This is a genomic window from Pseudomonas sp. P4_D7 (genome assembly GCF_056401755.1).
Map to the genome: position 1 here is coordinate 1 of NZ_JBFUIR010000043.1, position 40,816 is coordinate 40,816.

Consider the following 40,816-nt stretch of genomic DNA (forward strand, 5'->3'; position numbering starts at 1 on the left):
GCGGTGACGGCGTACATCCGGCGGGTTTTACGGGGCGGCGGGGTGGAGCCGGGTGGGCAGAGGTAATGATCGAGCGCGTGTTCGGCGGCGTCGTTGAGCTTTTTTGAATCGAGGGATTCGTAGGGGGAAGCGAGGTCTGTTTCGGGTGGGTTGGGTGTTGGTTTGGTCATGGTGAAGCTCCCTAGAGTCATTGGAGCTGCCAACGTTCGCTGCGAGATGAATGAGGGTGGCAGCTATATGCAGGTCGCAGACCGGGACTCTAGAACCGGCAGACCCGAAGGTCTCCCACGTACAGCCGCCATAAAAAAGCGGGTGTTGTGCGTCCAGAGATCGACGGGCTGCGAGACCCGATCGCTGATTCGTCAGCGACCGGACCACAATAGAACCCGCCCCCAAGGCGCACAAGCCGGCGGATTCTGGCTTGGCTGTAGGCAATGGCGCAAGGATTTGTAGCCTGAAAGGCGTGTCTGGCGGTGTCTTTTAAACAGCTTCGTTTAAATGAAGAAATTTGCGCCGAACATGAGGGCCCCTTCGCGAGCAGGCTCGCTCCCACATTTGGATTGCATTTCAATCTGACATTTGGAATGCGGTTCCCTGTGGGAGCGAGCCTGCTCGCGAAAGGGCCGGCCCAATCAGCAAAAATTCCTTGATCAAACCCCTCTATTTCATTCCCCGGCAAAAGTTGGAAAGCTTCTTGCAGTACCCGCCGTGAGCCCGCTCTGGGCGTCAAAAGTTTGCTTTAAAGGAACGGGGAAAACCGGTGGATCGCTCTCAGTTATTCAACACTGCTCGCACAAACGTTGCCGACCTCAGTCGAGGCAATCTGGGCGTGCCGTTGTTGCTGCTGGTCATGCTGGCGATGATGATGTTGCCGGTGCCGCCGTTCCTGCTCGACGTGTTCTTCACCTTCAACATTGCCCTGTCGATCGTCGTCCTGCTGGTCTGCGTGTATGCGCTGCGACCGCTGGATTTCGCCGTGTTCCCGACGATTCTGCTGGTCGCGACGCTGTTGCGGCTGGCGTTGAACGTGGCCTCGACGCGGGTGGTGATGCTCCACGGTCAGGACGGCCACGCCGCTGCCGGTAAGGTGATTCAGGCCTTCGGTGAGGTGGTGATCGGCGGTAACTACGTGGTCGGTATCGTGGTCTTCGCGATCTTGATGATCATCAACTTCGTCGTGGTGACCAAGGGTGCCGGACGGATTTCCGAGGTGAGCGCGCGCTTTACTCTCGATGCGATGCCCGGCAAACAAATGGCGATCGACGCCGACCTCAACGCCGGTCTGATCGACCAGAACCAGGCCAAGATGCGCCGTCAGGAAGTCGCCCAAGAGGCCGAGTTCTACGGTTCGATGGACGGTGCCAGCAAATTCGTCCGTGGTGACGCCATTGCCGGCCTGCTGATTCTGTTCATCAACCTCATCGGCGGTATGGCCGTCGGTATCTTCCAGCACAACATGAGCTTCGGCGATGCCGGCAAGGTTTACGCCTTGTTGACCATCGGTGACGGTTTGGTGGCGCAATTGCCATCACTGTTGTTATCAACAGCGGCGGCGATCATGGTGACCCGTGCTTCCGGTTCGGAAGACATGGGCAAGCAGATCAATCGCCAGATGTTCGCCTCGCCCAAAGCGCTGGCGGTGGCCGCCGGTCTGATGGCGGTCATGGGCCTGGTGCCGGGCATGCCGCATTTCTCGTTCCTGAGCATGGCTGCGCTGGCCGCTGGCGGCGCGTACCTGTTCTGGAAAAAGCAGAACGTCGCTAAAGTCGTGGCGTTGGAAGAGGTCAAGCGCCAGCAGGATTTGCTGCCGTCGCCGGCCCGCGCCATGGAAACCAAAGAGCTGGGCTGGGACGACGTGACGCCGATCGACATGATCGGTCTGGAAGTCGGTTATCGCCTGATTCCGCTGGTGGATCGCAACCAGGGCGGGCAATTGCTGGCGCGGATCAAGGGCGTGCGCAAGAAGCTCTCGCAGGATCTGGGCTTCCTGATGCCGACCGTGCACATTCGCGACAACCTCGACCTGGCGCCAAGCGCCTATCGCCTGACTCTGATGGGCGTGATCCTCGCCGAAGCCGAGATCTATCCAGATCGCGAACTGGCGATCAACCCGGGCCAGGTCTACGGCACGCTCAACGGTATCAACGCCAAAGATCCGGCTTTCGGCCTGGAAGCGGTGTGGATCGAAATCAGCCAGCGTGCCCAGGCACAATCGCTCGGTTACACGGTGGTCGACGCCAGCACCGTGGTCGCGACCCACTTGAACCAGATTCTGTACAAGCACTCCAGTGAGCTGATCGGCCACGAAGAAGTGCAGCAACTCATGCAATTGCTGGCCAAAAGCTCGCCGAAACTGGCAGAAGAGCTGGTGCCGGGTGTGGTCACGTTGTCGCAGTTGCTCAAAGTGCTGCAAGCGCTGCTCGCCGAACACGTGCCGGTGCGCGATATCCGCAGCATTGCCGAAGCCATCGCCAACAACGCCGCGAAGAGTCAAGATACCGCCGCGCTGGTGGCTGCTGTGCGGGTCGGCGTATCTCGCGCCATCGTCCAAAGCATTGTAGGCACTGAGTCGGAGCTGCCTGTGATCACCTTGGAACCAAGGTTGGAACAAATATTGCTCAATAGTCTGCAGAAGGCAGGACAAGGCTCGGAAGAGGGCGTTCTGCTGGAGCCAAGCATGGCCGAGAAGCTGCAGCGTTCGCTCATCGAAGCGGCGCAGCGTCAGGAAATGCAAGGGCAGCCGGTGATCCTTTTGGTCGCCGGCCCGATCCGCGCGATGCTCTCGCGCTTTGGCCGCCTCGCCGTCCCTGGACTGCATGTGCTGGCCTACCAGGAAATACCGGACAACAAGCAAGTGACCATCGTTGCGACAGTAGGGCCCAACGGCTGAGGTAGTGGTTTATGCAAGTTAAGCGTTTCTTTGCCGCCGATATGCGTCAGGCCATGAAGCTGGTTCGTGATGAGCTGGGCGCTGATGCTGCCATCATTGGCAACCGCCGCATTGCCGGCGGTGTCGAGTTGACGGCGGCACTGGATTACAAATTGTCGGCGCTGGCGCCACGGGTTCCGAACATGGAGCTCGAGGACGAACTGCGCAAGACCCAGTCGCGCATCGTCACCGCTCAGGCCGAGTTGAGCCTGCGTGGCGAAGCCGATGGCAATAGCAATCGCCAGATTTTCGCCGGGCTGCCATTGACCGCCGGCCTGCCGCTGACCGCCGCTGAACCGCTGAGCGAGCCGACTTACGCCGCTCCGGCGCGTCCGGCCCCGGCACCTGCGCAGTCCTCCGGTGGTATCGATCCGCGTGCACTGGATTCGATGCGCTTTGAATTGAACAGCCTGCGCGAGCTGATGGAAGTTCAGCTCGGCACCCTGGCCTGGAATCAGCTGCAAGGCAGCCGTCCGGCGCAAGCCAATCTGTATCGCCGTCTGCAACGTATCGGCCTGTCCGGCCCGTTGTCGCGCGATCTGCTGGCGATGATCACTGATATCGAAGAACCGCGTCAGGCTTGGCGCATGCTGCTCGCGCATCTGGCCCGGATGATTGCCGTACCGGAAGTCGAGCCACTGGAAGAGGGCGGTATCATTGCCATGGTCGGTCCTGCCGGCATGGGCAAGACCACTACACTCGCCAAGCTGGCCGCGCGTTATGTACTGAAATACGGCGCGCAGAATGTCGCGCTGGTGAGCATGGACAGTTTCCGTATCGGCGCTCAGGAACAACTGAAGACGCTGGGCCGCATTCTCAATGTGCCAGTGACCCATGTCGATCCGGGCCAATCGCTGGTGCAAGCGCTGGATCCACTGCTGCGCAAACGCGTGGTATTGATCGATACTGCCGGCCTGCAAGCCAGCGATCCGGCCCTGCGCATGCAGCTGGAAAGTCTGGCCGGGCGTGGCATTCGTTCAAAAAATTATCTGGTCTTGGCAACCACCAGCCAGAAACAGGTTCTAACCGCCGCTTATCACAGTTACAAGCGTTGCGGGCTTGCCGGCTGCATCCTGACTAAACTGGATGAAACGGCCAGCCTTGGCGAAGTGTTGAGCCTGGCGATCAGTCATGAATTGCCGGTCGCGTACCTGACCGATGGCCCACGGATTCCGGATGATTTGCATCTGCCGCGCCGTCATCAACTGGTCAGCCGCGCCGTCAGCGTGCAAATGCAGGAAGAACCCAGCGAAGAAGCCATGGCTGACATGTTCGCTGATATCTATCACAGCCCGACCAAGCAGGTAGGCTGAGGTATTCATGAACAGTTTTTGTACCTACATCGATGGTCTGCCATGCATTGTTCCGGTTGTGAACGCGCAGCCAGTAATGTGGCCTCCGTCTATGCAAGACAAGGTAAAGAAATAACATGGGCAGCATGCATCCCGTACAGGTGATCGCGGTGACCGGCGGCAAAGGTGGCGTCGGCAAGACTAACGTGTCAGTGAACTTGTCGCTGGCGCTGGCAGAGCTTGGCCGTCGGGTCATGCTGCTGGACGCCGACCTGGGTCTGGCGAACGTTGACGTATTGTTGGGGCTGACCCCTAAACGCACGCTGGCCGACGTCATCGAAGGCCGGTGCGAGCTGCGCGACGTGCTGTTGCAAGGCCCTGGTGGCATTCGCATCGTGCCGGCGGCGTCCGGCACCCAGAGCATGGTGCACCTGAGCCCGGCGCAACATGCCGGCCTGATTCAGGCGTTCAGCGACATCGGCGACAATCTCGATGTACTGGTGATCGACACCGCTGCGGGTATTGGTGACTCGGTAGTCAGTTTTGTTCGCGCCGCGCAAGAAGTGTTGCTGGTGGTCTGCGATGAGCCGACCTCGATCACTGACGCCTACGCGCTGATCAAACTGCTCAACCGCGATTACGGCATGAACCGCTTCCGCGTCCTCGCCAACATGGCGCAGAGCCCGCAGGAAGGGCGCAACCTGTTCGCCAAGTTGACCAAGGTCACGGATCGCTTCCTTGACGTGGCCCTACAATACGTCGGCGCCGTGCCTTACGACGAAAGCGTGCGTAAAGCGGTGCAGAAGCAGCGCGCGGTGTACGAAGCCTTTCCGCGTTCCAAGTGCGCGCTGGCGTTCAAGGCGATCGCGCAGAAGGTCGACACCTGGCCGCTGCCCGCCAACCCGCGTGGCCACCTTGAGTTTTTCGTCGAGCGCCTCGTGCAGCAAACGGCAGGGCCCGTGCTATGACCGCAAGCGGTATGAACTACTACAAGAAGTCGGCACGTGACGCGCAGTACGAGTTGATCGAGCGTTACGCGCCACTGGTCAAACGCATTGCCTACCACTTGCTGGCGCGCTTGCCGGCGAGTGTGCAGGTCGAAGACCTGATCCAGGCCGGGATGATCGGCCTGCTTGAAGTCTCGACCAAATACGACGCCAGCAAAGGCGCCAGTTTCGAAACGTACGCGGGCATACGAATCCGCGGCGCGATGCTCGACGAAGTGCGCAAAGGGGACTGGGCGCCACGCTCGGTTCACCGCAATACCCGTATGGTCAGCGACGCGATTCGCTCAATTGAAGCTAAAACCGGCCGTGATGCTAAAGATCACGAGGTTGCGGCCGAACTCCAATTGAGTCTCGACGATTACTACGGGATTTTGAATGACACCTTGGGCAGTCGCCTGTTCAGTTTCGACGACCTGTTGCAGGACGGCGAACACGAAGGGCTGCACGAGGATGGCGCGAGTGCTCATATGGAGCCGTCACGCGATCTGGAAGATGAACGTTTCCAGGCAGCGTTGGCGGACGCGATTGCCAATTTGCCGGAGCGTGAGCGACTGGTGTTGGCGCTGTACTACGACGAAGAGCTGAACCTCAAGGAGATCGGTGAAGTCCTTGGCGTCAGTGAATCGCGGGTCAGCCAGTTACACAGCCAGTGCGCGGCCCGTTTGCGGGGGCGTTTGGGGGAGTGGCGAGCGCGCTGAAGGCAGTGTGGGGACACTGCGAACGAGGCTGGTGCGGTGATGAACGGCACCGGTCTTGCTCTGTTGTGCTCCAGACAGTCTTCGAGTGCTACGCCGGAATGATTGAAATGGCGCGTCCAGGTGCTGGGCGCGTTTAAGACTGCTTGGAGGTCGAATTGGACAAGAACATGAAAATCCTCATCGTTGATGACTTCTCAACGATGCGGCGGATCATCAAGAACCTGCTGCGTGATCTGGGGTTCACCAACACTGTCGAGGCGGATGATGGCGTGACTGCCATTCCAGTGCTCAACAGCGGAAGCATCGACTTTCTGGTAACGGACTGGAACATGCCGGGCATGACCGGTATCGACCTGCTGCGTCACGTGCGTGCCGATGAAAAGCTCAAGCACTTGCCAGTGCTGATGGTGACTGCAGAAGCCAAGCGCGAGCAGATCATTGAAGCCGCTCAGGCTGGTGTAAACGGCTACGTAGTCAAACCTTTCACGGCTCAGGCGTTGAAAGACAAAATCGAGAAGATTTTCGAACGCATCGGCTGATGAACGCGCGGGGGAGCTATGGAGCATAACGAATCTTCACAGGGCGATTTCGAGTCGACCCTGAAAAAACACGCGGTCGAACTGGTCGAAAGCCTTGAAAAAGGCAGGTTCGGCGACGCTGTGCAACTGATCCATGAGCTCAATCAGACCCGTGACCGTGGCCTGTACCAGGAAGTCGGCAAGCTCACACGTGAACTGCACAGTGCGATCGTCAACTTCCAGATCGATCCGAACATGCCGCAGGCCGAGGAAGTGTCGCAAATCACCGACGCCACCGAACGCCTGGGCTATGTGGTCAAGCTGACAGAAGCCGCGGCCAACCGCACCATGGATCTGGTGGAAAGCGCCACGCCGGTGGTCAACAGTCTGGCTGATGAAGCGCAGACCTTGAGCGCCGATTGGGGTCGCTTCATGCGTCGCGAGGTCGGGGCTGAAGAGTTCCGCGAGCTGGCGCGCCGGGTCGACGGTTTTCTGTCACGCAGCAGCACGGACAACCGTGCGGTGTCGAGCAATCTCAACGACATCCTGCTGGCCCAGGATTACCAGGACCTGACCGGTCAGGTGATCAAGCGTGTGACCCAACTGGTCACCGAAGTCGAAAGCAATTTGCTCAAACTCGTGCTCATGGCCAGTCAGGTCGACCGCTTTGCGGGCATCGAACATGATCGCGCCGCGATGCTTGCAGAAAAAGATCCACAAAAACATCTCTCGCAGGGTGAAGGTCCGCAGATTCATGCCGATAAACGAGAAGACGTTGTGTCCGGTCAGGACGATGTGGACGATTTGTTATCCAGCCTCGGATTCTAGAGTTGTGGAATTTTAGGTTTTTTGGGTTTTTAGACCTGTAGGAGCACCCCATTAATGAGCTTCGGCGCCGATGAAGAGATCCTTCAGGATTTCCTGGTTGAGGCCGGCGAGATTCTTGAGCAACTGTCCGAACAACTGGTCGAGCTGGAAAGCCGTCCGGATGACGCAGATCTGCTCAACGCAATTTTTCGCGGTTTCCACACTGTAAAAGGGGGCGCCGGCTTCCTTCAGCTCAACGAGCTGGTGGAGTGCTGTCACATCGCCGAAAACGTGTTCGACATCCTGCGCAAGGGTGAGCGTCGCGTTGATGCAGAACTGATGGACGTTGTCCTCGAAGCACTGGACGCGGTGAACAGCATGTTCAGCGAAGTCCGTGAGCGTGCACCGATCACCGCCGCTACCCCGGAACTGCTGGCCGCCCTGGCGCGTCTGGCCGAACCGCAATCGGCGGACGCCGCCCCGGCATCGCCGGTGGCCGAGATGATCGAAGAACTGGTCGTTGAAGGCGACTCGTCGGGCGACATCACCGATAACGAATTTGAACAACTGCTGGACTCGCTGAACGCCGTCAAGGCTGAAGCTGAAGCCCCGGCCGCTGTTGCACCTGCGCAAACGGCGGCTGAAGCCGCGAGCGACGAAATCACTGACGCCGAGTTCGAGTCGTTGCTCGATCAGTTGCATGGCAAAGGCCAGTTCGCGGCGGATGCCGTGGCACCGACCGCAGCGGCTCCAGCAGCCCCGGCGGCGGGCGACAGCTCGGATATCACCGACGACGAATTCGAAGCCCTGCTCGATCAACTGCATGGCAAGGGCAACTTTGCCGTTGAAGCACTGGAATCAGCAATTGCCTCGGCACCGGCTGCGCCAGCCGCGCCGGCAGCCGCCGCAGCCGGCAGCGATCTGATCAGCGATCACGAGTTCGAATCGCTGCTCGACGAATTGCACGGCAAAGGCAAGTTCACTGACGTTGGCGCCGCGACTGCCGGCGCTGCTTCCACGGTGGCTGCGCCTGCCGCCAAGGCTGCGGCCGCTCCGGCTGCTGCGCCAAAGGCAGCTCCCAAGCCTGAGCCGAAAGCCGAAGCGCCGAAACCGGCTGCCGCTGCTGCACCGGCTCCGGCCCGTGCTGCCGCCGCACCGCCGCCAGAAAAACCGGCGAGCGAAGCCGAAACCACCGTGCGCGTCGACACGGCCCGTCTCGACGAAATCATGAACATGGTCGGCGAGTTGGTGCTGGTGCGTAACCGTCTGGTGCGCCTGGGCCTCAACAGCGGCGACGAAGCCATGTCCAAGGCCGTGTCGAACCTCGACGTGGTCACGGCTGACTTGCAGACCGCGGTGATGAAGACGCGGATGCAGCCGATCAAGAAGGTCTTCGGGCGCTTCCCGCGTCTGGTTCGCGACTTGGCTCGTCAGCTGAAGAAAGAGATCAACCTGGAACTGGTGGGTGAAGAAACCGACCTCGACAAAAACCTTGTCGAGGCCCTGGCCGACCCGCTGGTCCACTTGGTGCGCAACGCTGTTGACCACGGCATCGAGTCGCCGGAAGAGCGCGAGGCATCGGGCAAGGCCCGTGGCGGTCGTGTTGTTCTGGCCGCCGAGCAGGAAGGCGACCACATCCTGTTGTCGATTTCCGATGACGGCAAAGGCATGGACCCGAACGTCCTGCGCGCCATCGCGGTAAAGCGCGGCGTGATGGACAAGGACGCAGCCGATCGCCTGAGCGATACCGAGTGCTACAACCTGATCTTCGCCCCGGGTTTCTCGACCAAGACCGAGATCTCCGACGTGTCCGGCCGCGGTGTCGGCATGGACGTGGTGAAGACCAAGATTTCCCAGCTCAACGGTTCGATCAACATTTACTCGACCAAGGGCCAGGGCTCGAAGATCGTCATCAAGGTACCGCTGACCCTCGCGATTATGCCAACCCTGATGGTCATGCTCGGCAATCAGGCGTTTGCGTTCCCGCTGGTCAACGTCAACGAAATCTTCCACCTCGACCTGTCGACCACCAACGTCGTCGACGGTCAGGAAGTGGTGATCGTGCGGGACAAGGCGCTGCCGTTGTTCTACCTCAAGCGCTGGCTGGTCAGCTCCGCTGCTCACGAAGAGCAGCGTGAAGGCCACGTGGTAATCCTTTCGGTGGGCACTCAGCGGATCGGCTTCGTCGTCGATCAGCTGGTCGGTCAGGAAGAAGTGGTCATCAAGCCATTGGGCAAAATGCTGCAGGGCACTCCGGGCATGTCCGGCGCCACCATTACCGGTGACGGCCGCATCGCGCTGATTCTCGATGTTCCAAGCATGCTCAAGCGTTACGCCGCACGGCGTATTTGAATCCGGGGCGGCGGGGCGACAACGTCCCGCTGCACCTAATGGAGTGTTTATGGCAGTCAAAGTCCTGGTGGTGGACGATTCGGGTTTTTTCCGCCGCCGCGTCTCGGAAATTCTTTCTGCGGATCCGAGCATTCAGGTGGTCGGCACTGCAACCAACGGTAAAGAGGCGATTGATCAGGCGCTGGCGCTCAAGCCGGACGTGATCACCATGGACTACGAGATGCCGATGATGGACGGCATCACGGCGGTGCGGCACATCATGCAGCGCTGCCCGACCCCGGTGTTGATGTTCTCCTCGCTGACGCACGAAGGCGCCCGGGTAACTCTGGACGCGCTGGACGCCGGCGCGGTGGATTTCCTGCCGAAGAATTTCGAAGACATCTCGCGCAATCCCGAGAAGGTCAAGCAACTGCTGTGCGAGAAGGTCCATAGCATCTCGCGCAGTAATCGTCGTTTCAGTGCCTACAGCGCGCCTGCGCCGGTTGCGGCACCAGCGCCGACGCCTGCTCCGGCAGCATCGAGCTTCAACAGCCACAGCACCAGTGCACCAACGCGTCCGGCTCCAGCTCCAGCGCCGACTCGCGCCCCGGCCGCCAGCGCTTCGTCGCCAGCGCCGAAACGCAAAGCCTACAAACTGGTTGCCATCGGTACCTCGACGGGCGGCCCGGTGGCCCTGCAACGCGTGCTGACTCAGTTGCCGGCGAATTTCCCGGCGCCGATCGTGCTGATCCAGCACATGCCGGCGGCATTCACCAAAGCCTTCGCCGAACGTCTCGACAAGCTCTGCCGCATCAGCGTCAAGGAAGCCGAGGATGGCGACATCCTGCGTCCGGGCCTGGCGTTGCTGGCCCCGGGTGGCAAGCAAATGATGATCGACGGCCGTGGCGCGGTGAAAATCCTCCCGGGCGACGAGCGTCTGAACTACAAGCCGTGTRTGGACATCACCTTCGGTTCGGCGGCGAAATCCTACGGCGACAAAGTTCTGGCGGTGGTGTTGACCGGCATGGGCGCCGACGGCCGTGAAGGCGCGCGTCTGCTCAAGCAGGGCGGCAGCGCGGTGTGGGCACAGGATGAGGCAAGTTGCGTGATCTACGGCATGCCGATGGCCATCGTTAAAGCCGACCTCGCCGACGCGGTGTACAGCCTCGACGACATCGGCAAGCACATTGTCGAGGCGTGTCTCTGATGGATGTTTTAAGCCTTATCGGGATCATCATGGCGTTCGTCGCCATCATCGGTGGTAACTACCTTGAAGGTGGTCACCTCGGTGCGCTGGCCAACGGCCCGGCGGCATTGATCGTACTGGGCGGCACCATCGGTGCCGCACTGCTGCAATCGCCGATGAGCGCGTTCAAACGCGCCATGCAGATCCTTGCCTGGATTCTGTTTCCGCCACGGGTCGATCTGGCCGGCGGCATCGATCGCGTCGTCAACTGGAGCCTCACCGCGCGCAAGGAAGGCCTGCTGGGCCTGGAAGGCGTGGCCGATGCCGAACCTGACAACTACTCGCGCAAAGGCCTGCAACTGCTGGTCGATGGCGCCGAGCCGGAAGCGATCCGCAGCATCCTCGAAGTGGATTTCTACACCCAGGAAGCCCGCGACATCGAAGCGGCGAAAGTCTTTGAAAGCATGGGCGGCTACGCGCCAACCATCGGCATCATCGGTGCGGTGATGGGCCTGATCCACGTGATGGGCAACTTGGCTGATCCAACACAACTGGGCAGCGGCATCGCCGTGGCGTTCGTCGCGACCATTTACGGCGTGGCCAGTGCCAACCTGGTGTTGCTGCCAGTGGCGGCCAAGCTGAAGTCAATCGCGTTGCGGCAGTCGCGTTATCGCGAAATGTTGCTGGAAGGGATCTTGTCGATCGCCGAAGGTGAAAACCCTCGCTCCATTGAGTTGAAGCTGCAAGGCTTCATGGATTAAGGGAATAACCTCATGGCACGTCGTCGCCACCAGGAAGAGCATGTAAACCACGAACGCTGGCTGGTTTCCTACGCTGACTTCATCACGCTGCTGTTTGCGTTCTTCGTGGTCATGTACTCGATTTCGTCGATCAACGAAGGCAAGTACAAAGTCATTTCCGAAGCGCTGATCGGCGTCTTCACCGACTCCGACCGCTCGCTCAAACCGATCCCGATTGGCGATGAACGACCGAAGACCGTGACCCCGGCCAAGCCGCTGGTCAAGGACGCTGAGCAGGTTGACGCCGGTATTGCCGGTGCCAGCGATCCGCTGAAAAGCATCGCCGATGACATCAGCGCCGCGTTCGGCGATTTGATCAGCTCGAATCAGATGACCGTGCGCGGCAACGAGTTGTGGGTCGAGATCGAACTCAACTCCAGCCTGTTGTTCGGCAGCGGCGACGCCATGCCGAGTGACATCGCCTTCAACATCATCGACAAGGTTGCAGCGATTCTGAAACCGTTCGATAACCCGATCCATGTCGAGGGTTTCACTGACGATCAACCGATCCGCACCGCGCAGTACCCGACCAACTGGGAGCTGTCCTCGGCGCGTTCGGCGAGCATCGTGCGCATGCTGGCAATGCAGGGTGTCAACCCTGGTCGCCTGGCATCAGTGGGTTACGGTGAGTTCCAGCCGGTGGCCAACAACGCCACCGCTGAAGGCCGCGCGAAGAACCGTCGCGTCGTGCTGGTGGTGTCGCGAAACCTCGATGTACGCCGCAGCCTGACCGGCACTGGAACCGCCCATGCGCAACCGGATGCTGCGTTGAAGCGTGCTGGCACACAAACTGCACCTACCCCGGTCAAGACGCCGGGACGCGAGAGTGCCGTCAATTCTCCGTCACCCGCATTAACACGCTGAGCTATGTCTCGGTCGAGCATATCGGCCGGGAGGAACGAACCGAATGAGAGTCTGGGCAGTCGCCAATCAAAAGGGTGGTGTCGGTAAAACCACATCTTCCATCGCTTTAGCCGGATTGCTGGCGGAGGCGGGCAAGCGCGTGGTTGTGGTCGATCTCGACCCGCACGGCTCGATGACCAGCTATTTCGGCTATGACCCCGACAGCCTGGAACACAGCAATTACGACCTGTTTCTGCACAAGGGCAGCGTGCCGCAAGGCCTGCCGGGGCAGTTGCTGTTGTCGACCAGCGACGAACGCATTTCCCTGCTGCCATCGAGCACTGCACTCGCCACCCTGGAGCGTCAGTCGCCAGGGCAGAGTGGTCTCGGTCTGGTGATCGCCAAGAGTCTGGCGCAGCTGTGGCAGGATTTTGATTACGCGGTGATCGACAGCCCGCCGTTGCTCGGCGTGCTGATGGTCAACGCCCTCGCGGCGAGCCAGCAACTGGTGATTCCGGTGCAGACCGAACATCTGGCCGTCAAAGGTCTGGAGCGCATGGTCAACACCTTGGCGATGATCAACCGCTCGCGCAAACAGGCGCTGCCGTTCAGCATCGTGCCGACCCTGTTCGACCGCCGTACCCAGGCCTCGATGCATACCTTGCGCGTGCTGCGCGACAAATTCCCCGACGAGATCTGGCAGGGTTACATTCCGGTCGATACCCGTCTGCGCGACGCCAGCCGGGCCGGTGTCACGCCTTCGCAATTCGACGGCAAGAGCCGTGGCGTGCTGGCGTATCGCGCGCTGCTCAAGCATCTGTTGGCGCAACAACTTGTTCCGCAGGTGGCGTGAGCATGAATCGCCCGGTCAAGCTCACATCGCGTCCGCAATTGGCGCTGCAGTCTTATCTGGATAATTTGCTGCTGGAAATTCCTGAGGAGCTGCCGCCGGTCATTGAGGCGCAGCCTGAAGTCGTCGAAAGCACCGAAATGCTGGACGAATTCCAGGCCGCAGTGCTGGAAGAGCAGGCGCGTGACGCACAGAAAGCGACCAGGCCTGCTGCGCCGGTTGTCGCGCCTGCCGCCGCACCGGTCGCCAAGGCACCGGTTGCATTGATTGAAGAAGCCGAGCCGGTTCGCGCACCGGTCTCGACACTGGCACCGCTGCTGCAAACCCAATTGCTGAAAACCGCGCCGGAACCGGCAGTGGTCGAACCGGCCCCAGCTCCGGTTGCACCCGCGCCCGTCGAACAGACGCTGGTCCCGCCGCTGGTGGAGGTACATCTGCCGCCGAGCAATACGCCGCCACCGGTGGAAACCGATGGTCGCCCGGCCTGGGCCTCGGAAGCGTTCGAATGCCTGCTGTTCGACGTCGCCGGCCTGACGCTGGCCGTGCCGCTGGTGTGCCTCGGCTCGATCTACTCGCTGGCCGGCCACGAGCTGACGCCGCTGTTCGGTCAGCCGGAATGGTTCCTCGGCATCCTGCCGAGCCAGGCCGGTAATTTGAAAGTGTTGGACACCGCGCGCTGGGTCATGCCGGATCGCTACCGCGATGACTTCCGTCAGGGCCTGCAGTACGTGATTTCGGTACAAGGTTACGAGTGGGGGCTGGCGGTGCATCAGGTCAGCCGCTCGTTGCGTCTGGACCCGAATGAAATCAAATGGAGAAGTCACCGGGGTCAGCGGCCATGGCTCGCCGGCACCGTGATTGAGCACATGTGTGCATTGCTTGACGTTTCCGCACTGGCCGAGTTGATCGCCAGCGGTGGGGCAAAGCACCTCGGCGGCCACAAGCCGCTACATAAACCGACATAGCAGCCGACATAACAATCAGGCGACGGCATTGTTGAATGCCGCCACACAGAACACACACCGCTCAGAGCGGTTTTTTCGAGGGGTCAGGGTATGAGTAGTCAGGCGACGAATGCAAAAGGTTCTGAAGATCCGATCCTGCAATGGGTGACCTTCAAACTGGACAACGAGACTTACGGCATCAACGTGATGCGCGTTCAGGAAGTGCTGCGCTACACCGAGATCGCTCCGGTGCCGGGCGCGCCAAGCTACGTGCTGGGTATCATCAACCTGCGCGGTAACGTGGTCACCGTGATCGACACCCGTCAGCGCTTCGGCCTGAACAGCGGCGAGATCAGCGACAACACCCGTATCGTCATCATCGAAGCCGACAAGCAAGTCGTCGGCATCATGGTCGACAGCGTGGCCGAAGTGGTTTATCTGCGTCAGTCGGAAATCGAGACGGCGCCGAACGTCGGCAACGAAGAGTCGGCCAAGTTCATCCAGGGCGTGTGCAACAAGAACAACGAGTTGCTGATCCTGGTCGAGCTGGACAAGATGATGAGCGAAGAAGAATGGTCGGAACTGGAGAGCATCTGATTGATTCTCGAGGTTGCGGTCATTGTCCTGTTCCTCTTCTGGGCTGGCACACTGGCAATGTTTGTGTCGTACATCAAGGCGCAGCGGGTGATCGCTGCGCAACAGGCTCAGGGCGATGCGTTGCGTGACCAGCGCATCAAAGACCTGGCCAAGCGTGTCGACGACTACCAGAACGGCAACGTGCGCATGGGCGACGCCCTGCACGAGTTGCGCGCGGTGGTGAATCCGTTGCCGGACAAGATTGTCGCGCTTGAACAACGCGACCCGTCGAGCCTGTCATTCGCCCAAGCGGCGAAACTGGTGGGCATGGGCGCAAGCGTCGATGAACTGACTCAGTCATGCGGGTTGACACAGGCTGAGGCGGAGTTGATGCGCAAACTTCACAAAAACTGATTTTTGCGCTCAAGCTGATGGCCTATTCGCGAGCAAGCTCGCTCCCACATTAGATCGGTGTACGCCGAACCAATGTGGGAGCAAGCTTGCTCGCGAAGGCGTCTTCGAAGTCTCAGTAATCATCCCCGCGATCGGTGACGTCTTTCTCGACCATCGGCGCATTCGGGTCCTGCCCCTCGGGGAATTTGCCCTTCAGATTCCACGCAAACGCGATGATCTCGGCGATGGTGCGGTACAACTCTTCGGGAATGCTGTCGCCCAGCTCCATTCGCGCCAACAACCGCACCAGTTCAGCGTTCTCGTAAATCGGCACTTCACAGTCGCGAGCAATGCGCAGGATTTCTTCGGCCAGTTCGTCATCACCTTTGGCGGTGAGGGTTGGCGCGTGGTTGCCGTCGTATTTGAGGGCGATGGCCTGGCGTGGGGCAGTGGAATCGTTCATGCGGTTTCGTCGACCCAGCGATGTTCAAGACGGGTTTGGTTGCCTTGCGGCGGGGTGCCATGGTGGCAGTCGATGTCGCCGACGTTGAGCCCGCGATCGAGCAGGCGCTGGCGCAGGGCAAACAGGTTGTTTTCGATGAGTTCGGCGGTGTACGGCCGTTCGGCCCACAGTTGGCTGGACAGGCTGCCGGCGATCAACTGCGCCTGAATTTGCATCGGCCCGAGCGGTTCCATGTCGAACGCCAGATCGACGCGCCACAGTTGTTGCTTGGGCTCGCGCTCGTCGCGGCGTTCGTTGGGTTGCGGTTCTCGCTCCGGCGCTTCTTCACGCTGAAACTTGACCTGCAACGGCACGATGTCCTGCAGATTGCGCATGGGAATTTCCAGTTGCCAGGTGCTGAGCAGGCGCCCATCGTCGGTGACGCCGGTCTGTTCCAGGCTCGACAACTGATGGCTTTGCAGGCGCGAAACAGCGGCGGCGGCGAGGCGCAGCAACTGTTCCAGATCGCCTTCGCCGTCCAGGCTTTGCAGCAAACGCTCGGGCAGCGGGAAGCTGCTTGGCACGGGTTTGGCGCTGACCTGACCGAGCATGCCGAGCGCATTACGCACGAAACTCGGCAGCGCTTGCGCCAGGGTGTTGGCGGCGATGATTGCGTTGAAACTGGTGCTGCTCGGCAGGCCCGGGGTCAGTTGTGCGATCAGCTTGAGCAGATCGGCTTTCATGTCGGGTGCCAGCGTCGGGTTCTGCCCGGTCAGCAGCTTGCCTTCGAGGAACACGCCGCTGTTGGCCAGGGCAAGGGCCACGCCTTTGGCGGTGCTCAGTTGTTGCACGTCCGGGAGGCTGGCAAGGAGCTTGTCGACCACCGCGCGTAGATCCGCAGAGGTTTGGTCGGTGGCGGGTGGCAGGTTTTGCAGCGCGTTCAACAACCCGCTCAGCGACGCCTGACGACTTTGCTGGCCGAGCAGTTGCTGACTTACGGCCAGTTGTTCCTGACGGCTGCTCATTGGCAGGAATTTCAGGGTTTGTGCGTCTTCGACCAACGCCGACAGCAAAGTGCCGATGCGCAGCGGCTGCGGGCTGTCGATGGTCAGTGTGCTGCCGCTCTGCGCGGTGTTGAGCAAACTGACCAAGGAGCGGAACACCGCTGCCTGCCCCGGCGTCTGCGGCAGCGCCTGCGAGGTCAGCACCTTGCCTTGCAGCAGGGTGCCGACCGGCAATTGTGCGGTGTCGATGCGGGTGAGGGCGGCGACGCTGCTGGCAATGGCTTGTTGCACAGTAATCGCCAGATTGCCCGCCGAGGGCTGAGTGATCGCCAGACTGGTGCCTTGGGGTAGCGGCAGATTGCTGGTCGCTTGCACGGTGGTCTGACGTCCGCCGTCGACGGTCACCTTGAGCAATAGCTGAAAAGTCTGATCCGCCTGCTTGAGCGATAACACCTCGGCCTTGGCGCTTTGCCCGGCGCCGATCAGGCCTTCGACCGGGGTCAGCAGCTTGAGCAGCTCACCGACCTGCGGGCGAACGGTCGCCGGGGTGGTGGGCGGGAGCGGGAGGATGTTTATTTCGCCTGTCATACGCGGACACAACCTGAGGAAAATGCACTCTTGAGAGTAAGGCACGACATGTATAATGCCGCCCGTCTTGCGCTTCGAATAAAAAACATAGCAATTGTTTGACCCAGCTCTCTAGATCGAGCCGTCAATGCATCTATGCTGCATCTCTTTAACGGCCGCGCCAGAGCCGACTTGAACCGTATAAGGCCCGCGATCCCTTGACCAGTCCTGTCCTGCAAACCGTTGCCCTCGCGTGTGAACGTGATCTGCGGCTGCTCTTCGAAAATCTCGAATTGAGACTCGCCAGTGGCGATATGGTGCAGATCAGCGGTCCCAACGGCAGCGGCAAGACCAGCCTGTTGCGTCTGCTTTCAGGGCTGATGCAGCCGACCGCCGGGCACGTCCTGCTCAATGGCCAGCCGCTGACCGAACAACGCAGCGAACTCGCACGCAATCTGCTGTGGATCGGCCACGCCGCCGGGATCAAGGATTTGCTGACCCCTGAAGAAAACCTCTCCTGGCTCTGCGCCCTGCATCATCCCGCCGAACGCGACGCCATCTGGCAAGCCTTGGCAGCCGTAGGATTGCGCGGTTTCGAAGATGTTCCCTGCCACAGTCTGTCCGCCGGTCAGCAACGCCGCGTGGCGTTGGCTCGTTTGTATCTGGACAGCCCGCCGCTGTGGATTCTCGATGAGCCGTTTACCGCACTGGACAAGCAGGGCGTGGCGCAGCTCGAAGAGCATCTGGCCGGGCACTGCGAACGCGGTGGTCTGGTGGTGTTGACCACGCACCATACGCTGAGCCGGATGCCGGCCGGTTATCGCGACATCGATCTGGGGAACTGGGCAGTATGAGTGTGTTCGGCCTGCTGGTTGCCCGTGAATCCCGACTGCTGTTTCGCCGCCCGGCGGAGCTGGCCAATCCGCTGATTTTCTTCGCCATCGTCATCGCGTTGTTCCCGCTGGCCGTCGGCCCGGAAACTCAAGTGTTGCAAAACCTGTCCCCCGGGTTAGTCTGGGTGGCGGCGCTGTTGTCGGTCCTGCTCTCGCTGGACGGGCTGTTCCGCAGTGATTTCGAAGACGGCTCGCTGGAACAGTGGGTCCTTTCGTCGCACCCGCTGCCACTTCTGGTCTTGGCCAAGGTGCTGGCACACTGGCTCTTCTCCGGTCTGGCGCTGGTTCTGCTCTCACCGCTGCTGGCGTTGATGCTCGGTTTGCCTGCCGCCTGTCTGCCGGTTTTGCTGCTTTCGTTGTTGCTGGGAACACCAGTGCTGAGCTTGCTCGGCGCGGTGGGCGCGGCACTGACGGTCGGTTTGAAGCGTGGCGGCCTGTTGCTGGCGCTGCTGATTCTGCCGTTGTACATCCCGGTGTTGATCCTTGGCAGTGGCGCCTTGCAGGCCGCCTTGCAAGGCATGCCGGCGACCGGGTATCTGCTGTGGCTGGGTAGCCTGACCGCCCTGGCGATCACCCTGACACCGTTTGCAATAGCTGCTGGCCTGAAGATCAGCGTCGGCGAATAATGAGGTCTGGTTAAAATTTAACCAGCAAAGACCCTGAGACTGCTCACACCGATGAGCGGCACCCGTGATGGAAACAGTATGAACTGGACCTGGTTTCACAAGCTCGGCTCGCCCAAGTGGTTCTACGGCATCAGCAGCAAGTTCTTGCCATGGCTGAGCATTGCAGCGTTGCTGTTGATTGGCGTCGGCGTCGTTTGGGGCCTGGCTTTCGCGCCGCCGGATTATCAGCAAGGCAACAGCTTTCGCATCATCTATATCCACGTACCTGCGGCGATGCTCGCTCAGTCGATCTACGTGATGCTGGCGGTGTGCGGCGTGGTCGGGCTGGTGTGGAAGATGAAACTGGCCGACGTCGCCCTGCAATGCGCCGCACCGATCGGCGCGTGGATGACCGCCGTGGCGCTGGTCACCGGGGCGATCTGGGGCAAACCGACCTGGGGTTCGTGGTGGGTCTGGGACGCGCGCCTGACCTCGATGCTGATTCTGCTGTTCCTGTATTTCGGTGTGATCGCGCTGGGCAATGCCATCAGCAACCGCGACAGCGCCGCCAAGGCCTGCGCGGTGCTGGCCATCGTCGGCGTGATCAACATCCCGATCATCAAATACTCGGTGGAGTGGTGGAACACCCTGCACCAGGGCGCAACCTTCACCCTCACCGAAAAACCGGCGATGCCCGCGGAAATGTGGCTGCCACTGCTGCTGACGGTGCTGGGTTTCTACTGCTTCTTCGGCGCCGTGCTGTTGCTGCGCATGCGTCTTGAAGTGCTCAAGCGTGAGGCCCGTGCCAGTTGGGTGAAAGAAGAAGTGCAGCACAGTCTGGAGGCCGCTCGATGAGTTTTGCTTCATTCGGCGACTTCCTCGCCATGGGCCATCATGGCCTGTATGTCTGGTCGGCCTACGGCATCTGTCTGGCGGTGCTGATCCTCAACGTGGTGGCGCCGATCGCGGCCCGCAAGCGTTATCTGCAACAAGAGGCGCGTCGTCTGCGCCGGGAGAACGGCAAGTGAATCCGCTGCGCAAGAAACGTCTGATCATCATTCTGGCCATTCTGGTCGGGGTCGGCGCTGCCGTCGGCCTGGCGCTCAGCGCCCTGCAGCAGAACATCAATCTGTTCTACACGCCGACCCAGATTGCCAACGGCGAAGCACCGCAAGACACGCGCATCCGCGCTGGCGGCATGGTCGAGAAGGGTTCGCTGCAACGCTCGCCGGATTCGCTCGACGTCAAATTCGTTGTCACCGACTTCAACAAATCCGTGACCATCACCTATCGCGGCATCCTCCCGGATCTGTTCCGCGAAGGGCAGGGCATCGTCGCCCTCGGCAAGATCAACGCCGACGGCGTGGTGGTGGCCGATGAAGTGCTGGCCAAGCACGACGAGAAGTACATGCCGCCGGAAGTGACCAAAGCCTTGAAAGACAGTGGTCAATCGGCACCAACGCCTGCGAAGGAGGGTTGATCGATGACCTCGGCAATTTTTATTCCTGAGCTCGGCCATCTGGCGATGATTCTGGCGCTGTGTTTTGCGCTGGTGCAGGCCGTGGTGCCATTGGTCGGTGCCTGGCGCGGCGACCGTTTCTGGATGAGCCTGGCCCAGCCAGCCGCGTGGGGGCAGTTTGCCTTTCTGCTGTTCGCGTTCGGCATTCTGACCTACGCGTTCATGACCGATGACTTCTCCGTCGCCTACGTGGCAAACAACTCCAATACCGCGTTGCCGTGGTATTACAAATTCAGCGCCGTGTGGGGCGCCCACGAAGGTTCGTTGCTGTTGTGGGCGTTGATCCTCGGCGGCTGGACCTTCGCGGTGTCGGTGTTCTCGCGGCAGTTGCCGCAAGTCATGCTCGCTCGTGTACTGGCGGTGATGGGCATGATCAGCACCGGTTTCCTGCTGTTTCTGATCCTCACGTCCAACCCGTTCAAACGCATCCTGCCGCAAATGCCCAGCAATGGCGCCGACTTGAATCCGTTGTTGCAAGACATCGGCCTGATCGTTCACCCGCCAATGTTGTACATGGGCTACGTCGGCTTTTCGGTGGCGTTCGCCTTCGCCATCGCAGCGTTGATGGGCGGTCGCCTTGATGCCGCGTGGGCGCGTTGGTCGCGTCCGTGGACCATCGTCGCCTGGGCCTTCCTCGGCATCGGCATCACCCTCGGTTCGTGGTGGGCGTATTACGAACTCGGCTGGGGCGGCTGGTGGTTCTGGGACCCGGTGGAAAACGCATCCTTCATGCCTTGGCTGGTTGGCACCGCGCTGATTCACTCGCTGGCGGTCACGGAAAAACGTGGCGTGTTCAAGAGCTGGACGGTGTTGCTGGCGATTGCCGCGTTCTCGCTGAGCCTGCTTGGCACCTTCCTCGTGCGTTCCGGCGTGCTGACCTCGGTGCATGCGTTTGCCTCTGACCCGGAGCGCGGCGTGTTCATCCTGATCTTCCTGCTGTTTGTGGTCGGCGGCTCGCTGACGCTGTTCGCCCTGCGCGCACCAGTGGTGAAGAGTCAGGTCGGGTTCAACCTGTGGTCGCGGGAAACCCTGCTGCTGGGCAACAACCTGGTGCTGGTCGTCGCCGCGTCGATGATCCTGCTCGGCACGCTGTACCCGCTGATTCTCGATGCCTTGAGCGGCGCCAAGATGTCGGTTGGCCCGCCGTACTTCAACGCGCTGTTCATCCCGTTGATGGGATTGCTGATGGTGGTGATGGCGATCGGCGTGATCGTGCGCTGGAAAGACACGCCGGTGAAATGGCTGGCCGGCATGCTGACCCCGGTATTGCTCGGCAGCGTCGCGCTGGCCGTGGTGGCTGGTGTCGCTTACGGCGATTTCAACTGGGCAGTGATCGCGACCTTCCTGCTCGCTGCGTGGGTGTTGCTCGCCGGTGCGCGTGACATCGTCGACAAGACTCGCCACAAAGGTTTGATCAAAGGTCTGCCGACGCTGACTCGCAGCTATTGGGGCATGCAGATCGCGCACCTGGGCATCGCCGTGTGCGCGCTGGGCGTGGTGTTGTCGAGCCAGAACAGTGCCGAGCGCGATCTGCGTCTGGCGCCGGGCGAGTCGATGGACTTGGCCGGTTATCACTTCATCTTTGAAGGCGCCAAGCACTTCGAAGGGCCGAACTTCACCTCTGACAAAGGCACCATTCGGGTGATCCGCGACGGCAAGGAAGTCAGCGTGCTGCACCCGGAAAAACGCCTGTATACCGTGCAGAGTTCGATGATGACCGAAGCCGGGATCGACGCTGGTTTCACTCGCGACCTCTACGTTGCCCTCGGCGAGCCGCTGGACAATGGCGCATGGGCGGTGCGCGTGCACGTCAAACCGTTTGTGCGCTGGATCTGGTTCGGCGGTTTGCTCACAGGTTTGGGTGGTTTGCTGGCGGCGCTGGATCGACGTTATCGGGTCAAGGTGAAAGCCAAGGTGCGTGAAGCATTGGGCATGACGGGAGCGGCTGCATGAGACGTTGGTTGATGCTGGTGCCACTGGCGATTTTCCTGCTGGTGGCGGTATTTCTTTATCGCGGTCTGTACCTTGATCCGGCGGAGCTGCCGTCGGCGATGATCAACAAGCCGTTCCCGGAGTTTTCGTTGCCGGCGGTGCAGGGCGACAAGACCCTGACCAAGGCTGACATTCTCGGCAAACCGGCGCTGGTCAATGTCTGGGGCACCTGGTGCATTTCCTGCCGGGTCGAACATCCGGTGCTGAACAAACTCGCCGAGCGCGGTGTGGTGATCTACGGCATCAACTACAAGGACACCAACGCTGATGCCTTGAAGTGGCTGGCCGAATTCCACAATCCGTACGTGCTGGATATCCGTGACGACGAAGGCTCGCTAGGCCTCAATCTGGGTGTCTACGGTGCACCGGAAACCTTCTTCATCGACGCCAAGGGCATCATCCGCGACAAATATGTCGGCGTGATCGACGAGCAGGTCTGGCGCGAAAAACTCGCCGCCAAGTATCAGGCGCTGGTCGATGAGGCCAAGCCATGAAGCGCTTTCTGGCTGCCGTGGTTTTGGGCTTGAGTCTGGCCGGCGTCGCCCATGCTGCGATCGATACGTACGAGTTCGCCAAAGAAGCTGATCGTGAGCGTTTCCGTGAACTGACCAAGGAACTGCGCTGCCCCAAGTGCCAGAACCAGGACATCGCCGACTCCAACGCGCCGATTGCCGCGGACTTGCGCAAAGAGATTTTCCGCATGCTCGGCGAGGGCAAGGACAACCAGCAGATCATCGACTTCATGGTCGATCGCTACGGTGATTTCGTCCGCTACAAACCGGCATTGAATGCCAAGACCGCACTGCTGTGGTTCGGCCCGGCCGGTCTGCTGCTCGGTGGTTTCGTGGTGATCGCGGTCATCGTCCGCCGTCGTCGCGGACAACGCGCCGACACCCCGCAATCGCTGTCCTCCGAAGAGCGTCAGCGCCTCGATCAACTGTTGGATAAAAACCAAGAATGATTGATTTCTGGCTTGCCGCAGGGCTGTTGCTTCTGGTCGCCCTGAGTTTTCTGCTGATCCCGGTGCTGCGTGAGCGTCGCGCCCAGCGTGAAGAGGATCGTACTGCCCTGAACGTCGCGCTGTATCAGGAGCGCGTCGCCGAATTGCAGTCGCAACAGGCTGAAGGTGTACTCGACGCGGCACAAATGGACAGCGGCCGTGCCGAGGCGGCGCGTGAGTTGCTGGCGGATACCGAAGGCGTTGCCGCACCGCGTGTGTCGAAGCTGGGTAAACCGTTGCCGTTGTTGGCGGCTGTATTGGTGCCGGTGTTGGGCCTGGGTCTGTATCTGCATTTCGGCGCTGCCGACAAAGTCGAACTGACCCGCGAATTCGCCCAGGCGCCGCAGTCGATGGAAGAGATGACCCAGCGTCTGGAACGTGCCGTCGCGGCGCAGCCGGACTCCGCTGAAGGCCTGTATTTCCTCGGTCGTACCTACATGGCGCAAGAGCGTCCGGCGGACGCGGCAAAGATGTTTGAACGTGCCGCCAACCTTGCCGGTCGTCAGCCGGAACTGCTCGGCCAGTGGGCGCAGGCGCAGTATTTTGCGGATGGCAAGAAATGGTCGGCGAAGATTCAGGCGCTGACCGACGAAGCGCTGAAGGCTGATCCGAAAGAAGTCACCAGCCTTGGTCTGCTCGGTATCGCCGCTTTCGAAGGCGAGCGTTATCAGGAAGCCATCGACTACTGGACCCGCTTGCTGGCGCAATTGCCGCCGGAAGACAATTCCCGCGCGGCGCTGCAAGGCGGGATCAAACGTGCCGCCGAACGTCTGGAAGCCAGCGGTGGCAAGGTTGCTCAGGCACCGCAAGCCGCGAAAGCTGCGCTGTTGAAAGTCAGCGTCGATCTTTCCAGCGAACTCCGAAGCAAAGTGCAACCGGGCGACAGTGTGTTCATCTTTGCCCGCGCGACTTCCGGCCCGCCGGCACCACTGGCCGCCAAGCGTCTAACCGTGGCCGATCTACCGGTGACCGTCGAACTGGGCGATGCCGACGCAATGATGCCGCAGTTGAAACTGTCGAACTTCCCTGAAGTCCAACTGGTTGCGCGCATCTCCCGCGCCGGCCAACCGACTGCCGGCGAGTGGGTCGGTCGCAGCGGCCCTCTGGCCAGCAGCACCACTGCGCTACAAAAACTGACCATCGACAGCCCGGACCAATAGCCGGACACAACAGGAAAGCACCGCCATGCACACCATCGCCCGAATCACAGTCCTCACACTGGCCCTGGGCTTGAGTGCATGTGCGGTGCAACGACCGGAACCGACCACCAACCTGCCGCCGATCCCGCCTTCGCAACCGAGCCCGACCCCGTCGACCTCGCCGGCCCCAGGCAAAAGCATCCCGGCAAAACCGGCCAAACCCGTCCCGCGCACCTCGGCCAGCTTCGCACCGCCACCGGGCGGCAACAGCCACTGGGACCAGAAACTCGGCGTCTACGTGCTCGACGACCAGACCAACACCTTCTACCGCCAGCGCACCTACTACCGCTGGAACAACGGCTGGAGCCGCTCCGTCAGCCCCAATGGCCCGTGGGAAGACACCAACATCCACGGCGTGCCCCCGGGGTTGGGCAAGCAGTTTGGGCAGTAAATGAAAACGGCGATCTTTGGATCGCCGTTTTGCTGTGTGCCTGTTGGGTTCGCACAGAAATTGCTCAAGGAAGTGCTGCGTAAAGCTCAGGATCTAGCGTTTCAATCACACTCTGTAAAACAACCGGACGTCTCTCTGTGGATTTTCGTGCTTGAGTAAAGATAACTCTAGGGTTATTTTTAATGGGCCGGGGCAAGGAGGCGATTGGTGCAAAGCAGGTTATTGATCAAGGAGCTGGAGGAGGCGGGTTGGACGCTGGACCGGATTACCGGCAGTCATCACATTTTCAGGCACCGTTACAACCCTTACACGATTCCCGTTCCTCATCCGAAAAAGGATTTGCCGTTGGGGACAGTCAAAAGCATCAGGAGACGTGCCGGGTTGTACAACCCGCCAGCCAGTTTCGAAGGAGATCCATAATGCAATATCCAATCTGTATCGAGTGGGGAGACGAGAACACTGCCATCGGTATTCAGATCCCCGATATTCCCGGCGCCGTTACAGCAGGGGATAGCTTTGAAGATGCCTACAACGCGGCGGTTGAAGTCGCCCACATCCTGCTGCAGGAGATTGCGGCGGACGGGGAGTCGATTCCTATGCCGACTTCGGCATCCGCTCATCGCAGTAATCCGGACTTTGCCGACATGGGTTGGGGCATGCTCGAGCTGGACATTTCGCCCTATCTCGGCAAGACCGAAAAGGTCAACGTGACGTTGCCTGGCTATGTAATTCAGCGCATCGATCGTTATGTGCGCGAACACAACGTCAAAAGCCGTTCCTCCTTTCTGGCGGATGCGGCGATGGAGAAACTGGTTCGTTACTAAGCTTCATCGCTCCCTCAGGCTAAATGAATAACCCGTGGGAGCGAGCCTGCTCGCGAAGCTTTTGCGACCTTACGCCGTTGCCAATGAACTGCGCTGCGAAGCACTCAAAAACCGCAACAACGCCAACAGCGGGAACGCACTTCCCACAATCACGATCCACAACCAGCCGCCATGCTCATACACCGCACTGGCCACCGACGAGCCGAAGGCGCCGCCGATGAAGATGCTGGTCATGTACAGCGCGTTCAGACGACCACGGCTTTTGGCGTCCAGCGAGTAGACCGCGCGCTGGCCGAGGACCATGTTCATCTGCACGCAAAAGTCGAGCACCACGCCGGTCACGGCCAGGCCGATGACGCTGTAGGCCGGATGGATGAAGGCGGGCAGGAAGCTCAGGCTGGCGAATATCATCGCCAGCAGCGAAGCGATGCGGGTGTGTCCGGCGTCGGCCAGGCGTCCGCTGATCGGCGCGGCGATGGCACCGATGGCGCCGACCAGGGCGAAGATCGCGATTTCGCTTTGCGACAAACCATGGTTGCGCGCCAGTTCCAGCGGCACGGAGGTCCAGAACAGGCTGAAGGTGGCGAACATGCAGCCCTGATAAAACGCCCGCTGACGCAATACCGGTTGTTGGCGCAGGAGTGTCCACAGCGAACCGATCAACTGGCCATACGTGGCGCTATGATCGGGCTGGCGCTTGGGCACGGTCAACGCCAGTACCACGCTGATCGCCGCCATCAGCGCGGCAGCAATCATGAACATCGCCCGCCAGCCGAGATGGTCAGCGACCACGCTCGACACCGGTCGCGCCAGCAGGATACCCAGCAACAAGCCGCCCATGATCCCGCCGACCACCCGGCCACGGGATTCTTCCGGTGCCAGATGCGCAGCCAATGGAATCAGGATCTGCACCGACACCGAACTGAAGCCCACCAGCAACGAGATCAGCAGGAACACGTTCGGCTGATCGGTAAACGCCGCCGCCAACAGGCTGGCAATCGCCACCACGGTGGTGGTGATCATCAAACGGCGGTTTTCCAGCAGATCGCCCAGCGGCACCAGAAAGAACAGGCCCAGCGCATAGCCAATCTGCGTCAGCGAGACGATGAAACTGGCCATGGTGTCGGAGAGGCCGATGTCCGGCGCGATCAGGCCGATGATCGGCTGCGCGTAGTAAATGTTGGCAACGATGGCGCCGCAGCAGAAGGCGAACAGCAGCACCATGCCTCGGGTCATTGCGTGAGTGGTGGTGGTCATAAGGTTTCTCGATCCAGCGAAAGAATGCGCTAAGGCTATGGGGCAAACCGGATGGGCAGAAGACGCCTTCGGTTGATATCAGTTATTCCGTTGCGCAATGACGGGGTGCTAGCAGCGTGTCATCCATCGGCGGACCTTGCGTCCGACCGTTGCGGGTCGATGATACATTCACTTACATCCTGTTCGATAGCGTGCTTATGTTTGTATTGGCTTGTTCAACATTCATGACCGGAGGATTGCAATGAAGCTTCGTCTTATCGCAACGATTGTCCTGACTAGCCTGCTCGGCGCGATGAGCGCACAGGCCGCCGACGCACCGGGGATGCGCATCGGTGTACGCGGCGAGATCACCGGGGTCAGCGCCGACAGCCTCAAAGTCCACGTCAACAGCGGCGAGAACGTGGTGATCCAGTTGACTGGTGACACCAAAGTTCGCGCGGTCACCCTGGCCAATATCGAGGACATCAAACCCGGCAGTTACATTGGTTCGGCGGCGATGCCTCAAGAGGATGGCACGCTCAAGGCACTGGAGGTGCATGTGTTTCCGCCGGAACTGGCGGGCAGCGGCGACGGCCATCGGCCGTTTGATCTGGCCAAGGGCAGCAGCATGACCAATGGCAGCGTCGGCGACCTGGTGGTGAGCAACGGGCGGGTGCTGACGGTTAACTACAAGGGCGGGCAGCAGAAGATTCTGGTGCCGGAGGATGTGCCGATCGTCAATCTGGTGCCCGGGGATCGGACTTTGCTGAAGGTGGGGGTGAAGATTGTTACGTTCGTCACGCAGGGTGCGGATGGCACGCTGACGGCGCAATCTATTTCTGCGGGGAAGGATGGGGTGACGCCGCCGATGTAGAAGCCCCTCACCCTAGCCCTCTCCCGGAGGGAGAGGGGACCGATTGGGGGATGTTGAAGGAATACGCCGACCTGAAACTGCGATGCCGAATCCATAATCGATAAGGTTTCTCAGGTCGATGTAACTCGCCAGACACCTCGGTCGGCCCCCTCTCCCACCGGGAGAGGGCTGGGGTGAGGGTAAAGCGTCCACAAAAAAGGCGACCTCTGAGAGTCGCCTTTTTCATCACGGCTTAAACCTTACTGCCCACTATAAATCTGATCGAAAACCCCACCATCATTGAAGTGAGTCTTCTGCACCGTACGCCAGTCACCAAAGGTCTTCTCCACCGAAAGGAAATCAACTTTCGGGAAGCGATCGGTGTACTTCGCCAGCACCGCCGGGTCACGTGGACGCAGGTAGTTTGCCGCCGCGATCTCCTGACCTTCTGGCGACCACAGGTACTTCAAGTACTCATCCGCCGCCGCACGCGAGCCTTTCTTGTCGACTACTTTATCGACCACAGAAACCGGCGGCTCAGCCTCTGCCGAAACACTCGGATAGATCACTTCAAACTGATCACGACCAAACTCGCGGGCAATCATCTCCGCTTCGTTTTCGAAGGTCACCAGCACGTCGCCGATCTGGTTGGTCATGAACGTGGTGGTCGCCGCACGGCCACCGGTATCGAGTACCGGCGCTTGCTTGAACAGTTTGCCGACGAAGTCTTTGGCCTTGTTCTCGTCGCCACCGTTCTTCAGCACATAACCCCAGGCCGACAGGTAGGTGTAGCGGCCGTTACCCGAGGTTTTCGGGTTTGGCACGATCACTTGCACGCCGTCCTTGAGCAGATCCGGCCAGTCTTTCAGGGCTTTCGGGTTGCCTTTGCGGACGATGAACACCGTGGCCGAGGTGAACGGTGCGCTGTTGTTCGGCAGACGCGTGACCCAGTTTTCCGGGACCAGTTTGCCGTTGTCGGCGAGGGCGTTGATGTCGGTGGCCATGTTCATGGTGATGACGTCAGCCGGCAGGCCGTCGATGACCGAACGCGCTTGCTTGCTCGAGCCGCCGAAGGACATCTGCACGGTGATGTTTTCGTTGTGCTCGGCTTGCCAGTGTTTCTGGAACGCAGTGTTGTAGTCCTTGTAGAAATCGCGCATCACGTCGTAGGAAACGTTGAGCAGTGTCGGGGCTGCCTGAGCGATGTTGGCCAAGGCCAGGCCGGCGGCGAGAAGTGAGGCGCCAAAGAGTTTTTTCACTGCGCATTCCTTGTTTTATCGGTGTAGAAGCAGGGGGTGATGTTCAATTGCCACTGACTATAACGGCGCGCGCATAGTCGTTTAAAGATTAAAAAGCTCTTTGCTTATTCCAGTTTCTTGAACAAGGCATTGCCACATCGCGAGCAGAACGCCGCTTCGTGTTCATGGCTGTTTTTCGAACACACCGGGCAGTCGTGCTGCTGTTGTCCGCCACGCATGGCCGTGGCCAGTTCAGCGGTGAAAATTCCGGTCGGCACGGCGATGATCGAGTAACCGGTGATCATCACCAGCGACGAAATGATCTGGCCGATGATGGTCTTGGGCACGATGTCGCCATAACCCACTGTAGTCAGGGTCACGATAGCCCAATAGATGCCTTTGGGAATGCTGGTGAAGCCGTGTTCAGGGCCTTCAACCACGTACATCAAGGTGCCGAATACCGTGACCAGCGTGCAGACGCTGAGCAGGAATACGAGGATTTTCTGCTTGCTGCCGCGCAGCGCGTCGAGCAGGTAATGCGCCTGTTTGAGATAGGGCCCGAGCTTGAGCACACGAAATATCCGCAGCATCCGGATGATGCGGATGATCAGCAGGTATTGGGCGTCGCTGTAATACAGCGCAAGGATGCCCGGGACGATGGCCAGCAGATCCACCAGGCCATAAAAACTGAAGGCGTAGCGCAACGGCTTGGGCGAGCAGTACAGACGCAAGATGTACTCGCCGAGAAAGATGATCGTGAAGCCCCATTCGATATACGCCAGCACGTTGGCGTAGTTCTGATGGACTTCATCGATGCTGTCGAGGATCACGATCACAAGGCTTGCGAGGATGATCAGCAACAGGGTGCTGTCGAAACGGCGGCCGGCCACCGTATCGGTCTGGAAAATGATCACGTACAGGCGATTACGCCACGTGTCGTTGTTATTCATTCGAATCGCCCTGGCCCCAAATCAGCGCAGCCTAGGTTGATTCTCCCCGTGAGCGCAAGGCGCACGCTCGACGGTGGCTTTGCCGAGCATCTGAATCCCGGCGCGGATCAGCCAGCCGGCGAGGATAAACGGCGCGGTCAACGTGGCGAGGCCGACGGCGGCAAACAGCGGTGTAACCAGCAGCGCTAACACGATGCCGACTAGCGGCAGCCACGGTTGTTGGCGTTGCGCGGAAAAGGCGAGGGCGGCGAGTACGGCGTTGTAGCTGCCGAGGCCTAACAGTGCAGCACTGGTTTCGTGGTGCAGCAGACTGGAGCCGAGGCCGATCGCCGACGCCAGCAGCGCCCAGCAGAATGCACGGCGATCAGCGATCAGCAAGCCGATGGCGATCAACGCGCCGGCCAGTGGATGACCAAGGAACATCACCTGGCCCAAACCACGCAGTTCAGCGGCGAGCAGGTTCAGCGTGTTCATCTCGATGTGCGCCATGGGCGCCGACGGTTCGGCGAACAACAGCAGGATCCAGCTCAGCGCCACGAACGGCGAGGTGTAGGCCGGAATCGAGCGGCTGCGGTACACATGTTTGAGCCATTGCTGCGTGGCCATCGCGCTCAGTCCGCCGGCTGCGAGAATCAGCGGCGGCAGCAGCGGCGACCATGGGAAATACAGGCTCAGCAGCAGGCCAAGCAAGATGCCGTTGTAGCTGAACAACCCGGCTTGGCGATCAGCTTTGGCGTAGTTGCGCCGTTGTGCGGTGAGCAATCCGGCGACGGCACCGAGCAGCGCACCGGCGAACAGCACCGGTGCTGTCAGCAGGATCGCCAACAGGCACAGCAGACCACACAGCGGATGGCGCTGAAGGAATATCTGACTGAAACCGTTGAGCAAAGCCTCGGCCCAGTCGGGGCAGTGGGTGTTGAAGTGATTGGCAGGCATGGCAGGTCATTCGATACTGATCGTTCCCACGCTCTGCGTGGGAATGCCTCAAAGGACGCTCTGCGTCTGCTCTTGGGACGCAGAGCGTCCCGGGCCGCATTCCCACGCAGAGCGTGGGAACGATCATGGTGGGGGGCTTAAATCAACGTTTCGATCCGCAGCGAGTTAGTCGACCCAGGCTGCCCGAACGGCACCCCCGCAGTGATCAGCAGCGTGTCGCCGCGCTCGGCCATACCCTGCGCCTGGGCGATTTCCAGCGCGGTCGAGCAAACCTCATCGACCTGACGCAGGCGATCGTTGACCACCGAATGAATGCCCCACGCCACGCTCAAACGCCGTGCGGTCTGCAGGTTCGGCGTCAGGTTGAGGATCGGCGCTTTCGGCCGTTCCCGCGCTGCACGCAAACTCGACGCACCGGACTCGCTGTAGTTGACCAGCACCGCCACCGGCAGCACGTTGCTGATACGACGAATCGCGCAGCTGATCGCATCGGAAACGGTCGCTTCAGCTTTCGGCCGGCTGACGTCGAGCTGGGTCTGATAGTCCGGACCGTTTTCCACCTGGCGAATGATCTTGCTCATCATCTGCACCGCTTCGAGCGGGTATTCACCGGAGGCAGTTTCCGCCGACAGCATCACCGCATCGGCGCCTTCGGCCACGGCGTTGGCAACGTCAGTCACTTCGGCGCGGGTCGGGGCAGGGGAGAAGCGCATCGACTCAAGCATCTGCGTCGCCACCACCACCGGTTTGCCGAGTTCGCGGCAGGTGGTGATGATGTTCTTCTGAATCTGCGGCACGCTTTCGGCCGGTACTTCAACGCCGAGATCGCCACGGGCAACCATGATCGCGTCGCTCAGTTCAGCGATTTCGCGCAGTTGCTCAACGGCCGAAGGCTTCTCGATTTTCGCCATCAAAAAGGCTTTGTCGCCGATCAGTGCGCGGGCTTCGATGATGTCTTGCGGGCGTTGCACAAACGACAGCGCGACCCAGTCCACACCCAGTTCCAGACCGAAGCTCAAGTCACGACGATCCTTGGCAGTCAGTGGGCTGAGGTCGAGCACTGCTTGCGGCACGTTGACGCCTTTGCGATCCGACAACTCGCCGCCGTTGAGCACGGTGGTGTCGATCGCGTCAGCGTATTTGGTGACCACACGCAGACGCAGTTTGCCGTCGTCGAGCAGTAGATCCATGCCGGCTTCCAGCGCGGCAATGATCTCCGGATGCGGCAGATTCACCCGGCGCTCATCGCCCGGTGTCGCGTCCAGATCCAGACGGAACGCCTGACCACGATGCAACTGCACCTTGCCGTCGGCGAACTTGCCGACGCGCAGTTTCGGTCCCTGCAAGTCCATCAGAATGCCCAGTGGGTAGTTGAGCTGGCGCTCGACTTCGCGGATCCACTGATAGCGCTTGGCGTGGTCGGCGTGATCACCGTGGCTGAAGTTCAGGCGGAAGATGTTGACCCCGGCTTCGACCAGTTCACGGATGTCTTCGATGCCATCGACAGCAGGCCCGAGGGTGGCGAGGATTTTGACCTTTTTATCAGGCGTCATGATTTGCAGCTCTCAAGGATCAGAATGGCGCGGAAGTCGTTGACGTTGGTGCGGGTCGGCTCGGTGACGATCAGCGCATCGAGCGCCGCGAAATAGCCGTAGCCGTTGTTGTTATCCAGCTCGTCGCTGGCGCTCAGGCCAAGAGCGGCGGCGCGGGCGTAGCTGTCCGGGGTCATGATTGCGCCGGCGTTGTCTTCCGAGCCGTCGATGCCGTCGGTGTCACCGGCCAAGGCGTAAACCCCGGGCTGGCCTTTGAGGCTGTCGGTGAGGCTAAGGAGGAACTCGGCGTTGCGCCCGCCACGGCCATTGCCGCGCACGGTCACGGTGGTTTCGCCGCCGGAGAGAATCACGCACGGTGCCGCCAATGGCTGCCCGTGATGGATGATCTGGCGGGCGATACCGGCGTGGACCTTTGCCACTTCGCGCGATTCGCCTTCGAGGTCGCCGAGGATCAGCGTGCTGAAACCGGCCTGACGGCATTTCACCGCCGCAGCGTCCAGCGATTGCTGAGGGCGAGCGATCAACTGGAAGTGGCTGCGCGCGAGGCTTGGATCACCGGGTTTCACGGTTTCCGACTCAGGGCTTTGCAGCCAGGTGCGTACCGAAACCGGAATCTCGATGCCGTAGCGTTTGATGATCGCCAGCGCTTCGGCGGAGGTGCTTGGATCGGCCACGGTCGGGCCGGAAGCGATGACCGTGGCGAGGTCGCCCGGTACATCGGAAATCGCGTAGGTATAAACAGTGGCAGGCCAGCAGGCCTTGCCCAGACGCCCGCCCTTGATCGCCGAGAGGTGCTTGCGCACGCAGTTCATCTCGCCGATGGTTGCGCCGGATTTGAGCAGGGCTTTGTTGATCGACTGCTTGTCAGCGAGGGTGATGCCTGCGGCCGGCAGCGCCAGCAGGGCAGAGCCGCCACCAGAGAGCAGGAAGATCACGCGGTCGTCTTCGCTCAGGTTGCTGACCAGTTCGAGCACGCGTTTGGCCACGGCCAGACCGGCAGCGTCCGGCACCGGATGCGCGGCTTCGACCACTTCGATTTTTTCGCACGGGGCGCCGTGACCGTAACGGGTCACCACCAGGCCTGTGACTTCACCTTCCCAGCAGCGCTCGACTACTTGCGCCATGGCAGCAGCGGCTTTGCCGGCGCCGATGACGATCACCCGACCGCTGCGATCAGCAGGCAGATGGGCTTCGAGGACCTGGTTCGGATGGGCCGCGTCGATGGCTGTGGCAAACAGCTCGCGCAGCAGTTGTTGCGGATCGACCGACATGGCGGGCTCCCGGAATTCTTGTTATTCGAAAGGGCGGTAGAGATCCCTGTGGGAGCGAGCTTGCTCGCGAAAGCGGTGGATCAGTCAATATCCATGTCGACTGACACGCCCTCTTCGCGAGCAAGCTCGCTCCCACAGGTTTAAGCGGTGGGGCAGTGGCTTATTTGTTGTCGCGAATCGAGAAGTTGGCCATGTGCTCCAGACCCTTGATCAGCGCCGAGTGGTCCCAGTTGCTGCCACCGATGGCCGCGCAGGTGCTGAACACTTGCTGGGCGTTGGCGGTGTTCGGCAGGTTGATGTTCAGCTCCTTGGCGCCTTGCAGGGCCAGGTTCAGGTCCTTCTGGTGCAGGCTGATGCGGAAGCCTGGATCGAAAGTGCCTTTGATCATGCGCTCGCCGTGCACTTCAAGAATCTTCGAGGAGGCGAAACCGCCCATCAGTGCTTCACGCACCTTGGCTGGATCGGCACCGTTTTTCGAAGCGAACAGCAGGGCTTCAGCGACGGCCTGAATGTTCAGGGCGACGATGATCTGGTTGGCGACTTTGGCGGTCTGACCGTCGCCATTGCCACCGACCAGAGTGATGTTCTTGCCCATGGCCTGGAACAGCGGCAGAGCGCGTTCGAAGGCATCGGCGTCGCCACCGATCATGATGCTCAGAGTCGCGGCTTTGGCGCCGACTTCACCACCGGACACCGGTGCGTCGAGGTACTGCGCGCCTTTCTCGTTGATCTTGGCGGCGAACGCCTTGGTCGCGGTCGGCGAAATCGAGCTCATGTCGATGACGATTTTGCCTTTGCTCAGGCCGGCGGCAACGCCGTCGGCGCGGAACAGTACGTCGTCGACCTGCGGGGTATCCGGGACCATGACGATGATGAATTCTGCTTCCTGCGCGACTTCGCGCGGGTTGGCCAGGGCGACGGCGCCAGCGGCGACCAGATCGGCCGGGGCGGCGTCGTGGTGCGCCGACAGGAACAGGCTGTGACCGGCTTTCTGCAGGTTCGAAGCCATTGGGTGGCCCATGATGCCGGTGCCGATAAATCCGATTTTAGCCATGAGAAAATCCTCTTGTTTTTGTCTTGCTCAAGCAAATAGGGGAGCTGCTCTGTGTGGGAGTGAGCTTGCTCACGAATGCGGTGGAACATTCAATATCCGTGTTGACTGAACCACCGCATTCGCGAGCAAGCTCGCTCCCACAGGGTTTTTGCAGTGTTCTTAAATTGCGTTATGGGTTTTCAGCCAGCCGAGGCCTGCTTCGGTGGTGGTCAGCGGCTTGTATTCACAGCCCACCCACCCCTGATAACCGATGCGATCGAGGTGTTCGAACAGGAAGCGGTAGTTGATTTCACCGGTGCCTGGTTCGTTGCGCCCCGGGTTGTCCGCGAGCTGCACATGGTTGATCTCGCCCAGGTGCGATTGCAGGGTGCGGGCCAGATCGCCTTCCATGATTTGCATGTGATAGATGTCGTATTGCAGGAACAGATTGGCGCTGCCGACCTGCTCGCGAATCGACAGGGCTTGCGCTGTGTTGTTCAGGTAGAAACCCGGAATGTCGCGGGTGTTGATCGCTTCCATCACCAGTTTGATGCCCGCTGCCTGCAGCTTGTCGGCGGCGTATTTCAGGTTGGCGACGAAGGTCTTTTCCACGGTGGCATCGTCAACGCCTTGCGGACGAATACCGGCCAGGCAGTTGACCTGGGTGTTGCCCAGCACTTGCGCGTAGGCAATCGCCAGATCGACCCCGGCGCGGAACTCTTCAACCCGATCCGGCAGGCACGCGATACCGCGCTCGCCCTTGGCCCAGTCACCGGCCGGCAGGTTGAACAGCACTTGGGTCAGACCGTTGGCGTCGAGCCTGGCTTTGATTTCAGCGGAGCTGAAGTCGTACGGGAACAGGTACTCGACACCGCTGAAACCAGCCTTGGCGGCGGCGTCGAAACGGGCAAGGAAATCCTGTTCGGTGAACAGCATGGACAGGTTGGCTGCGAAACGCGGCATGGTGGTCTCCCGTTCTAGATTCTCGTTCCCACGCTCTGCGTGGGAATGCCTCAATGGACGCTCTGCGTCCGCTTTGGGACGCAGAGCGTCCCGGGCTGCGTTCCCACGCAGAGCGTGGGAACGATCAGCGGTCAGCAGTTAATCAAGCAGCGAAATCGCCGTTGGCGCATCGTTGCCGACCAGCGCCAGGTCTTCGAATTCGTTGACGGCGTTGATCTCGGTGCCCATGGAGATGTTGGTCACACGCTCCAGAATGATCTCGACGATCACCGGCACCTTGAACTCTTCGATCATCTGTTCGGCCTTGCGCAGGGCAGGGGCGATTTCCGACGGTTCGAATACACGCAGCGCTTTACAGCCGAGGCCTTCAGCCACTGCGACGTGGTCAACACCGTAACCGTTGAGTTCCGGCGCGTTCAGGTTATCGAAGGACAGCTGCACGCAGTAGTCCATTTCGAACCCGCGCTGGGCCTGACGGATCAGACCCAGGTACGAGTTGTTCACCACGACGTGGATGTACGGCAGTTTGAACTGAGCGCCGACCGCCAGTTCTTCGATCATGAACTGGAAGTCATAGTCCCCCGACAGGGCCACGACTTTCCGGCTCGGATCGGCTTTTACCACGCCCAGCGCTGCCGGAATGGTCCAGCCCAACGGACCGGCCTGGCCACAGTTGATCCAGTGACGCGGCTTGTAGACGTGCAGGAACTGCGCGCCGGCAATCTGCGACAGACCAATGGTGCTGACGTAGCAGGTGTCCTTGCCGAACACCTGGTTCATTTCTTCGTAAACGCGCTGTGGTTTGACCGGCACGTTGTCGAAGTGGGTCTTGCGATGCAGGCTGGCTTTACGCTGCTGGCAGTCTTGCAGCCAGGCACTGCGGTTTTTCAACTTGCCGGCGGCTTGCCACTCACGCGCCACTTCGATGAACACGGTCAGTGCTGCAGCGGCGTCGGAAACGATGCCCAGATCCGGCGTGAACACACGACCGATCTGCGTGCCTTCGATGTCGACGTGAATGAACTTGCGACCTTCGGTGTAAACGTCAACCGAACCGGTGTGACGGTTGGCCCAACGGTTACCGATACCCAACACCACGTCGGATTTCAGCATGGTCGCGTTGCCGTAACGGTGCGAAGTCTGCAGGCCAACCATGCCCACCATCAGCGGGTGATCGTCCGGGATAGTGCCCCAGCCCATCAGGGTCGGGATCACCGGGATGCCGGTCAGCTCAGCGAATTCAACCAGCAGATCGCTGGCGTCGGCGTTGATGATGCCGCCGCCGGCCACCAGCAATGGACGCTCAGCCTGATCCAGCAAAGCCAAAGCCTTCTCGACCTGAACGCGGGTCGCAGTCGGTTTGGCCAGCGGTAGCGGCTGGTAGGCGTCGATGTCGAATTCGATCTCGGCCATCTGCACGTCGAACGGCAGGTCGATCAGCACGGGGCCAGGACGGCCGGAGCGCATTTCAAAGAACGCTTTCTGGAACGCGTAAGGCACCTGGCCCGGTTCCAGAACAGTGGTCGCCCACTTGGTGACTGGCTTGACGATGCTGGTGATGTCGACAGCCTGGAAGTCTTCCTTGTGCATACGGGCGCGGGGTGCCTGGCCGGTAATGCAGAGGATTGGAATCGAGTCGGCCGAGGCGCTGTAGAGCCCGGTGACCATGTCGGTACCGGCAGGGCCGGAAGTACCGATGCACACGCCGATGTTGCCGGCCTTGGTGCGGGTGTAGCCCTCGGCCATGTGCGAGGCGCCTTCAACGTGGCGAGCAAGGACGTGATCGATGCCACCGACCTTCTGCAAGGCGGAGTACAGCGGGTTGATGGCAGCGCCCGGGATGCCAAAAGCGGTATCAACCCCTTCACGGCGCATCACCAGAACGGCGGCTTCGATTGCTCTCATTTTGCTCATGGTTTTGTGCCTCTTTACGTTTTGTAATTGTATACAAGTGGCTTTGCGCAGAGTGTATTCACGGCGGACGGCGCAGGTCAATCCATTTTCTCAAGCGCCTGTTTCATTCGTCGGAAGCCTGTCGGACTGTGGCTTTTCGTCGCATGTGGCGCTTTTCGAGAATTATTGTATACAAAAAAATAACTCATTGTGTTCTATTTGTTGCATCGGCCTGCGGCAGAAAACCGCAGGCCCACGACTTTCCCTATAACAAAATGAGGACGGCACCATGAGCGCTTTAACCTTGAAAGTCGCAGTCAACCTGGTCAACGAAGCCATCAACGCAGGGCGCGGCATCAATGCCGCGCCGCTGACCATCGCGGTACTCGATACCGGCGGCCACCTGATCACCCTGCAACGCGAAGACGGCGCCAGCCTGCTACGCCCGAACATCGCCATCGGCAAAGCCTGGGGCGCCATCGCGCTGGGCAAAGGCTCACGCCTGCTGGCACTCGACGCGCAACAACGCCCAGCCTTTATTGCCGCGCTGAACAGCATGGGCCAGGGCAGCGTCGTGCCGGCACCGGGTGGTGTGTTGATTCGGGATCAGGCAGGGAACGTGCTGGGCGCGATCGGGATTAGCGGGGATTTGTCGGATATTGATGAGCAGGTGGCGATCAGGGCAGTGGAGGCGTTGGAGTTGAGGGCGGATGCGGGGGTGGCTGCTTGATCTTTAGCGTCTGAACTGAAGTCTTCGCGAGCAAGCTCGCTCCCACAGGTTTGTGTTCTGTCACATAAAGTGTGAACACCTCAAATCCCCTGTGGGAGCGAGCTTGCTCGCGAAGGCGATTCAACGGACACATCTGGCTAACAGTCTTGACGCTTCCTCCCCGTGTACAGATCTAACCTTTCAGGTCATCTCTTGAAAGGGGCAAAGGAATGCCGAAACTGTCCGCTTCACATCGCTTGCGCTTTGGTCGTTACGACGAGCCCAACCGAATTTATCTGCTGACTGCCAATACCCTATATCGCGAACCTGTTTTCCACGATTTTGCGTTGGGCAGGTTGGTCGTTGACCAATTTCGACGCGCCCAAGAGCAGGGCTTTGCCGACTCTTTGGCGTGGGTGGTTATGCCTGACCACTTTCATTGGTTGATCGATTTGAAGCGAGGTTCCTTGAGTGACCTGATGCAACGGACCAAATCCTTGAGCGCGCGGGCTGTGAATATGGCTGCGGATAGAAAAGGCAGTTTGTGGCAGCAGGGATTTCATGACCGTGCGCTGAGGCGGGAAGACGATTTGGTGAAAATGGCGCGTTATGTCGTGGCCAACCCATTGCGGGCAGGTTTAGTGCAGAAGTTTGGCGACTATCCCCTGTGGGATGCGATGTGGGTCTGACAGGCTAACCGAGTCGCTCCATTCGCGAGCAAGCTCGCTCCCACATTGGATCTGTGGCGTTCACGAATCCCTGTGGGAGCGAGCTTGCTCGCGAAGCAGTCGCCGCGGTCTATCAGTCCGGCTCACACCCCTTCAACACCAGCCGGATAATCGTCTGCGCCGCCGCTTCATAATCTGCCTCGTCCAGCTTGTCCTTGCCGGTCACCGCAGAAATCTGCCAGTCGAAGTCGGCGTAGGTCTGGGTCGCGGCCCAGATGCTGAACATCAGGTGATTAGGGTCGATCGGGGCAATTTGCCCGCGGTCGATCCAGCTCTGGATGCAATCGATGTTGTGCTTGGCCTGGCCGTTGAGTTGCTCGACCAGGTCGGCGCTCAGGTGTGGGGCGCCGTGCATGATTTCGCTGGCGAATACTTTCGAGGCGAAGGGCAGGTCGCGGGAGATGCGGATTTTCGAGCGGATGTAGCCGCTCAGCACTTCGCTCGGTACGCCGTCCGGATTGAACGGGGTCGAGGCCTGCAAAATCGGCACGATGATGCTTTCCAGAACCTCGCGGTAGAGGTTCTCCTTGGACTTGAAGTAGTAGTAGACATTGGGCTTGGGCAATCCCGCCTTGGCGGCGATGTCGCTGGTTTTGGTCGCAGCGAAGCCCTTGTCGGCAAACTCCTCACTGGCGGCACGCAGGATCAGTTCTTTGTTGCGCTCGCGGATTGTGCTCATAAACCCGGTGGTTCCTTGCCTGTTCTGGCGGTTGCGCATGGTAGCACCGGCCTCGCGCGGCGCTCAAGAATGCCCCGTGTGGTCTGTGGTCGCGTTATGCTTCGCACCATTCATACATAAAAGGAAACAGGATTCATGGCAGGAAGCAGTTTGCTGGTGCTGGTCGACGATATTGCCACTGTGCTGGATGACGTGGCGTTGATGAGCAAAATGGCCGCCAAGAAGACCGCCGGCGTACTCGGCGATGATCTGGCGCTCAACGCCCAGCAGGTCTCCGGCGTGCGTGCCGAACGGGAAATCCCCGTGGTCTGGGCCGTGGCCAAGGGTTCGTTCGTCAACAAACTGATTCTGGTGCCGTCGGCGCTGGCGATCAGTGCGTTCGTGCCGTGGTTGGTGACACCATTGTTGATGGTCGGCGGTGCGTATCTGTGCTTTGAGGGTTTTGAGAAGCTTGCGCACAAGTTTCTGCACAGCAAGGCTGAAGACGAGGTCGAACATGCGCAACTGACTGAGGCGGTAGCCGATCCGGCGACCGATCTGGTGGTCTACGAGAAAGACAAGATCAAAGGCGCGATCCGCACTGACTTTATCCTCTCCGCAGAAATCATCGCGATCACCCTGGGCACCGTGGCTACTGCTTCGCTGACTCAGCAAGTGATCGTCATGTCCGGTATCGCGATTGTGATGACGGTGGGCGTGTATGGACTGGTGGCGGGCATCGTCAAACTCGACGACCTCGGCTTGTGGCTGACGCAAAAGCCTGGGCAGTTGGCGAAGAAAATCGGCAGCGCCATTCTCAGTGCCGCGCCGTACATGATGAAAACCCTGTCGGTGGTCGGCACGGCGGCGATGTTCCTGGTCGGTGGCGGCATCCTCACCCATGGCGTGCCGGTCGTGCATGACTGGATTGAAGGCGTTGGCGCCGCGGCGGGGAGTGCCGGGTTTGCGGTGCCGATGTTGCTCAATGGTGTGGCGGGGATCATCGCTGGTGCTGTGGTGTTGGCGGTGGTTTCCGTTGTCGGCAAAATCTGGAAAGCCGTGAAGGGCTAACCAGCGACACAAAACAAATGTGGGAGCGAGCTTGCTCGCGAAAGCGGAGTATCAGTCGACTTAAATGTTGACTGGACTACCGCATTCGCGAGCAAGCTCGCTCCCACATTGGAT

At 60.3% G+C, this 40,816-nt stretch carries 42 protein-coding genes and 1 pseudogene; 30 read left to right on the forward strand and 13 right to left on the reverse strand.

Going from position 1 to position 40,816, the window contains the following annotated elements:
• Nucleotides 1-170: pseudogene (locus AC1DVF_RS22680) on the reverse strand (DUF6124 family protein); the annotation flags it as partial.
• A gap of 590 nt (nucleotides 171-760) precedes the next feature.
• Here AC1DVF_RS22680 and flhA point away from each other — a divergent pair.
• The 14 genes from flhA to AC1DVF_RS22750 all read left to right on the forward strand — a co-directional run bounded on the left by flhA (nucleotide 761) and on the right by AC1DVF_RS22750 (nucleotide 15,195).
• Nucleotides 761-2,890 carry a flagellar biosynthesis protein FlhA gene (flhA, locus tag AC1DVF_RS22685; RefSeq protein WP_093439768.1) on the forward strand — a complete coding sequence of 710 codons (2,130 nt, stop codon included), beginning with the start codon at nucleotides 761-763 and terminating at the stop codon, nucleotides 2,888-2,890.
• 11 nt (nucleotides 2,891-2,901) lie between these two features.
• Nucleotides 2,902-4,242 (forward strand): flagellar biosynthesis protein FlhF, encoded by a 1,341-nt coding sequence (gene flhF, locus AC1DVF_RS22690; RefSeq protein ID WP_477783169.1) that lies wholly within the window; start codon nucleotides 2,902-2,904, stop codon nucleotides 4,240-4,242.
• Nucleotides 4,243-4,358: 116 nt separating this feature from the next.
• Complete coding sequence (fleN, locus tag AC1DVF_RS22695) at nucleotides 4,359-5,189, forward strand: flagellar synthesis regulator FleN (RefSeq protein WP_003222917.1); 831 nt, start codon at nucleotides 4,359-4,361, stop codon at nucleotides 5,187-5,189.
• On the forward strand, nucleotides 5,186-5,926 hold the full coding sequence (fliA, locus tag AC1DVF_RS22700; protein WP_093439777.1) for an RNA polymerase sigma factor FliA: 741 nt from the start codon (nucleotides 5,186-5,188) through the stop codon (nucleotides 5,924-5,926). Before fleN ends, fliA begins: the two co-directional genes overlap by 4 nt.
• A 167-nt stretch (nucleotides 5,927-6,093) precedes the next feature.
• Complete coding sequence (locus AC1DVF_RS22705) at nucleotides 6,094-6,465, forward strand: chemotaxis response regulator CheY (RefSeq protein WP_161986607.1); 372 nt, start codon at nucleotides 6,094-6,096, stop codon at nucleotides 6,463-6,465.
• Nucleotides 6,466-6,483: 18 nt separating this feature from the next.
• A complete protein-coding gene (locus AC1DVF_RS22710; protein ID WP_007920000.1) occupies nucleotides 6,484-7,272 on the forward strand; it encodes a protein phosphatase CheZ in 789 nt (262 codons plus the stop codon).
• A gap of 54 nt (nucleotides 7,273-7,326) precedes the next feature.
• Entirely contained in the window at nucleotides 7,327-9,603 is a 2,277-nt protein-coding gene (locus AC1DVF_RS22715; protein WP_477783170.1) for a chemotaxis protein CheA, read from the forward strand.
• Nucleotides 9,604-9,652: 49 nt separating this feature from the next.
• The gene (locus AC1DVF_RS22720; RefSeq protein WP_477783171.1) at nucleotides 9,653-10,789 is read left to right on the forward strand and encodes a protein-glutamate methylesterase/protein-glutamine glutaminase; all 1,137 of its coding nucleotides are present in this window, start codon (nucleotides 9,653-9,655) and stop codon (nucleotides 10,787-10,789) included.
• The gene (locus AC1DVF_RS22725; RefSeq protein WP_003222929.1) at nucleotides 10,789-11,529 is read left to right on the forward strand and encodes a flagellar motor protein; all 741 of its coding nucleotides are present in this window, start codon (nucleotides 10,789-10,791) and stop codon (nucleotides 11,527-11,529) included. The genes AC1DVF_RS22720 and AC1DVF_RS22725 overlap by 1 nt, the downstream gene beginning before the upstream one ends.
• Before the next feature lie 12 nt (nucleotides 11,530-11,541).
• Complete coding sequence (motD, locus tag AC1DVF_RS22730) at nucleotides 11,542-12,432, forward strand: flagellar motor protein MotD (protein ID WP_093439795.1); 891 nt, start codon at nucleotides 11,542-11,544, stop codon at nucleotides 12,430-12,432.
• 43 nt (nucleotides 12,433-12,475) lie between these two features.
• Nucleotides 12,476-13,264 carry a ParA family protein gene (locus AC1DVF_RS22735; RefSeq protein WP_008077691.1) on the forward strand — a complete coding sequence of 263 codons (789 nt, stop codon included), beginning with the start codon at nucleotides 12,476-12,478 and terminating at the stop codon, nucleotides 13,262-13,264.
• A 2-nt stretch (nucleotides 13,265-13,266) separates the two neighbouring features.
• The gene (locus AC1DVF_RS22740; protein WP_099758369.1) at nucleotides 13,267-14,226 is read left to right on the forward strand and encodes a CheW domain-containing protein; all 960 of its coding nucleotides are present in this window, start codon (nucleotides 13,267-13,269) and stop codon (nucleotides 14,224-14,226) included.
• Nucleotides 14,227-14,316: 90 nt separating this feature from the next.
• Nucleotides 14,317-14,802 carry a chemotaxis protein CheW gene (locus AC1DVF_RS22745; protein ID WP_003222936.1) on the forward strand — a complete coding sequence of 162 codons (486 nt, stop codon included), beginning with the start codon at nucleotides 14,317-14,319 and terminating at the stop codon, nucleotides 14,800-14,802.
• Nucleotides 14,803-15,195 (forward strand): DUF2802 domain-containing protein, encoded by a 393-nt coding sequence (locus tag AC1DVF_RS22750; RefSeq protein WP_093439804.1) that lies wholly within the window; start codon nucleotides 14,803-14,805, stop codon nucleotides 15,193-15,195. It begins immediately after the preceding gene.
• Nucleotides 15,196-15,307: 112 nt separating this feature from the next.
• Here the strand turns inward: AC1DVF_RS22750 and AC1DVF_RS22755 are convergent, their stop codons facing one another.
• Together AC1DVF_RS22755 and fliK are read right to left on the reverse strand one after the other, a co-directional pair.
• Nucleotides 15,308-15,637: an EscU/YscU/HrcU family type III secretion system export apparatus switch protein gene (locus AC1DVF_RS22755; RefSeq protein ID WP_016987484.1), complete on the reverse strand. Its 330-nt coding sequence runs from the start codon at nucleotides 15,635-15,637 to the stop codon at nucleotides 15,308-15,310.
• Nucleotides 15,634-17,208 (reverse strand): flagellar hook-length control protein FliK, encoded by a 1,575-nt coding sequence (fliK, locus tag AC1DVF_RS22760; protein WP_320337225.1) that lies wholly within the window; start codon nucleotides 17,206-17,208, stop codon nucleotides 15,634-15,636. The genes AC1DVF_RS22755 and fliK overlap by 4 nt, the downstream gene beginning before the upstream one ends.
• 197 nt (nucleotides 17,209-17,405) lie before the next feature.
• Here fliK and ccmA point away from each other — a divergent pair, with 197 nt between their 5' ends.
• The 12 genes from ccmA (at nucleotide 17,406) to AC1DVF_RS22820 (ending at nucleotide 25,610) form a co-directional block, all read left to right on the forward strand.
• Nucleotides 17,406-18,041: a cytochrome c biogenesis heme-transporting ATPase CcmA gene (gene ccmA, locus AC1DVF_RS22765; protein ID WP_099758371.1), complete on the forward strand. Its 636-nt coding sequence runs from the start codon at nucleotides 17,406-17,408 to the stop codon at nucleotides 18,039-18,041.
• Entirely contained in the window at nucleotides 18,038-18,706 is a 669-nt protein-coding gene (gene ccmB / locus AC1DVF_RS22770) for a heme exporter protein CcmB (protein WP_007919970.1), read from the forward strand. Before ccmA ends, ccmB begins: the two co-directional genes overlap by 4 nt.
• 78 nt (nucleotides 18,707-18,784) lie before the next feature.
• Nucleotides 18,785-19,540 (forward strand): heme ABC transporter permease, encoded by a 756-nt coding sequence (locus AC1DVF_RS22775; protein WP_016987487.1) that lies wholly within the window; start codon nucleotides 18,785-18,787, stop codon nucleotides 19,538-19,540.
• Nucleotides 19,537-19,713, forward strand: coding sequence for a heme exporter protein CcmD (ccmD, locus tag AC1DVF_RS22780; RefSeq protein WP_003222944.1), 177 nt, complete (start codon nucleotides 19,537-19,539; stop codon nucleotides 19,711-19,713). The genes AC1DVF_RS22775 and ccmD overlap by 4 nt, the downstream gene beginning before the upstream one ends.
• Nucleotides 19,710-20,165, forward strand: a complete 456-nt coding sequence (gene ccmE, locus AC1DVF_RS22785) for a cytochrome c maturation protein CcmE (protein ID WP_053118425.1) — start codon at nucleotides 19,710-19,712, stop codon at nucleotides 20,163-20,165. Before ccmD ends, ccmE begins: the two co-directional genes overlap by 4 nt.
• 3 nt (nucleotides 20,166-20,168) lie before the next feature.
• Nucleotides 20,169-22,157 carry a heme lyase CcmF/NrfE family subunit gene (locus AC1DVF_RS22790; RefSeq protein WP_093439827.1) on the forward strand — a complete coding sequence of 663 codons (1,989 nt, stop codon included), beginning with the start codon at nucleotides 20,169-20,171 and terminating at the stop codon, nucleotides 22,155-22,157.
• Nucleotides 22,154-22,690 (forward strand): DsbE family thiol:disulfide interchange protein, encoded by a 537-nt coding sequence (locus AC1DVF_RS22795; protein WP_166222385.1) that lies wholly within the window; start codon nucleotides 22,154-22,156, stop codon nucleotides 22,688-22,690. The genes AC1DVF_RS22790 and AC1DVF_RS22795 overlap by 4 nt, the downstream gene beginning before the upstream one ends.
• A complete protein-coding gene (locus AC1DVF_RS22800; protein WP_093439835.1) occupies nucleotides 22,687-23,157 on the forward strand; it encodes a cytochrome c-type biogenesis protein in 471 nt (156 codons plus the stop codon). The genes AC1DVF_RS22795 and AC1DVF_RS22800 overlap by 4 nt, the downstream gene beginning before the upstream one ends.
• Nucleotides 23,154-24,356 carry a c-type cytochrome biogenesis protein CcmI gene (gene ccmI / locus AC1DVF_RS22805; protein ID WP_186625197.1) on the forward strand — a complete coding sequence of 401 codons (1,203 nt, stop codon included), beginning with the start codon at nucleotides 23,154-23,156 and terminating at the stop codon, nucleotides 24,354-24,356. Before AC1DVF_RS22800 ends, ccmI begins: the two co-directional genes overlap by 4 nt.
• Before the next feature lie 25 nt (nucleotides 24,357-24,381).
• Nucleotides 24,382-24,786 carry a hypothetical protein gene (locus AC1DVF_RS22810; protein ID WP_320414051.1) on the forward strand — a complete coding sequence of 135 codons (405 nt, stop codon included), beginning with the start codon at nucleotides 24,382-24,384 and terminating at the stop codon, nucleotides 24,784-24,786.
• 207 nt (nucleotides 24,787-24,993) lie between these two features.
• Complete coding sequence (locus AC1DVF_RS22815; RefSeq protein WP_095050205.1) at nucleotides 24,994-25,206, forward strand: type II toxin-antitoxin system HicA family toxin; 213 nt, start codon at nucleotides 24,994-24,996, stop codon at nucleotides 25,204-25,206.
• Nucleotides 25,206-25,610, forward strand: a complete 405-nt coding sequence (locus tag AC1DVF_RS22820; protein WP_186625199.1) for a type II toxin-antitoxin system HicB family antitoxin — start codon at nucleotides 25,206-25,208, stop codon at nucleotides 25,608-25,610. Before AC1DVF_RS22815 ends, AC1DVF_RS22820 begins: the two co-directional genes overlap by 1 nt.
• A 69-nt stretch (nucleotides 25,611-25,679) precedes the next feature.
• Here AC1DVF_RS22820 and AC1DVF_RS22825 read toward each other — a convergent pair whose 3' ends face one another.
• On the reverse strand, nucleotides 25,680-26,867 hold the full coding sequence (locus tag AC1DVF_RS22825) for an MFS transporter (RefSeq protein ID WP_460098113.1): 1,188 nt from the start codon (nucleotides 26,865-26,867) through the stop codon (nucleotides 25,680-25,682).
• 241 nt (nucleotides 26,868-27,108) lie between these two features.
• Here AC1DVF_RS22825 and AC1DVF_RS22830 point away from each other — a divergent pair, with 241 nt between their 5' ends.
• Nucleotides 27,109-27,720, forward strand: coding sequence for a hypothetical protein (locus AC1DVF_RS22830; protein WP_460090200.1), 612 nt, complete (start codon nucleotides 27,109-27,111; stop codon nucleotides 27,718-27,720).
• A gap of 239 nt (nucleotides 27,721-27,959) precedes the next feature.
• On the opposite strand, the gene AC1DVF_RS22835 is transcribed toward AC1DVF_RS22830, so the two are convergent.
• The 8 genes from AC1DVF_RS22835 to gcl form a co-directional block, all read right to left on the reverse strand.
• On the reverse strand, nucleotides 27,960-28,958 hold the full coding sequence (locus AC1DVF_RS22835; RefSeq protein ID WP_034151535.1) for a sulfate ABC transporter substrate-binding protein: 999 nt from the start codon (nucleotides 28,956-28,958) through the stop codon (nucleotides 27,960-27,962).
• 104 nt (nucleotides 28,959-29,062) lie between these two features.
• On the reverse strand, nucleotides 29,063-29,887 hold the full coding sequence (locus tag AC1DVF_RS22840) for an ion transporter (protein ID WP_257357708.1): 825 nt from the start codon (nucleotides 29,885-29,887) through the stop codon (nucleotides 29,063-29,065).
• Nucleotides 29,888-29,908: 21 nt separating this feature from the next.
• Nucleotides 29,909-30,823: an urea transporter gene (locus tag AC1DVF_RS22845; RefSeq protein WP_477783172.1), complete on the reverse strand. Its 915-nt coding sequence runs from the start codon at nucleotides 30,821-30,823 to the stop codon at nucleotides 29,909-29,911.
• A gap of 137 nt (nucleotides 30,824-30,960) precedes the next feature.
• Entirely contained in the window at nucleotides 30,961-32,376 is a 1,416-nt protein-coding gene (pyk, locus tag AC1DVF_RS22850; protein WP_095050209.1) for a pyruvate kinase, read from the reverse strand.
• A complete protein-coding gene (locus AC1DVF_RS22855; protein ID WP_477783173.1) occupies nucleotides 32,373-33,647 on the reverse strand; it encodes a glycerate kinase type-2 family protein in 1,275 nt (424 codons plus the stop codon). Before AC1DVF_RS22855 ends, pyk begins: the two co-directional genes overlap by 4 nt.
• A gap of 160 nt (nucleotides 33,648-33,807) precedes the next feature.
• The gene (locus AC1DVF_RS22860) at nucleotides 33,808-34,701 is read right to left on the reverse strand and encodes a 2-hydroxy-3-oxopropionate reductase (RefSeq protein ID WP_007919937.1); all 894 of its coding nucleotides are present in this window, start codon (nucleotides 34,699-34,701) and stop codon (nucleotides 33,808-33,810) included.
• Nucleotides 34,702-34,860: 159 nt separating this feature from the next.
• Entirely contained in the window at nucleotides 34,861-35,643 is a 783-nt protein-coding gene (gene hyi, locus AC1DVF_RS22865; RefSeq protein WP_095050211.1) for a hydroxypyruvate isomerase, read from the reverse strand.
• A 138-nt stretch (nucleotides 35,644-35,781) separates the two neighbouring features.
• Entirely contained in the window at nucleotides 35,782-37,557 is a 1,776-nt protein-coding gene (gene gcl / locus AC1DVF_RS22870; RefSeq protein WP_007919935.1) for a glyoxylate carboligase, read from the reverse strand.
• Between the two features lie 268 nt (nucleotides 37,558-37,825).
• Between gcl and AC1DVF_RS22875 the strand changes: the two genes are divergently transcribed.
• The gene (locus AC1DVF_RS22875; RefSeq protein WP_016987506.1) at nucleotides 37,826-38,266 is read left to right on the forward strand and encodes a GlcG/HbpS family heme-binding protein; all 441 of its coding nucleotides are present in this window, start codon (nucleotides 37,826-37,828) and stop codon (nucleotides 38,264-38,266) included.
• A 209-nt stretch (nucleotides 38,267-38,475) separates the two neighbouring features.
• Nucleotides 38,476-38,934, forward strand: coding sequence for an REP-associated tyrosine transposase (locus tag AC1DVF_RS22880; protein WP_093439884.1), 459 nt, complete (start codon nucleotides 38,476-38,478; stop codon nucleotides 38,932-38,934).
• 112 nt (nucleotides 38,935-39,046) lie between these two features.
• Here the strand turns inward: AC1DVF_RS22880 and AC1DVF_RS22885 are convergent, their stop codons facing one another.
• Nucleotides 39,047-39,652, reverse strand: a complete 606-nt coding sequence (locus tag AC1DVF_RS22885; RefSeq protein WP_007919931.1) for a TetR/AcrR family transcriptional regulator — start codon at nucleotides 39,650-39,652, stop codon at nucleotides 39,047-39,049.
• 135 nt (nucleotides 39,653-39,787) lie between these two features.
• Between AC1DVF_RS22885 and AC1DVF_RS22890 the strand changes: the two genes are divergently transcribed.
• On the forward strand, nucleotides 39,788-40,702 hold the full coding sequence (locus AC1DVF_RS22890; protein WP_477783174.1) for a DUF808 domain-containing protein: 915 nt from the start codon (nucleotides 39,788-39,790) through the stop codon (nucleotides 40,700-40,702).
• The last annotated feature ends 114 nt before the right edge of the window (nucleotides 40,703-40,816 follow it).

Bases quoted from the DNA above. Each gene is read 5' to 3' on its own strand.
- flhF (WP_477783169.1), top strand. From the start codon at position 2,902: ATGCAAGTTAAGCGTTTCTTTGCCGCCGATATGCGTCAGGCCATGAAG.
- fleN (WP_003222917.1), top strand. From the start codon at position 4,359: ATGGGCAGCATGCATCCCGTACAGGTGATCGCGGTGACCGGCGGCAAA.
- fliA (WP_093439777.1), top strand. From the start codon at position 5,186: ATGACCGCAAGCGGTATGAACTACTACAAGAAGTCGGCACGTGACGCG.
- AC1DVF_RS22705 (WP_161986607.1), top strand. From the start codon at position 6,094: ATGAAAATCCTCATCGTTGATGACTTCTCAACGATGCGGCGGATCATC.
- AC1DVF_RS22710 (WP_007920000.1), top strand. From the start codon at position 6,484: ATGGAGCATAACGAATCTTCACAGGGCGATTTCGAGTCGACCCTGAAA.
- AC1DVF_RS22715 (WP_477783170.1), top strand. From the start codon at position 7,327: ATGAGCTTCGGCGCCGATGAAGAGATCCTTCAGGATTTCCTGGTTGAG.
- AC1DVF_RS22725 (WP_003222929.1), top strand. From the start codon at position 10,789: ATGGATGTTTTAAGCCTTATCGGGATCATCATGGCGTTCGTCGCCATC.
- motD (WP_093439795.1), top strand. From the start codon at position 11,542: ATGGCACGTCGTCGCCACCAGGAAGAGCATGTAAACCACGAACGCTGG.
- AC1DVF_RS22735 (WP_008077691.1), top strand. From the start codon at position 12,476: ATGAGAGTCTGGGCAGTCGCCAATCAAAAGGGTGGTGTCGGTAAAACC.
- AC1DVF_RS22740 (WP_099758369.1), top strand. From the start codon at position 13,267: ATGAATCGCCCGGTCAAGCTCACATCGCGTCCGCAATTGGCGCTGCAG.
- AC1DVF_RS22745 (WP_003222936.1), top strand. From the start codon at position 14,317: ATGAGTAGTCAGGCGACGAATGCAAAAGGTTCTGAAGATCCGATCCTG.
- AC1DVF_RS22755 (WP_016987484.1), bottom strand. From the start codon at position 15,637: ATGAACGATTCCACTGCCCCACGCCAGGCCATCGCCCTCAAATACGAC.
- fliK (WP_320337225.1), bottom strand. From the start codon at position 17,208: ATGACAGGCGAAATAAACATCCTCCCGCTCCCGCCCACCACCCCGGCG.
- ccmB (WP_007919970.1), top strand. From the start codon at position 18,038: ATGAGTGTGTTCGGCCTGCTGGTTGCCCGTGAATCCCGACTGCTGTTT.
- AC1DVF_RS22775 (WP_016987487.1), top strand. From the start codon at position 18,785: ATGAACTGGACCTGGTTTCACAAGCTCGGCTCGCCCAAGTGGTTCTAC.
- ccmD (WP_003222944.1), top strand. From the start codon at position 19,537: ATGAGTTTTGCTTCATTCGGCGACTTCCTCGCCATGGGCCATCATGGC.
- AC1DVF_RS22790 (WP_093439827.1), top strand. From the start codon at position 20,169: ATGACCTCGGCAATTTTTATTCCTGAGCTCGGCCATCTGGCGATGATT.
- AC1DVF_RS22795 (WP_166222385.1), top strand. From the start codon at position 22,154: ATGAGACGTTGGTTGATGCTGGTGCCACTGGCGATTTTCCTGCTGGTG.
- AC1DVF_RS22800 (WP_093439835.1), top strand. From the start codon at position 22,687: ATGAAGCGCTTTCTGGCTGCCGTGGTTTTGGGCTTGAGTCTGGCCGGC.
- ccmI (WP_186625197.1), top strand. From the start codon at position 23,154: ATGATTGATTTCTGGCTTGCCGCAGGGCTGTTGCTTCTGGTCGCCCTG.
- AC1DVF_RS22810 (WP_320414051.1), top strand. From the start codon at position 24,382: ATGCACACCATCGCCCGAATCACAGTCCTCACACTGGCCCTGGGCTTG.
- AC1DVF_RS22820 (WP_186625199.1), top strand. From the start codon at position 25,206: ATGCAATATCCAATCTGTATCGAGTGGGGAGACGAGAACACTGCCATC.
- AC1DVF_RS22825 (WP_460098113.1), bottom strand. From the start codon at position 26,867: ATGACCACCACCACTCACGCAATGACCCGAGGCATGGTGCTGCTGTTC.
- AC1DVF_RS22830 (WP_460090200.1), top strand. From the start codon at position 27,109: ATGAAGCTTCGTCTTATCGCAACGATTGTCCTGACTAGCCTGCTCGGC.
- AC1DVF_RS22840 (WP_257357708.1), bottom strand. From the start codon at position 29,887: ATGAATAACAACGACACGTGGCGTAATCGCCTGTACGTGATCATTTTC.
- AC1DVF_RS22845 (WP_477783172.1), bottom strand. From the start codon at position 30,823: ATGCCTGCCAATCACTTCAACACCCACTGCCCCGACTGGGCCGAGGCT.
- pyk (WP_095050209.1), bottom strand. From the start codon at position 32,376: ATGACGCCTGATAAAAAGGTCAAAATCCTCGCCACCCTCGGGCCTGCT.
- AC1DVF_RS22855 (WP_477783173.1), bottom strand. From the start codon at position 33,647: ATGTCGGTCGATCCGCAACAACTGCTGCGCGAGCTGTTTGCCACAGCC.
- AC1DVF_RS22860 (WP_007919937.1), bottom strand. From the start codon at position 34,701: ATGGCTAAAATCGGATTTATCGGCACCGGCATCATGGGCCACCCAATG.
- hyi (WP_095050211.1), bottom strand. From the start codon at position 35,643: ATGCCGCGTTTCGCAGCCAACCTGTCCATGCTGTTCACCGAACAGGAT.
- gcl (WP_007919935.1), bottom strand. From the start codon at position 37,557: ATGAGCAAAATGAGAGCAATCGAAGCCGCCGTTCTGGTGATGCGCCGT.
- AC1DVF_RS22875 (WP_016987506.1), top strand. From the start codon at position 37,826: ATGAGCGCTTTAACCTTGAAAGTCGCAGTCAACCTGGTCAACGAAGCC.
- AC1DVF_RS22880 (WP_093439884.1), top strand. From the start codon at position 38,476: ATGCCGAAACTGTCCGCTTCACATCGCTTGCGCTTTGGTCGTTACGAC.
- AC1DVF_RS22885 (WP_007919931.1), bottom strand. From the start codon at position 39,652: ATGAGCACAATCCGCGAGCGCAACAAAGAACTGATCCTGCGTGCCGCC.
- AC1DVF_RS22890 (WP_477783174.1), top strand. From the start codon at position 39,788: ATGGCAGGAAGCAGTTTGCTGGTGCTGGTCGACGATATTGCCACTGTG.